The sequence below is a fragment of the Streptomyces sp. NPDC096013 genome (genome assembly GCF_044763565.1).
Classification (GTDB): domain Bacteria; phylum Actinomycetota; class Actinomycetes; order Streptomycetales; family Streptomycetaceae; genus Streptomyces.
Genome location: NZ_JBIWGK010000027.1, coordinates 1 through 56,174, shown reverse-complemented (window position 1 = coordinate 56,174; position 56,174 = coordinate 1). Strand labels below are relative to the sequence as shown.

Below are 56,174 nucleotides of genomic sequence, written 5' to 3'. Positions count from 1 at the left end.
TCGTCGCCCGCCATGGTCTCGATGAGGCGCAGCGCGATCTCGGCGGCGACCCCGGCGTCGTCGGCGGAGAACAGGACCTCGTCGCCGAGGGTCTTGATCAGGCGTCCGCCGCGCGCGGCGACCAGGTCGGCGGCGGTGGTCTCGAAGGCCTCTACGAGTTCGCCGAGTTCCTCCTCCTCCATGCGCCGGGTCAGCCGTGTGAAACCGACGAGGTCCGCGAAGCCGACGGCCAGGCGCCGGTCGACCATCTCCTCGTCGTCGCCCGCCTGGACGACCCGGCCGGCCGAGGCGGCGAGCTGGCGCCGCCAGACGTAGACGAGGAACTCCTCCAGCTCGGGCAGCAGCAGCTCGATGATCGGGTACGTCACCTCGGTGCGGGACATGCCCGGCTCCGGCGGTTCGGTCAGGCCCTCCAGGAACGAGTCCATCTGCCAGCCGGCCAGCCGCGCGGTGGTCTGCCCGGTGGAGCGGGCCACCTGCACCGCCATCGCCTCGCTGAGCAGCCCCGCCTCGACGAGACCGGCCAGGCGCCGCAGCGCGAGGACGTCCGCCTCGGTGAACGCCTTGGCCTGGCCGACGTCGGCGAAGCCCATGGCCCGCCAGAAGCGCGTGGCCAGCTCCATGGAGACGCCGGCGGTGCGGGCCGCCTGGAAGGGGGTGTAGCGGCGCTCCGCGCCGAGGATGAGTCCTTCGAGACGCAGCGCGAGCGGGTTCTCGCCGGGATCGGCGGCATCGGGGGTCACCCGGCCGTCCGCGTCCGCGCCGGAGCCCGTGTCGTCGACGGTCACGCCTGCTGCCCTTCCGATCTGCCACGGTCAGGTATCGACCGGGCCCAATGCTACGGCAGGTGTGGGCCAGCTCACTCCGTGAGTCACACGGACATGGTGGCCGCAAGGGCGGTCGGTGTCACGCGGGGCGCAGGTGGACGATGTCGCCCGCCCCCACGGGCTCCTGCACGCCGTCCTCGGTGGCGAGGACGAGCCGCCCGTCGCCGTCGATCGCGACGGCCTCACCGGTGATCGACCGGTCCCCTGGCAGTTCGGCCCGCACGGTACGGCCGAGCGTGGCGCAGCCGGCCGCGTAGGTCTCCTGGAGGCCGCTCTCCACCGGGTCGCCGCCCGCCACCCGCCACTTGTCGTACCAGTGCTCCAGGGACCGTAGAACCGCCCTCAGCAGGGGATCGCGGTCGGTGGTGACGGCTCCGGCGAGGGCGAGGGAGGCGGCCTGGGGCACGGGCAGCTCCTCCTCGCGGAGGGTGACGTTGATGCCGACGCCGACGATCACGGCGGAGTCCCCCGCGCGCTCGGCGAGGATGCCTCCGGCCTTGCGTTCCTCGCCGCCGACAGTCACCAGGAGGTCGTTGGGCCACTTGAGTGCCGTGTCGACCCCGGCGGACCGGGAGAGCCCCGTCGCGACGGCGACCCCGGTGAGCAGCGGGAGCCAGCCCCAGCGGGCCACGGGCACGTCATCCGGCTCCAGCAGCACCGAGAAGAACAGTCCCGAGCGGGCTGGTGCCGTCCACTGCCGGTCGAGCCGCCCGCGCCCGGAGGTCTGCTCCTCGGCGACCAGGACGGTGCCCTCGGCGGCCTTGCCCGCGGCGGCCAGGGCGACGAGGTCGGAGTTGGTGGAACCGGTGCTCTGGACGACCTCCACGCCGGTCCACAGCCCGCCCGCCCGGACCAGTCCGCGGCGCAGCGCGCCGGTGTTGAGGGGCGGCCGTTCCAGATCGGACCAACGGCTGCTGTCGTCTGAGGCATCTCGCGGCGTCATGCAAGCCACCCTAGGTGTGTTGTACGCCGCACTGCCGATCGGTAGGCCCGCCACTACTCTACGGATGAGTAACCGTCCCCCCTTTTGAGCAGGCAGGGAGCCGTAATCCCGATGTCCGAGCCGGAAGCGCCTCAAGAGATCGACATTCACACGACCGCCGGGAAGATCGCGGATCTTCACCGCCGTACCCAGGAGGCGACCCACGCCGGCTCGGCACGTGCGGTCGAAAAACAGCACGCCAAGGGCAAGTTGACGGCTCGTGAGCGGATCGAGCTGCTCCTCGACGAGGGGTCCTTCGTCGAGTTCGACGAGTTCACCCGGCACCGCTCCACGGACTTCGGTCTGGAGCAGAACCGTCCCTACGGCGACGGGGTCGTCTCCGGCTACGGCACGGTCGACGGCCGCCCGATCGCCGTGTTCTCGCAGGACTTCACGGTCTTCGGCGGCGCGCTGGGCGAGGTCTACGGCCAGAAGATCGTCAAGGTGATGGACTTCGCGCTGAAGACGGGCTGCCCGGTCATCGGCATCAACGACTCCGGCGGCGCCCGCATCCAGGAGGGCGTGGCCTCCCTCGGGGCGTACGGCGAGATCTTCCGCCGCAACACGCACGCGAGCGGTGTGATCCCGCAGATCAGCCTGGTCGTGGGCCCGTGCGCGGGCGGCGCGGTGTACTCGCCCGCGATCACCGACTTCACGGTGATGGTCGACCAGACCTCGCACATGTTCATCACCGGCCCGGACGTCATCAAGACGGTCACGGGCGAGGACGTCGGCTTCGAGGAGCTGGGCGGCGCGCGCACCCACAACGCGGTGTCGGGTGTGGCCCACCACATGGCGGGCGACGAGAAGGACGCGATCGAGTACGTCAAGCAGCTGCTGTCGTACCTGCCGTCCAACAACCTGAGCGAACCGCCGGCGTTCCCGGAGGAGGCGGACCTCTCCGTCACGGACGAGGACCGCGAGCTGGACACCCTGGTGCCAGACAGCGCGAACCAGCCGTACGACATGCACACGGTGATCGAACACGTCCTGGACGACGCCGAGTTCTTCGAGACGCAGCCCCTCTTCGCCCCGAACATCCTCACCGGCTTCGGCCGGGTCGAGGGCCGCCCGGTGGGCATCGTGGCGAACCAGCCGATGCAGTTCGCGGGCTGTCTGGACATCGACGCCTCCGAGAAGGCGGCCCGCTTCGTCCGCACCTGCGACGCGTTCAACGTCCCGGTCGTCACCTTCGTGGACGTCCCCGGCTTCCTCCCGGGGGTCGACCAGGAGCACGACGGCATCATCCGCAGGGGCGCGAAGCTGATCTACGCCTACGCGGAGGCGACGGTCCCGCTGATCACGGTGATCACCCGCAAGGCCTTCGGCGGCGCCTACGACGTCATGGGCTCCAAGCACCTCGGCGCCGACCTCAACCTCGCCTGGCCGACCGCCCAGATCGCCGTCATGGGCGCCCAGGGCGCGGTCAACATCCTGCACCGCCGCACGATCGCCGAGGCGGAGGCGGCAGGCGACGTGGAGGCGACGAGGGCCCGCCTGATCCAGGAGTACGAGGACGCCCTCCTCAACCCCTACATCGCGGCCGAACGCGGCTACATCGACGCGGTCGTCCTCCCGTCCGACACCCGCCGCCATGTGGTCCGGGGCCTGCGCCAGCTCCGTACCAAGCGCGAGTCCCTGCCCCCGAAGAAGCACGGCAACATCCCCCTGTAGAGGAGCGCCCCCATGAACATCAAAGTCGTACGGGGCAACCCGACCCCGGAGGAGCTGGCCGCCGCACTGGCGGTGGTGAGGGCCCGAGCGGCGGCGGCGACCACTCCGCCGGCCGCTCCGAGGCAGCGCGACGCGTGGTCCGACCCGGCGAGGATCGCTTCCGCGGCGCTTCCCCAGCCCGGCCCAAGCGCATGGACCCGCACCTTCTGGCCCAGCTAGGGGAGCCGCTTTCAGGGGCGCGGGGAATCGCGCGACCAGCCACAACGGACGCGCACCCTACACACAACGCAGCACAGCCTCAGCCATCACCTCGTACCCCTCGTCATTGGGGTGCAGTCGATCCCCGAAGTCATAAGCAGGGTGCAGCCGATCCGAGTCACTCGGGTCGGCCATCACCCGATTCAGATCAACGACCCCGCTGAACTCCCCAGAACACCGCACCCACTCGTTGACCTCATGGCTGACCTTCGCCGCCCGCTCCCCCCAGTGATCCGACCCCCCGAACGGCAGCAGGGTCGCTCCGACCACGGTGAGTCCACGCGCCTGCCGTAGCAACTCCCGGTACCCGCCGATGACTTCGGCGGCGGAGACGACCGGCGCCGGCTTGTACGTGGGCTGCGCGTCCGTCTCGCTGAACCCGATGTCATTGAGCCCGAGCAACACAACAACCGTGTTCACCCCGGCCAGTTGAAGCACATCCCGCGAAAACCTCCGCACCCCCCGCTCCCCGTACCATGCGGAGTCGTTGAGCAGCAGATTCCCCCCGATCCCGGCGTTCAGGACGGCCCGCCCGGTCCGCGAGGCCAACGCGTCCGACCAGCGCCGGTCGGCCCCCGGCGTGGACCCGAACCCGTCGGTGAGGGAGTCCCCGAAGAGCACGATCCCGTCCGTACGCCCGGAGTCGGTCTCGACGGCGGACAGGAAGTACCAGGACTCGCTGGACTCGGTGAACCCCTCCCCGTCCAGCAGGCATCCGGCACCCCGGCAGCTGGTCGCGAACGCCTGCGCATGGAAGGTGGCCGGTCCGGTGGCGGAGTCGAAGTACAGCGTGACGGCGACCTGCTCCCCCGCCGCCACGGCGAGGGGGACGGGGTCGCTCACCAACTCTCCCCGCGCGGGCATCTCCCCGTCCGCCGCGCCGCCGAAGGCCAGCCGCACCACGACCCCGCCGGCGGCCACGGACCCGGCGGTGATCCGCACCGGCGAGTTCCCGTACGCGTTGGAGAACCGCACCCGCACGTTCTCCCCGCCCGCCGTGAGCCGCACGACCTGGCGCAACGACTGACGCCAGAACCCCTCCCGGGACCAGTTCGGCGTGAAGCCCTCGCTGGGCGGCTGGGGCGACGCGGTCCAGGCAGTAGTGAACATGGCACACCTCTCCAAAAGGAACCCTGGTCCCATTACTTTAACGGAACCAGGGACCCTTTAAGCAAGCCCGCGAAGTTGAGTACCCGTACTCAGGCGCCCGCCCCGGCCGGGCGGCACGCTGGTGACATGCTGTGGTCCGACCCCGACGACGAACCTCCCGAGGAACTCCGGGAGACGGAGGTCATGCTGCGGCGGCTGGGGATTCTCATGGCGCTCGCGATGGTGCTGGCGATGATCGTGATCGGTCTGGCGTGAGCGGCGGAGGCCGCGCCGATACCCTGAGCGCATGACAGATCAGCCGCGCCGCCGACTCGTGCTCGCCTCCCAGTCCCCCGCCCGGCTGGGCCTGCTGCGCCAGGCCGGACTCGACCCCGAGGTGATCGTCAGCGGGGTCGACGAGGACGCCGTCAGCGCCCCCACCCCGGCCGAACTCGCCCTCGCACTCGCCGAGGCCAAGGCCTCCGTCGTCGCCGCGAAGCCCGAGGTCAAGGGCGCGCTCGTCATCGGCTGCGACTCGGTGCTCGACCTCGACGGCGAGGCCCTCGGCAAGCCCGCCGACGCCGAGGAGGCCACCGCCCGCTGGAAGGCGATGCGCGGGCGGGCCGGCACGCTCCAGACCGGCCACTGTGTCTACGACACGACGAGCGGCCGGTACGTCTCGGCGACCGCGTCCACCGTCGTCCGCTTCGGCGAACCGACCGACGCCGAGGTCGCCGCGTACGTCGCCTCGGGTGAACCCCTGTACGTGGCGGGGGCGTTCACCCTCGACGGCCTTTCGGCGCCGTTCATCGAGGGCATCGACGGCGACCACGGCAACGTGATCGGCATCAGCCTGCCGCTGGTCCGCCGGCTGCTGGCCCACCTGGGCGTCGGCATCACGGAGTTGTGGGCCCCGCGGGAGAAGTAGCGGTCGGTCAGGAGGGGTTGGGGGCGGCCGGTCCGATCGGCCCCGGCCCCTCGTCCTTGCCCGCGCCCTGCTCGGGGTTCCCCTCGGACGGGGCCTCAAGGCGGTCGTACGTCATCAGGAGCAGGACGACGAGGCCGAGCACCACGACCATGGAGACGAACGCTCCCGGGCCTACCAGGCCCCACGCGAAGGCGGCCAGCAGGCCGTGCACGACGGCCACGCTGATCAGCAGGATGCGGCCGAAGCCGGCCGGTGCCCGGTCGCGCAGGGCGACGAGCAGGGCGACCACACCGCACAGCGCGAAGTAGAGCCCGAAGACGATCCCGCCGACCTTGGAGGACACCGACATCGCGTCCGGGTCGAGACCGGCCAGGGACATGTCCTGGCGGTCGACGACGATGCCGAGGAACCAGTTCAGCGCGGCCACTCCGAGCGCCTCCACGAAGAGGACGAGCGCCAAGATCCATGCCACCGGCCTGCGCACCACCGGCCCCACCCACTTCCGCCGTTACCCCAAGTACGTTCAGGACAAGCCGAACGCTACTAACGGGTAAACCGCGGGACAAGGGTTGTGATGGGGGCAAAGAATCATTGGGCCATTCGTAGGGACTCGACAAAGAAACGGAGTGGGGCGCGGCACGCTCTCACAGAGACCTTGACCACATCGGAGGGCTAGGGTTTCCCCGAGGAGTCCTGGGCACCTAGGTGCGACAAGGGATTTCACGGGTCGAGCGAGCCTCGAATCACGCTCCGTGTGGGCAAGCTCACCATTGGGGACGGGTCGATGCGCCGTGTCGGCAGTCCCTAAACTCGGCTTGTTTCAAGGAGGGAGCCTCAATCGTGCGCAAGGTGCTCATCGCCAATCGTGGCGAAATCGCTGTCCGCGTAGCCCGGGCCTGCCGGGACGCCGGGATCGCGAGCGTGGCCGTATACGCCGACCCGGACCGGGACGCTCTGCATGTCCGCGCCGCGGATGAGGCGTTCGCCCTGGGCGGTGACACACCGGCGAGCAGCTACCTGAACATCACCAAGGTCCTCAACGCGGCCCGCGAGTCCGGTGCCGACGCCATCCACCCCGGCTACGGATTCCTGTCGGAGAACGCCGAGTTCGCCCAGGCCGTGCTCGACGCGGACCTGATCTGGATCGGACCGCCGCCGCAGGCGATCCGTGACCTCGGTGACAAGGTCGCCGCCCGGCACATCGCCCAGCGCGCCGGCGCTCCGCTGGTGGCCGGCACGCCGGACCCGGTGTCGGGTTCGGACGAGGTCGTCGCGTTCGCCGAGCAGCACGGGCTGCCCATCGCGATCAAGGCCGCCTTCGGTGGCGGCGGTCGCGGGCTGAAGGTGGCCCGGACCCTCGAAGAGGTCCCCGAGCTGTACGACTCCGCGGTGCGCGAGGCGGTCGCCGCCTTCGGTCGCGGCGAGTGCTTCGTCGAGCGCTACCTGGACAAGCCGCGGCACGTGGAGACCCAGTGCCTGGCCGACTCCCACGGCAACGTGGTGGTCGTGTCCACGCGTGACTGCTCGCTTCAGCGCCGGCACCAGAAGCTGGTCGAGGAGGCGCCCGCGCCGTTCCTCTCCGAGGCCCAGGTCGCCGACTTGTACGCGTCGTCCAAGGCGATCCTCAAGGAGGCCGGCTACGTCGGCGCCGGGACCGTCGAGTTCCTCGTCGGCCAGGACGGCACGATCTCCTTCCTGGAGGTCAACACCCGCCTCCAGGTGGAGCACCCGGTCACCGAGGAGGTCTCCGGCATCGACCTCGTCCGCGAGATGTTCCGCATCGCCGACGGCGAGGAACTCGGCTACGACGACCCCGAACTGCGCGGCCACTCCTTCGAGTTCCGCATCAACGGCGAGGACCCGGGCCGCGGCTTCCTGCCCGCGCCCGGCACGGTGACGCTGTTCGCGCCGCCGTCCGGCCCGGGTGTCCGCCTGGACGCCGGTGTCGAGTCCGGCTCGGTCATCGGCCCGGCGTGGGACTCGCTCCTGGCCAAGCTGGTCATCACCGGCGCGACCCGTGAGCAGGCGTTGCAGCGGGCGGCGCGGGCCCTGGACGAATTCCAGGTCGAGGGCATGGCCACGGCCATCCCCTTCCACCGCGCGGTCGTCAAGGACCCGGCGTTCGCCCCCGAACTCACCGGCTCCAGCGACCCGTTCACGGTCCACACCCGGTGGATCGAGACCGAGTTCGTCAACGAGATCAAGCCCTTCGCGGCGCCCACGGACGCCGAGGCGGACGAGGACGCGGACCGCGAGACGATCGTCGTCGAGGTCGGCGGCAAGCGCCTGGAGGTCTCCCTCCCGGTCTCGCTCGGCATGTCGCTGGCCCGCACCGGCCTCGCGGCGGGCGCCAAGCCCAAGCGCCGCGCGGCCAAGAAGTCCGGCCCCGTCGCCTCCGGTGACACCCTCGCCTCGCCGATGCAGGGCACGATCGTCAAGGTCGCGGTCGAGGAGGGCCAGGAGGTCAAGGAGGGCGACCTCATCGTCGTCCTGGAGGCCATGAAGATGGAACAGCCCCTGAACGCGCACAAGTCCGGCACGATCAAGGGACTCGGCGCGGAGGTCGGTGCGTCGGTCACCTCCGGCGCGGCGATCTGCGAGATCAAGGACTGACCCCACCGCACGTCCAGGGGTGCCCGGCCGACAGCAGCAGCCTGTCCGCCGGGCACCTCTGTAATGTGACGGGACAGCGCCTAGGAGGGCAGGTGGGAGCGATGGCCGACACGGTCGGACCGCCGGCTGGGCTGCGTGCCGACGCCCGGCGCAACTACGAGCGGCTGCTCGCCGAGGCCCGCGTGTGCTTCGCCGCGCACGGTACGGACGCGTCCCTGGAGGACGTGGCGAGGCGGGCCGGGGTCGGCATCGGCACGCTGTACCGGCACTTCCCGAATCGGCAGGCCCTGATGAGCGCGGTCTTCGAGGACGCGGCTCGTGAACTCCTTCTACGGTCGCGGGAGTTGCTGTCCGCTCCGCAGCCGTGCGGGGCGTTGGTGACCTGGTTGCGGGAGATGGTGACGCACGCGAGCGAGTACCGGGGGCTGTCCCGGGCGTTGATGGCGGTCGACCTCGACGGGTCGTCCGCGCTGGCCCGGTGCAGTGATCCCATCCGGGAGGCGGGGGGTGCGTTGCTGGTCCGGGCACAGGAAGCCGGTGACGTACGCGGTGACGTCGAGATCGGCGACCTGCTTCAGCTGACGCACGCGATCGCCCTCGCGGCCGAGGGGAATCCCGGTGACCCCGAACTGGCGGACAGGTTGCTGACGTTGACGCTGCGCGGGCTGAAGCCGTAGGGCTGGTTCGGTTTGTTTTCGAGTGCCCGCCGGTGGGGGCTGGTCGCGCAGTTCCCCGCGCCCCTAAAAGATGGCCCCGTTCAGCCGACCTGCTTTTTAAGGGGCGCGGGACCGTATCGATATGCGGCGCCGCAGCCGATAACCGGACCCCGCAACCCCGCGAACCGGTCAACGCCTGCGCAGATCCGCCACCCTGGCCGCGCGCTCCCGTTCGGGGGACTCCCCGGCCAGAACGCCCGCTGACCTCAACCCCGGTGTTCCGCCCGGTACTTGACCCCGTCGCGGTGCCGGGAGAGGGACATCCCGGCGGCGTTGGTCGCGCGTCGGGGTCTGATCACCCCCCGGGGCTCCCGTACCGCCCGCGACGGCGATCTGCACCCCCTGGTCGGCCAGCGCCTGCAACTCGGTCGCGGCGCGGTCGTCGTGGCCCGGGGGCTCGTCGGTGACGAGGCGGGTGATGACGTCCGTGGGCACGGTCTGGAACATGGTGTCCGTGCCGAGCTTGGTGTGATCGGCGAGGACGACGACCTCGGCCGCGGCCTGGACGAGCGCCCGGTCCACGGACGCCGAGAGCATGTTGGACGTGGACAGGCCGCGCTCGGCGGTCAGCCCGCTCCCGGAGAGGAAGGCCCGGGACACACGCAGCCCCTGGAGGGACTGCTCGGCCCCACTGCCCACCAGCGCGTAGTTGGAACCGCGCAGGGTGCCCCCGGTCATGACGACCTCCACGCGGTTGGCATGGGCCAACGCCTGGGCCACCAACAGGGAGTTGGTGACGACGGTCAGTCCCGGGACCCGGGCGAGCCGGCGGGCCAGCTCCTGGGTGGTGGTACCCGCCCCCACCACAATCGCTTCGCCCTCTTCGACGAAGCTGGCGGCGAGATCGGCGATGGCCGTCTTCTCGGCGGTCGCGAGATGCGATTTCTGCGGAAAGCCGGACTCCCGCGTGAACCCGCCCGGCAATACCGCACCGCCATGCCGGCGGTCGAGGAGTCCTTCTGCCTCCAGTGCGCGCACGTCCCGCCGTACGGTCACTTCGGAGGTCTGGACGACGCGGGCGAGCTCACGGAGCGATACGGCCCCATTCGCTCGCACCATTTCGAGGATCAATTGGCGACGTTCTGCAGCGAACACGAAACTGACAGTAACCCCAACGACCGTCTGCTTTCAGCTGTTTGCGGTGAATAGCAGAAGTTGTTCGCACAGGGAGGCGAGAAGTGGTATAGGGCTTAGTCGCCGCGCCTATGCCGTGCGAATGGGCGGCAACTCCCCGTGACCAGCGGGGAGTCCGCACTGCCTCAGACTTCGCCCGTCGCCTTGCGGGTGTGCAGCTGCCGGGCCACCTCGGCGATCGAGCCCGAAAGGGACGGGTAGACGGTGAAGGCGTTCGCGATCTGTTCGACCGTCAGATTGTTGTCGACGGCGATCGAGATGGGGTGGATCAGTTCCGAGGCGCGGGGAGCCACGACCACACCGCCGACGATGATGCCGGTGCCGGGGCGGCAGAAGATCTTGACGAAGCCGTCCCGGATGCCCTGCATCTTCGCGCGCGGGTTGCGCAGGAGCGGGAGCTTCACGACGCGGGCGTCGATCTTGCCGCCGTCCACGTCGGACTGGCTGTAGCCGACGGTGGCGATCTCGGGGTCGGTGAAGACGTTCGAGGAGACCGTCTTCAGGTTCAGGGGGGCCACCGCGTCGCCCAGGAAGTGGTACATCGCGATACGGCCCTGCATCGCGGCCACCGAGGCGAGCGCGAAGATCCCGGTCACGTCACCGGCCGCGTACACGCCCGGAGCGGTCGTACGGGAGACCTTGTCGGTCCAGATGTGGCCCGACTCGCGCAGCTTCACGCCCGCCTCCTCCAGGCCCATGCCCTCGGAGTTCGGGATGGCGCCGACGGCCATCAGGCAGTGCGAGCCGGTGATGACGCGGCCGTCGGCGAGGGTGACCTCGACCTTGTCGCCGACGCGCTTGGCGGACTGGGCGCGGGAGCGGGCCATGACGTTCATGCCGCGGCGCCGGAAGACGTCCTCCAGGACGGCGGCGGCGTCCGGGTCCTCGCCGGGCAGGACGCGGTCCCGGGAGGAGACGAGGGTCACCTTGGAGCCGAGGGCCTGGTAGGCGCCGGCGAACTCGGCGCCGGTGACACCGGAGCCGACCACGATCAGCTCTTCGGGGAGTTCGGTGAGGTCGTAGACCTGGGTCCAGTTGAGGATGCGCTCGCCGTCCGGGCGGGCGTCGTCCAGCTCACGGGGGTGACCGCCGGTCGCGATGAGGACGGCGTCGGCGACGAGGGTCTCCTCGGTGCCGTCGGCCGCCTTCACGATCACCTTGCGGGAACCGTCGATGGCCTGCATGCCGTCGAGCCGGCCCCGGCCGCGCATGACACGGGCGCCGGCCCGGGTCACGGACGCGGTGATGTCGTGCGACTGGGCCAGCGCGAGGCGCTTCACACGGCGGTTGACCTTGCCGAGGTCCACGCCGACGACCCGGGCCGCCTGCTCCAGGGGTGGGCCCGCGGCGGAGCCGCTGTCGGACCACGTGTCGGCGACGATGATGCCGAGTTCCTCGTACGACGAGTCGAAGGTGGTCATCACCTCGGCCGTCGCGATAAGGGTCTTCGACGGGACGCAGTCGGTCAGCACCGACGCCCCGCCCAGACCGTCGCAGTCGACGACGGTCACCTCCGCGCCGAGCTGCGCTGCCACCAGCGCCGCTTCATAGCCGCCGGGTCCGCCACCGATGATCACGATCCGAGTCACGTACCCCATTGTCCCGCACGCTTCAAGATGCTTCTGCCCGGGGGCGACGGGGGCGCTGTCGGCGGGGGCCGCGGGGGGTCCCTTTCCGGCGCGCCGGAGTACCCACGGTTACGGGAGTGGCTGGTGGTTCCGCTGCCGTACTCTCGGAGCATGTCGCTCTACGCCGCGTACGCCGGCAATCTCGACGCGCGGCTGATGACCCGCCGCGCCCCGCACTCGCCGTTGCGCGCCACGGGCTGGCTGAACGGGTGGCGGCTGACCTTCGGCGGCGAGCACATGGGCTGGGAGGGCGCGCTCGCGACGATCGTGGAGGCCCCGCGCTCCCAGGTCTTCGTCGCGCTGTACGAGATCGCGCCGCCCGACGAGGAGTCCATGGACCGGTGGGAGGGCGTCGGCCTCGACGTCTACCGCCGGATGCGGGTCCGCGTGCACACCCTGGAGGGCGAGGAGCCCGCCTGGCTGTACGTCCTCAACGGCTACGAGGGCGGGCTGCCGTCGGCTCGCTACCTCGGGGAGCTGGCGGACGCCGCCGAGTCCGCGGGCGCGCCCCACGACTATGTGATGGAGCTGCGGAAGCGCCCCTGCTGAGGGTTTCCCACACACAACCGCGTCACAGCTCTCGTTGGAAACGACAAGACAACGATCGCCATCCCGTGCGCTCTGTCATCTACGCGCGTAGGCCCGGACCGGCTACGCTCATCCGCGTGAACGCATCTCTTCTTCCGGACGACATCCAGGGCGACCCCCATGCCGCCGCTGACGCCGCCGCCACGCGCCTGCGCGAACTGACAGGCGCCGAGACCCACGACGTCGCCCTTGTGATGGGCTCCGGCTGGGGGCCGGCCGTGGACGCCCTCGGCGTACCCGAGGCCGACTTCCCCGTCACCGAGCTGCCCGGTTTCCCGCCGCCGGCCGTCCAGGGCCACGGCGGGCGGATCCGCTCGTACAGGATCGGCGACAAGCGCGCGCTGGTCTTCCTCGGGCGCACCCACTACTACGAGGGCCGCGGTGTCGCCGCCGTCGCGCACGGCGTCCGTACGGCCGTCGCCGCGGGCTGCAAGACCATTGTGCTGACCAACGGCTGCGGGGGGCTCCGCGAGGGGATGCGGCCGGGGCAGCCGGTGCTGATCAGCGACCACATCAACCTCACCGCCACGTCGCCGATCGTCGGCGCGAACTTCGTCGACCTCACCGATCTGTACTCGCCTCGGCTGCGCGCCCTGTGCAAGGAGATCGATCCGGCGCTGGAGGAGGGTGTCTACGCCCAGTTCCCCGGGCCGCACTACGAGACTCCGGCCGAGATCCGTATGGCCCGGGTGATCGGGGCGGACCTGGTGGGCATGTCGACGGTGCTGGAGGCCATCGCCGCGCGCGAGGCCGGTGCGGAGGTGCTGGGGATCTCCCTGGTGACGAACCTTGCCGCGGGTATGACGGGTGAGCCGCTCAACCACGAGGAAGTTCTTCAGGCCGGGCGGGATTCCGCCACGCAGATGGGGGCACTGTTGGCCCAGGTGCTCGGGCGGCTGTAGTCACCGTTCCCCAGGGGGCTCCCGCCCCCTGGAACCCCTGGATGTCTCCCACCCACCCACCCGTCTCGGGCATCCAGAAGCCCAGGAACAGACCTCCCCGGGCGGGGCGGGAACCGTTCGTAAAAGCCAAGAAGCCAAAACGCCGACGAACCACCACCACGAAAGGCTCACCCGCCGTGCACGACGACGAACTCATCGCGCGGGCCAGGACCTGGCTCGCCGAGGATCCCGACGCGGATACCCGTGAGGAGCTGGGGAAGCTCATCGAAGCCGGGGACGTCGCCGAGCTGGCCGGGCGTTTCAGCGGCACTCTCCAGTTCGGCACCGCGGGCCTGCGGGGCGAACTGGGCGCCGGGCCCATGCGGATGAACCGCGCGGTCGTCATCCGCGCCGCCGCCGGACTCGCCGCGTACCTGAAGAAGAACGGCGGGACCGACGGCACCGTCGTCATCGGCTACGACGCCCGTCACAAGTCCGCCGACTTCGCCCGCGACACCGCCGCCGTGATGGTCGGCGCGGGGCTGAAGGCCGCCGTGCTGCCCCGGCCCCTTCCCACCCCCGTACTCGCCTTCGCCATACGGCACTTGGGCGCGGTCGCGGGCGTCGAGGTCACCGCCAGCCACAACCCGCCCCGGGACAACGGCTACAAGGTCTACCTCGGCGACGGCTCCCAGATCGTGCCCCCGGCCGACGCGGAGATCGCCGCCGAGATCGACGCGATCGGCTCGCTGCACGATGTGCCCCGCCCGGCGGAAGGCTGGGAGGTCCTCGGCGAGGGCGTCCTCGACGCCTATCTCGCCCGCACGGACGCCGTCCTCGCCCCGGACTCCCCGCGTACCGCCCGCACCGTCTACACGGCGATGCACGGCGTCGGCAAGGACGTGCTGCTGGCCGCGTTCGCGCGGGCCGGCTTCCCCGAGCCCGTGCTCGTCGCCGAACAGGCCGAGCCCGACCCGGACTTCCCGACCGTCGCGTTCCCCAACCCGGAGGAGCCCGGCGCGATGGACCTCGCCTTCGCGCAGGCCCGCGCGAGCGAACCGGACCTGATCATCGCCAACGACCCGGACGCCGACCGCTGCGCCGTCGCCGTCAAGGACCGTACCCAGGGCGGCAGTTGGCGCATGCTGCACGGGGACGAGGTCGGCTCGCTGCTCGCCGCGCACCTCGTACGGCGCGGCGTCCACGGCGCGTTCGCCGAGTCGATCGTCTCCTCCTCCCTCCTCGGCCGCATCGCCGGGAAGGCGGGCCTGCCCTACGAGGAGACCCTCACCGGCTTCAAGTGGATCGCCCGCGTGGACGGTCTGCGCTACGGCTACGAGGAGGCCCTCGGCTACTGCGTCGACCCGGACGGTGTGCGGGACAAGGACGGCATCACCGCCGCGCTGCTGATCACCGAGCTGGCCTCGGAGTTGAAGGCCGAGGGGCGTGATCTGCTCGATCTCCTCGACGATCTCGCCGTGGAGCACGGGCTGCACGCCACCGATCAACTCTCCGTGCGTGTCGAGGACGTGTCGGTCATCGCGGACGCCATGCGGCGGTTGCGCGAGCAGCCGCCGACCGCGCTCGCGGGTCTTGCCGTCACCAAGGCCGAGGACCTGGCCGAGGGGACGGACAAGCTGCCGCCCACGGACGGGCTGCGGTACACGCTCGACGGCGCCCGGGTCATCGTCCGGCCCAGCGGCACCGAGCCCAAGCTGAAGTGCTACCTGGAGGTCGTGGTGCCGGTCGCCACGCACGCCGACCTCCCGGCCGCCCGGGCGCGGGCAACGGAGACGCTCGCGACGATCGAGCGGGACCTGTCGGCGGCGGCCGGTATCTGATTCGCCCTCAGCTTGGCCTGGTTCACCGGGAGTTGGGCTGCCGCATGCTCCGCGGCAGCACTCTTCCGCCGCATGTGTTCCATACTGGAACAGCTATACGGATGTGCTCCTCACCCCCCCTTGGAGACATCCGCCGGTCGTCGCCCCGCCGGCCCCCTTCACGGGCGGGGCCGCGTCCGTGCACGAGCCGGACACGGGGTTCAGTCACGCACCAGGTAACTGAACCCCGTGTCCGGTCCCACGCAGGACTGAAGGGTGAGGTCGCCCCAGTAGAGGCCGGCCGCCGGGACGCCCCGGCCCGGGGTGACGTAGTGCGCGTAGACCCGGTACGTCCACGTCCCGCGCGGGGTGGTGATGGTGACCCTCGTGCCGACCGGCAGCGTGGCGAAGCGGTCGAAGCCGCAGTAGTCGTGGCCGACGATCACCACGGTCCGCAGCGCGTAGCCGTCCTCGGTGCCGATCGCCGGGCCCGTCCACTGCACGGCGTTCCGGCAGGCGTCGACCTCCGCCTGGTCGCCCCGGACGACGGTCGCGGACCAGGCGCCGATCCGGATCGTGGTGGAGGTGGGCCGGCCGGTCGTCGCCGTGTCGGTGCGGGGCGCGGCGGACCTCGTGGGCGTAGGGCGGGGTGGGGCGGGCGGGAGCTTCCGGGAGAGGTCCGGGCCGGGGACGCGGGCGTCGGAGGGGGACGGGGAGGCGTCGAGCGGGGCCGATGCCGGTGTGCGGGGGCGTGGAGCGACCGGGGAGGTCTTCGGGGCCGCGGTGGGTCTCGGCGGTGCGGACGCGGACGGCGTCGGGGGTGCGGGGGCGGCCGGGGCACTCGCCGTGACCGTCCTGTCCGTCGGGCCGGCCGCCGCGTCCCGCGCCCCGGCCCCGGCCGCGCAGCCGGTGACCAGCAGCAGGGTCGCGGCCGTGCCCGTGAGCCGGCCCGCTCGCGGCCCTGCCGTCATCCGAAGCGTCCGTTCACGTAGTCCGACGTCCGTTCGTCCTGCGGGGAGCTGAACATCGCCTGGGTGTCGCCGTGTTCGACGATCACGCCGGGGGTGTTCTGCGAGGCGAGGAAGAAGGCGCAGGTGTCGGAGACGCGGGCGGCCTGCTGCATGTTGTGGGTGACGATGACGATCGTGACCTCGGACTTCAGCTCGGCGATGGTCTCCTCGATGCGGCGGGTGGAGGTCGGGTCGAGCGCCGAGCAGGGTTCGTCCATGAGGAGGACCCGGGGGCGTACCGCCAACGACCGTGCGATGCACAGGCGTTGCTGCTGACCGCCGGAGAGGGCGCCCCCGGGCTGGCGGAGGCGGTCCTTGACCTCCTTCCACAGGCCCGCCTTGATCAGGCACTCCTCGACCAGGTCGTCCTTGCCGTCGCGGGTGGCCTTGATGGCGTTGAGCTTGAGTCCGGCGAGGACGTTGTCGTAGATCGACATGGCGGGGAAGGGGTTCGGCTTCTGGAAGACCATGCCGATCTGGCGGCGGGCGTGGGTGATGCGGCGGCCGCGGTCGTAGATGTCCTGGTCGTCGAGGAGGACGCGGCCGGCGAGGGAGGCGGAGCCGATCAGTTCGTGCATGCGGTTGAGGATGCGCAGGAAGGTCGACTTGCCGCAGCCGGAGGGGCCGATGAGGGCGGTGACCTCGCGGGCGGGCATGGTGAGCGAGACCCGGTCGAGGACCTTGTGGTCGGCGAACCAGGCGGAGACGGAGTCGGCGCGCAGGCTCGCGGGGCCCTGACCGGTGCCGGTGAACGGCGGCATCAGGAGCGTGTCGGTGGGGTCGGGGTGTGCGTCCGAGGGGGCGTTGCCGGTGAGGTCGGTGGACATGGTGGTGAGGTCAACTCCCGTACGGGGTGGGGTGGTTCAGAGGAGGTTGGGCAGCAGGGAGACGATGGCCCCGGAGTCGGCGAGGCCCAGGGCGAGCAGCGGCGGTCCCGCGCAGATCCAGGTCTGCCAGCGGCCCCAGACGCGGTGGGCGACGACAGCGAGGAGGGAGGCGAGCAACAGGGCCTGGGACCACAGGAAGACGCGGAGCCAGGCGCTGCCGTCGCCCCCGAGGGCTTCCTCGGAGGCGGATATCCAGCCGGGGCGCAGATCGCGTGGCGGGTTGGCCTGCACGGGGGTGATCAGCCGGGCGTCGATCCGCAGGACACCGCTCGGGGTGTACGGGCCTCCGGTGGCGGTGATCAGGGTGAGGCGGCCCTGTCCCTGGCCGATGGGGGCGGGCAGCGGGTCGCCCGCGCGGCGGATGCCGGTGACCTCGTAGACGGACTTCGCCTGGCCGGTGGTCAGTTCGAGGCGGGCGCCGGTGGGCAGGTTGTGGAGTTCGAGGAAGGGGCTGCCGTAGCCCCATTGGCGGCCCATGATCACCGAGGTGCCGGCCTGGCCCGGGAGCGGGGTGTCGCGGCGGTGGCCGGGGCCCGACATCAGGACCTCGGAGGTGGTGCCCTCGGCGACGACCTCCTTGATGCCGAGGGCGGGGACGCGCAGCAGGGCGACGGGCGCACCGGGCTTCAGCATCCGTCCCTCGTAGTCGCGTTGGCCGACGGGGGCGGTGCCCAGGGCGAGTTCCTTGCGGAGTTCGTCGTAGGCGGTGCGCTGGTCGCGGGCGTGCTGGAGGTGGCCGACGACGGTGAGGTTCGCGGCGAAGCCGAGGAGTACGGCGGCCAGGACGCACAGGGCCGCCCCGGCGAGTGCGAGCCCGGGGCGGGCGGGGGGTCGCGGGGTCTCCTGGCGCGGCCGGTCGGCCGGGGGTGGCGGGTCGGGCGGTCCGTCGGTCGGCGCCGGCGCGTCGGCCGGGGGCGGTGCGAGCGTGGTCACGGGGTGCGCTCCTCGAAGCGGGACGGGGTCCTTCGTCGCGGCGGTGTGCGGGTGCGGGCGGCGGGGCGGGCCGGGGGCACGTCGGCGGTGCCCCCGGTCCGGCCCGGCGGTCAGTGGTGCTGCGGGGTGTCGTCCGTGCCGAAGGCCAGGAGGCCCTTGCGGCGCATGTGGAGGACGAGGGCCGCGCCGGCGGCGAGGAACGCGAGGGAGGCCAGGCCGATCGCGCCTGCCTCGGTGCCGGTGGCCGCCATCGAGCCGGTGCCGGTCGTGGTGCCGGTGCCGGTGCCGCTGTCGCCTCCCGTCGTACCGCCCGTGTCCGTGCCGCCGCTCGTCGAGCCGCCGGTGTCCGTGCCGCCGGAGGCCGAGTCGGACGGGGTGGGCGAGGGGGACTCGCCGGGGGCGTCGGTGCCGGTCGTGAAGGCGAAGGCGACGCTGTGGCCGTCCGTCCCGTCCTCGGCGAGGGTCAGGGTGTGGTCGCCGTCGGCGATGTCGTCCGGCACGGTGAAGGCGTAACCGTCCACGGTTCCGGCCGAGTTGGCCTTGGCGTCCGGGAAGGTCGCCTCGCTGTCGGCGAGGGTGACCTTGACGGCGGCGCTCGCGGTGTAGCCCCGGGCGGTGATCTTCAGCTTCTGGCCGGGTTCGAGGGCGGGGTCGGTGTCGAGGGTCCTGCCGTCCTCGTCGGTCACCGTGAGGTCGGGGTCGCCGGTGGGGCTGGGGCTCGCGGTCGCGTCGGTGCTGACGAAGTCGAAGGACCCGAACACGCCGGACTTCTCGGTGAAGTGGAGGCCGTGGTCGCCGTTGGGCAGGGCGTCGGGCACCGTGAAGGCGTAGTCCGTGACGGTTCCGTCGGCGCCGGCGGTGACGTCCGGGTAGGTCGCGTTGGCGCCGGTGAGGCTCACGCTCACGGTGGACGCCGGGGTGAAGCCCTGGACGGTGACCTTCACCTTCTGGCCGATGGCCAGCGTGGGATCGGCGGCGAGGGCCTTTCCGTCGGCGTCCTCGGCGGAGATGACGTAGCCGATGGTCGGGGTGACGGTGGCCTCGGAGGTAGCGTAGGCGTCGGGGTCGGCGGGGGTGAACACGGCGTTGTACGTCGTGAGGCCGCCGATCGCGGGCGCCTTGACGGTGAGTACGGCCGTGCCGTCCGCGGCCGTCGCCGTGCCGAGCGAGGTGTCGCCGTTCCTGAACTCGACGGAGCCGGCCGCGGCCGGGGTCACCGTGGCGGTGAGCTTGAGGTCGCCGCCGACGGAGACGCCGGAGGCGGCGGCCAGGGCGAGGGAGGTGGGCTGCTGTTCGAGCAGGGCCCAACTGGTGCCCGTGACACGGACCTTGGCGAGGAAGCCGTCGGCGGTGGTACCGCCGCCGCAGCCGAGGCCCAGGGTGTAGGTGCCGTCGAGGGAGCCGTCGGGGATCCACTGGCGCAGCGCCTGCTCCAGGCTCTTCGCGGTGGTCCCGGCCAGTGCCTTCATGTCCACGGTGAAGGGGGCCGTGCCGAGCGGGGGCTTGGTGACGCTCTGGGCGAGGTTGGTCTGCACGGCGGAGTCCGTCGGCTTGTACACCTTGAGGACGGCTGTGACCTGGGTGGTGTTGGGGCAGCCCGCGCTCGATGTGACCGACGTGGTCATGGGGTTGTCCGTGATGCTGCCCGTGGCCGGTGCGAGCGTGAACTTGCCCAGCGTGGTGGCGGCTTGGGCCCGGCCCGAGAGGGCGAGGACCCCGGCCAGGGCGGCGAGCAGCAGCGCGCAGCAGCTCAACAGCGCGACGGGCGATCTGAGGTGGGCGAGACGGTGGTTCATGTGGTGGTCCCCCGCGGGGTCTGGGTCGTGGATGGATACGCGGACAGGGCCGGGCACCCCAGGGGTGCCCGGCCTGCGCGCGGTTACGGGACGATGCTCAGCTCTCGCCCTTGACGTCCGTGCTGCCGCAGTCGCTGCCGAGGGCGCCGAAGCCGTAGCCGGTGATGGTGGCCGTGTTCTGGCACACCGCCGAGCCGGTGCCGACGAAGGTGGCCGCGATCAGGGAGTCCGACAGCTTGGCGGTCGGGACGACGTTGTAGACGTTCCGCAGGTAGGGGAAGCCCAGGTTCAGCGTCAGGTCGTCGTTGCGCGGGCCCACGCCGTTCACGGAGCCGAGCACGGCGGAGCCGCGGCGGTCGTCCACGACGAGGGTCTCCTGCGCGCTGTACTGGGCCACCGAGTACGGGAAGATGTCGCCCGCGCTGTCCACGGCCGAGCCGTCGTTCTCCTGGATCGTGGAGTTGGACGTGACGCAGGAGCCGGGGGTCGTCACGCCGATGGAGCTGAGGAAGAAGGCGCGGGTGCCGGAGGCGGACTGCGGCAGGATCGGGGTGAGGGTGACACCGTTGAGGGTGGTCAGGGTGCACTCGTAGATCGCCTTGAGCTGGGCGGTCGTCAGGTTGTCGGGCAGCGCGCTGCCGTCCTGCTTGACCCAGGACACGGCGTCCTTGGCGTACGGGATGAAGGTCAGGTCCGAGGTGGTGGTGTTGTTCGGGCCGCGCGAGGAGCGGGCGAAGTCGACACAGCCGGTGGAGCCGTCGACGGCGGTGTTGAGGGCCGTGATGCCGGCGCCGGACCCGTCGGGACGCGGGATCGTGCAGCTGCCGGTCGCCTTGGTCGTGACCGTGCTGGAGCCGGTGGCGTTCCAGGAGGCGACGACCTTGCCGCTGCCGTTCGTGATCGTGTCGCCGAGGGCGTTCATGACGTCCTGGGTGGTGTCGGAGCCGACACCGGCGAGCTGACGGTAGTCGGTGGCCGAGCCGGGGTCGGCGTAGGCGGGGGCGGCCAGGGCACCGAGGCCCAGGGCGACCGCTCCGATACCGGCACCGACACGCAGGCGGGTCTTGACGTTCACTTGGGTTCTCCTCCGTGGAAACGGATCGAGCAGAGGACGTACAAGAAAAATCCGGATCTCTTTCGCCGCCGGCCCGTCGGCCGACACCAAGAACAATTCCGCAGAATCGCGCCCCGCGGCCACTAATTCCAGCCGGTCATCAGGTTACGACTCCCTTTCCTAAGTGACTCCAAGGGAATTCACGGGGCGGTGCGCGAATTCCCGGGACGTGAATGCGCCCCGGGAATTCGGACGTCGGGAATCCTCAGCCGCCGGCCGCTCCGCGGCGCAGGGAGAGGCGGAGCATGACCGGGCCCGCGAGGGCGGCGGCCCCGCCCGCGACGAGGACGCCGAGCAGCACCCAGCGGACGATGCCGAGCACCTCGGAGGGGGTGTAGCCGCCGGACTGGGCCACGTTCTGCTTGGCCGGGTCGGTCTCGGTGGGGGCGGTGGAGGGCCTGGCGGTGTCCGACGCGGCGGCGGCACCCGACGTGCCGGTGGCGCCCGACGTACCGGTGGTGGTGCCGGTGCCGCCGGCCGCGCCGCCGGACAGCGAGCCGCCGCTGCCGGTGCCGCTCACGTCCTCGCCGCCGCCCCCGGAGGAGGTGCCGGTGGACTCGCCGACCGCGGGCGCACCTTTCTCCAGCCGGTCCGCCGCCTGCTTCGCCTGGGTGCGCAGGGCAGTGGGCAATGGCGCGTACCCGTACGGCAGTTGGCCCTTCGCGGTGCCCTGGGTCTGGCCGGCGCCCGCCGCGTAGCGCATCACCTTGGCGTAGTCGAGGCGGGCGTCCTTGGCCTGGTCGAGGGAGGCGGCCGCGTAGACCACGGCGGTGAGCGGGTAGGCGCCGTCCCTCATGCTGCCGGGGGCGGGCGCCTTGACGCCGGCGACGTCCGAGTCGGGCATCTCGGCGACCGCCTTGAGCAGGGAGGCGCCGGTCGGCTCGACGTACTGCCCGTCGGCGTTCGGGAGGGCGGCGGCGCCCAGCAGGTAGCGCACCGCCGACGCGTTGTCGACCAGGCCGAACTGGCGCTGGTTCGTCGGGATCGGCCGGCCGAGCGCCACCAGTTTCGGCACGCCGTCGGTCACGCTGCACTGGTAGGCCGTGCCGATGTCACCGCGGCGCACGCGCAGCGCCGCGTCGTGCATGTCGTTGACGTAGGGCACCACGTCGAGGCCGGTGTAGGTGATGGTGTCGGTGTTGCCGCCCCCGCAGTCGGTCGTCGTGGGCGCGGTGTCCGTCTTGGGGAAGAAATCCAGGGAATCCGAGACGACGCCCTGCTCATAGGCGGGGTTGACCTTCATTCCCCAGGGGTCGGCTTTTCCGGCGATGAAATTCTTTGCGTCGGCGTCGGCCAGAATGTATTTCCAGACCAGGCGGGCGGAATCGGTGTTGGCCAGGTTCAGGGCCAGTCCCAGGGGTGCGTTTCCGGCCGCCTGACCCGCGAGCCCGGGATTGAGCTCTAGGAATTCCGGGTCCTTGACGATGCTCTCGGGGTTTCCGGCGAGATAGGCGGGCACCCTGTCGCCCGGCTTGACCAGGCTGAGCGGGTAGGACTGGGTGAGCACCTTGGCCAACAGCCGCTGGTTGAGCTTGAGCCGGGTGAGCGGGCGGCTGCCGGACTGGGCGTCGTACATCCAGACGTAGCCGATGGTCAGCCCGGTGACCGCGACCGGTGCGTGGACCACCTCGGCCATGCCGTCGACCGGTTCGACGGGGTCCACCGTCATGGCGAGCCCGGCCACCGAGTCGCCGGAGGTCACGGCTTCCCGTGCCTGCTCCTCGCCGGACTGGGTGTAGTTGAACCGGTACGTCCCGGACGCGCACAGGGCGCTCTGCCAGGAGGTGATGACGTCGGTGGCCAGTTCGGAGCCCATGATTCCGCGCTCGGGCTTGCTCGGGTCGCAGTGGTCGGTGACCGGTGCGAAGTCGAGCCGGAACACGATGCGCTGGTCCCAGTTCGACCGGCTCAGCGAGGAGGTGACCGCGCTGCCCGGGCTGTGCTGCTGTCCGCTGGGGTCGTGGGTGCCGCGCGGCACCACCACCAGCCAGCACGGCTGGATCTTCCCGGCCGCGGTGGTGCGGGCCCCGCAGCCCAGGGCGGGCTGCTCGACGGCCGACTTCAGCTCGAACGACATGTCGCCGCCGCCGTCCCCGTCGTTCGGCATGAACGGGACGGCGTTGGTGTCCCCGTCGGTGAAGTAGGTGGTGTCGGTGGCGGACGTGGTGGGGTCGCCCTGTCCCGCGACCGGAGCGAACGGCACGTAGTGAATGCCGTTGCCGTCGACCGGGGTCGAGGAGTCGGTCTCCAGCGGGTCATGGCCGGAGGTGTCGCCCCGGTACACGTACCGGCCGTCCCCCTTCTGCCCGCCCGCCGCCAGCCCGAACTCGCACTGCGTACGGTCGGGTCCGGTCGCCGCGTCCCCCCAGCACTGCATGACGGAGAGGAAGTCGGTCTGGTCGTTGCCGGACGGCTCCCCGCCGGTCCAGGTGACCCGCACGGCCTGCCCGGTCAGGTCCTTCGTCTGGTGCACGGTGACCTTGAGCTTCGAGAAGTCGTCGCCGTACGCCCCCTTCGCCCCGCTCTCGGTCACCGCCGAACTCTCCGCCGTGGCCGCCTGCGCCCGCTGCGCGCCCGGCGGCAGCGGCAGCACGGCCAGCACCAGCGCGGACACCAGGCAGCCCACCCCGGCGGCCACCCGCCGCCGGACCGGGGACATCCGTGTCGTGGGCCGTCTCATCAGAACTCCCTCCTACGGCGCGAACGGGCCGCCAGCATCCGTGCGGTGAGCGGTGGTCCGACGACCACCGCGACGAGCAGTACGGCCGACAGGGCCATCAGGGCGCCGCGCATGCCCAGGCCGTTGTCGGAGGCGAGGGCCACCGGGTTGGCGACGACGGACGTGTCGCCGGTGCCGGTCCCGTCGCCGCTGACCACCTCGCCGGTGTCGGGGTCGACGGTGCCTCCGGAGGTGCCGCCGGCCGTGGCGCTCGCGGTGCTGTCGGGCTTTCCTTCGCCGTTGGCGTCCGTGCCGCCGGTGCCGCCCGCGGCGGCGGAACCGCCCGAAGTGGAGCCGCCGGTCGCGGAGTTGGTGCCGCCCGAGGTGCTACCGCCGTTGGCGGAGGGCTTCACCGGTGTGCTGGTGCCCGCCGCTCCGGCCGTGCCGGTGGTGCACTGCGTGGACCCCTTCTTGTCGCAGGACTTGGGGTAAGGGGCGTTCTGGATCAGGGTGTTGACGCCGCCGGAGAAGGTGGGGTTGCGGCAGTCGTTGATGTTGATCGTGCTCGTCGGTGCGCCCGGCACCCGGCGGATCTGTTCGAAGCCCGCCTCGACGAGGTTCTTCGGCAGCGGTGAGTAGCCCAGGTCGTCCGCCTGCTGCTGTCCGTCGCACAGGAAGTAACGGGCGAATGTGCCCAGGGAGTTGCCCTTGGCCTCGGTGAAGCCCGCCTCCACCTTCGTCGGCAGGATCATGTAGCTGTAGCTGGAGAGCGGATAGGTGCGGGCGTCCGCGTTGGTGTAGACGTGGTCGAGGATCTGGGTGAGGTAGTTCGAGGACTGCTTGTTCTCGTTGATCTCGGCCTTCGTCAGAGCGACCGCGACGCTCGCGGCGGTCGGCTCGACGTAGAAGTTGTCCTTGTTGAGCACCTTGGCCACCGGGAAGCCGGTGTTCTTGGCGTAGGAGTACTCGACGTAGGTGATCGCGCCCTCGCCCGAAGGCTGGCGGACATGGCCGGAGACACCGAGCGAGCCGGACTTGGAGACCATCGTGGAGCCGCTGAGCAGCGGATAGAACGAGGTCATGCCGCAGTTGCCGCTGCCGCGTCCGGTGCGAGAGCAGTAGTCGCTCCACAGCGCCGGGTACTCCTTGGACATCCAGGTGGTGAACTGCGCGCTGGTGCCCGAGCCGTCGGAGCGGACCACCGGGACGATCGCGCGGGCCGGCATGGTCAGCCCGGGGTTGTCGGCGGCGATCGCCGGGTCGTTCCAGCGGGTGATTTTCCCCGTGAAGATCTTGGTCAGTACGTCGCCGGAGAGCCGCAGATTGGTGACCATCCTGCCGTTGATCCTGAGGTTGTACATGAACGCCGTACCGCCGGCCACGATCGGCATGTAGGCGTAGCCCCGGTTCGGCGGCACCTCGGTGACGCCCTGCTCCTTGAGGCCGTAGGGGATCTCGGAGACCGCGAAGTCGACGGTGTTGTTCTTGAACTGCTGGCGGCCCTGCGAGGAGCCGTTGGCCGAGAAGTTCACCGTCATGCCGTAGTTGGCCTTGACGTTGCGGACCCACTGCTGGACGGCGTTGGAGCTCCAGGTCGAGCCGGAGCCGGTGATCTTCGCGTAGGAGGCGGCCTCGGCGGACGGTGGCCGGACGGCGAGCACGGCGCACAGCAGTGACAGCAGTGACAGCACGGTGGCCGCCAGACGGAGACGAGTGGCGGGTTTCACGACGGACTCCCGGGTTCGGTGCGGGCGTTGGGGCTGGGAGCGGAGGGGGTGGGGCGTTCGGCGAAGCGACGCGCGTCACGCCGGGAGGCGAGGACGCGCCGGTGTTCCTGACGGCGGCTCAACTGCCCTGGTCCGCGCCCGCCGACGACGCGGGCGGCCACGAACAGCAGCAGCACCAGCGTCATCAGCAGGGCCGCCGTGCCGAATCCGCGCGAGATCATGTTCGGCTCGGGCGACTTGACGAACTCGAAGGTGACCAGCGGCAGGGAGACCATCGGGTCGTGCAGCGGGTTGAGGTTGAGGTCGTTGGTGTAGCCCGCGGTCAGCAGCACCGGAGAGGTCTCGCCGATGCCGCGCGCGGTGCCGAGGATCACGGCGGTGGTCAGACCCGAGCGGCAGGTCGGCAGGACGACGTGCCAGACCGTGCGCCAACGGCTCGTGCCCATCGCGTAACTGGCCTCGCGCAGGGTGCCGGGCACCAGCCGGATGACGACGTCGGCGGCCCGGATGATGATCGGCAGCATCATCACCGAGAGGGCGAGCCCGGCGGCGAGCCCGGACTGGCTCAGCCCCAGGCCCAGGATCACGGTGGCGTAGATGAACAGGCCGGCGACGATCGACGGCAGCGCGGTCATCGCCTCGACGATCGTGCGCACGAACCGCGCGTAGCCGCCGGGCACTTCGGTGAGGAACACCGCGCAGACCAGCCCGGCCGGGACGGTGATCAGCAGCGCGATGGTGATCATGATGAGGGTGCCGGCCGCCGCGTGCAGCGCCCCGCCGACGCTGAGCGGCTCCAGCGGTCCGGCCAGCTTCATGTCCTGGGTGAAGAAGTTCAGGTGCACCAGCGCCTTGCGGCCCTCGACCAGCGCGTACACGACGACGAACGCGAGGATCACGACCAGCAGTACGCCCATCGAGCGGACCACCGCCGCCGCGATCCGGTCGACCACGGCGGGTCCGTCCTCGTCGAAGGAGACCAGCAGGGCGTAGATCAGCAGGAACAGGCCGTACGCCAGGACGACGAAGCCGACCGCGCCGTTGAAGGGCAGCAGCCAGGCGAACAGCAGCCAGGTCAGCGACAGCGCGGACGCGGCGGCGCCCGCGACGGCGTACAGGTCGGTGGCGCGCAGCCGGGTCAGGGCGCGGCGGCGCTCGCCGCCCGGCCCGGCGGTGCGCGCGAGGCCCGGCAGCGTGGTGCGCGGGCGGCCGGTCGCCTGACGCGCGCCGGGCGCTTCAGGGGCAACGGTCATGGTCGCTCATTCCTGTCTGGCTGTGGCGCAACGGGCTGCGGGCACCGGGGAGTCGGAGGGGGCGGGACGGCAAGGGCGTCAGGCGTCGCTCGTCGCGCCCGAGCGGGACCGGGCGACGATGGACGAGGCCGCGAAGTTGACGATCAGCGTCATGAGGAACAGTGCGAAGCCGGCCGCCATCAGCGCGGACATGCCGAACTCGCTGGCCTCGCCGTAGTGCAGCGCGATCAGCGAGGCGATCGAGCTGGTGCCGGACTGAAGGACGTGCCACTGGATGTCGAAGGTCACCGAGATGATCATGAAGATGGCGATGGTCTCGCCGAGCGCCCGGCCGAGCCCGAGCATGGTGCCGCCGATCATCCCGCCGCGCCCGAAGGGCAGGACGACGCTGCGGATCATGCCCCAGCGGGTCGCGCCGAGCGCGTAGGCGCCCTCGCGTTCACCGGCCGGGGCCTGGGAGAACACCTCGCGCATGATGGAGCAGACGATCGGCGCGATCATCATGCCGACGACGAGACCCGCGATGAACGTCGAGGACGTGTAGAGACTCTCCGGCGCCAACGGGTCGGCGGGGTCGGCGCCCCGCACGTCGAAGACGGGGATCCAGCCGAAGTAGGTGGAGATCCAGCGGGCGACGGGCAGCACCTTGTCCTGGAGGAAGAACACCCCCCACAGGCCGTAGACCACCGACGGTACGGCGGCCATCAGGTCGACGGTGCTGATCAGCGTCCGGCGCAGCCGGGCCGGTGCGTACTCCGAGATGTACAGCGCGGCGCCGGTGGCCAGCGGTACGGCGACCAGCACGGCGACGACGGCGATCAGCACGGTGCCGACGAGCACCGCCGCGATCCCGAAGTTCCCCTGGTCCGGGGCCCATTGGGCGGTGGTGAGAAAGGACCAGCCGGCCTTGTCCAGCGCCAGCCACGCCCGGTAGAGCAGGAAGCCGCCCACGAGGAGCATGACGCCCAGCACGAAGGTGCCGCCGGAGCGCAGCACCACCCGGAAGATCCGGTCGGGCAGCCCCGGGTCGGCGTACAGGCGTCTCGGTACGTCGTCGTCGGCGGGCCCGGCCGCGAGAGCGGTCACGGGCTGCGGCGGTCTGGTTCGTCTCGGCACAGGCACGGCCCCGACCCTCCGGGCCCGTGATTGACACGCTCGCCCCGAGGTGTGAACGAGAGGTTCCCTGGGGGCAACAACCGTTGCGCGGCCCCCGCACACACCATGCACAACTCGACGGACAGCGGCACCGGTTGACGAACACGCTTACAGGGAAGGTAAGTTGACTTTCCGTCAGCCGCTGTCGCCGAATAACTCCGGTCCCGCGTGCACCAGTTCGGGCAGCATCGCGCGGAAGCGTTCGTAGGCGGCGCGACAGGTCGCATGCCGCTCGTACGTCCGCGCCGCCCCGGCGAGATGCCGTCCCGACGTCTCCCACACGACCCACACCCAGCCGCCGCCCTCGGCGCTGTGCTGGATGCCGCCGCCCATCTCGGCATGGCGCGCGCACAACCGCACGAATGCCTTACGACATCGGTCATGGCTGTCGTGCGAGGTCAACGACACCGCCACCGACCGCCCGTTGGGGGCGACCAGCCGCCAGCCGAACCCGCCCCGGCCGTCGATGTCGATCAGACATCTCATGCCCATCACCGCGACGGCAGGTCTTGCCGCTTCGCCGGACCGCTCCATGTCCCCACCCCTGCCGCCCATCGATGAGTAAACCCGCAGGTACGGCGCTATGGACGGCATCAGCAATCTACTGAGACAGAGGTGAACGGGACGAGACAAACGAGACGCCCGGGCCCACGGTTCATGTCGAAGTATCCCCTAGGCAACCCCTAGGACAGGCGCGGGGAAAGCGCTCACATCGCACTCTGGACAACGTTGCCAATAGAGGGACGGAAGCGGCGGCATGGGGGCACCGCCCCGCAACCACGGTCAGGACAGCCACCGGGTGACGAGCAGCGCGATCCAGGCGATACCGAGGATCGCGGCGAACGGCCACAGCGGGCGCCCGCGTTCCCTCGCACCGCTCTCACCGGTGGGGCGGAGGGCGGGATCGGCGATCATGGCGGTGAGTTCGGCGGCCAACGCGTCGTGGGGATGGGTGAGTTGGCACCTGCGCTGGAGCCAGGGCCAACGGGGTGCGGCCACCGCCCAGTTGTCGCCGTCGCGCACGCGCAGGTGAAGCTCGACGGACTCGCGGCGGGCCGCGCGGAGGTCGTCCCAGGGGATGTGCCGCGGGGCGCGCAGCCGGTTCAGCCAGACGCCGGTGCGGTCGGCGGTGATGCGCCAGCGGAGTTTCACGGGGACGCGGACGGCGCACATCAGGCCGGCGAGGAGCAGCAGCGCCTGGAACCAGAGGCTGTCGTCGATCGCCAGCAGGAAGTACCCCGCACACCACAGCGCCGTGAGGAAGGCCGCGAGCCCGTCCACCGCCCCCGCCCGCCAGCGCCGTACCGGCACCACGGCGATCCCCGCCCGTACGGCCTCGGCCAGTTCCTCGTCCCGCGCCTTCCGGACCGCCGCCCGCTCCTCCCGGGCGAGCCGCCGCCCCGCCGCGCCCTCCGGCAACGGCCGCACGGGCCCGGTCGACCACTCCGCCACCGGCGGCGCACCGGGCGCCTCCGCCGCGCCGACCAGCAGGATCTCGGCGCCGTCGCAGGGCGTGCCGTACAGGACGGCCTCGCGCAGGGGACCGGGACCGGGAGCAGCAGCCGCGTCGAGGAGTTCCTCCAGCTCCTCCAGCTCCGCGGCCTCGTCCTTGTCATGCTTGTCGTCGGCCCCCTCCCCCTCGCGTGCCGCCCGCGTCGCGACGGTGAACAGCGCCCGTAGCGCCTGCGTGTCGTCAGCCGCGTAGATCACCGCGTCCTCGTGTTCGTCCTTGCCGACGAGGACGCGCAGTACGGGTGCGGGCGTCGCGCGCAGGGCGGTCGTCCGGCGTCGGCCGAGGGTGCCGGAGAGGAGCAGGGTGAGGGCCAGGCCGACCACGAACAGGCCCTCGGCGACCGCCAGTTGACGGTCACCGGCCCCGTGCCACAGGCCGGAGGTGGCGAGCAGGACGACACCGGGTACGGCCAGACCGGCCCCGAACGCGAGGAACAGCCTGCCCCGCCGCACCGGCCCCTCCGCGTCCGGCGCTACAGCCGTGACCCCGTCGGCCGCGGCCAGGGCATCGGCCCGCTGGCGGGCACGCGCGCGTGCCCGTAGCTCGGTGGCCGTCACGGAGGCCAGGACCAGCAGGGCGGCGCCCAGCAGGAGCGGCCACGGCAGCCCGGTCCCCCGCACCGCCACCAGCACCACCAGCGCGGGGGCGGAGAACCGTACGACCTCGGGGCGCCACAGCCACCAGACGACCTGGAGCGGCAGCAGCGCGACCAGGTCAGGGGGCAGATCCGTCGTCGCCAGCAGGCCGAAGGCGGCCGGCACGGCGCACCAGACGGCCAGTTCGACGGACCAGCGCCGCGGCCGGACCGGGACCCACGACGGCGGCGCCGCATCGGCCCACACGCGCGCGTGCCGTCCGTTCCAGGCCACGCATCCGTCGGGTATCGCGGAGGCGGGCAGCAGCGACGGCTCCCGGACGTTCGTGGTCATGACATCCCAGGGTGAGAAGGGTCGGCGCAGGGGGCGGGCGGTGCCCGTCCGGTCAGCCCGTCGCCAGCAGGATCGCCAGGACCACCGCGCCCGCGACCGCCGGTGCGATCACCTCGTACGCCCAGCGCACGGTGACCTCGCCCTGCGCGGACTCGGCCTCCTCCCGGCCCTCCAGCAGCTCGCGCAGGTCGGTCATGATCTGGTCGGACTCCGCACGCGTGGGGCCGGCCTGCACGGCACCGCCCCGCATGGCGCTGCCCGCGCCCATGCCGCCGCCGAAGCCGCCGAGCGCGCCGCCGAAGCCGAGGCCCCCGGCCCGGCCGCCGCGCTGGGTGCCCGCCGCCTCCGCCGCGGCCTTCGCCTCGCGCCGCGCCGCCTTCTTGCGGGCCCGCAGCGAGACGGGCACCGCCCACAGCTGGAACTTGGCGCCCGCCTTCGTGACGACCTCGTTCGAGAATCCGGAGCGCAGGCTGGCGATCTCGCCCCACGGCAGCACGACGACCCTGAAGGGGTTGCGGACGCGGAGGCGGTTCTCGTTGGCGTACACGGCCGGGCGGAGGGTGAACGCCACGAGGATCGGCACGACGAGGATCAGACCGGCGAGCGCGAGCCACGGGGTGCGGCCGTGGCCGCTCGCGAGGGCGTCGATGCCCAGCCAGCCGACGATGACCAGCAGGAGGGCACCGGCGACGAGGCCCGCGGGGGAGCGGTAGATCCGGTCTTTTTGCACGGGGAGCGGGGTCGTCATGGTGCCGATTGTGCCTCAGGGGTGCGCCTGGCCGCCGGGGCGGGCCGGGTGCGTTCGCGACCCCGGTGCTCCGTGGCCGGTCGCGCCCGCGCGGGGGAGCCGCACATCGAGACAGCCCCGCACCCCTTCGGGCACACCTCGTGCCCGGGGTGTACAGCTGCTACGCGCGTAGATATGCTCGTGTGGTGACCATGCCCACCACTGCACCTGCTGCTGCACACGCACTCGGCGAGGTAACGGCTTCCGACAGCACGCTGCGCCGTTTCCTTCACGGGCTGCCCGGCGTCGACGCGGTCGGCCTGGAGGCGCGTGCCGCCTCGCTCGGGACCCGTTCCATCAAGACCACCGCGAAGGCGTACGCCATCGACCTCGCCATCTCGATGGTCGACCTGACGACGCTGGAAGGCGCGGACACCCCGGGCAAGGTCCGGGCGCTCGGCGCCAAGGCGGTCCGCCCCGACCCGACCGACCGCACGAGCCCCTCGACCGCGGCCGTGTGCGTCTATCCCGACATGGTGGCCACCGCCAAGGAGGCCGTCGCCGGTTCCTCCGTGAAGGTCGCCTCCGTCGCCACCGCCTTCCCGGCCGGCCGTGCCGCGCTCGACGTGAAGCTGGCCGACGTTCGGGACGCGGTCGCCGCGGGCGCCGACGAGATCGACATGGTCATCGACCGCGGGGCGTTCCTCGCGGGCAAGTACATGAAGGTGTACGACGAGATCGTCGCCGTGAAGGAGGCCTCGGGCGCCGCCCGCCTGAAGGTCATCTTCGAGACCGGCGAGCTGTCGACGTACGACAACATCCGCCGCGCCTCCTGGCTCGGCATGCTGGCCGGCGCGGACTTCATCAAGACGTCCACCGGCAAGGTCGCCGTGAACGCGACCCCCGCGAACACCCTGCTGATGCTGGAGGCGGTCCGCGACTTCCGCGCCCAGACCGGCATCCAGGTCGGCGTGAAGCCCGCGGGCGGTATCCGCACCTCCAAGGACGCCGTCAAGTTCCTGGTCATCGTCAACGAGACGGCGGGCGAGGACTGGCTGGACAACCACTGGTTCCGCTTCGGCGCGTCCTCGCTCCTGAACGACCTGCTGATGCAGCGTCAGAAGCTGGCCACCGGCCGCTACTCCGGCCCCGACTACGTGACGGTGGACTGATCCACATGGCATCCGCATTTGACTACGCACCGGCGCCCGAGTCCCGCTCCGTCGTCGACATCGCGCCTTCCTACGGCCTGTTCATCGACGGCGAGTTCACCGAGGCGGCCGACGGCAAGGTCTTCAAGACCGTGTCCCCCTCCACCGAAGAGGTCCTCTCCGAGATCGCCCAGGCCGGCGAGGCGGACGTGGACCGCGCGGTGAGGGCCGCCCGCGGGGCCTTCGAGAAGTGGTCGGCGCTGCCCGGCTCCGAGCGCGCGAAGTACCTGTTCCGCATCGCCCGGATCATCCAGGAGCGCAGCCGCGAACTGGCCGTCCTGGAGACCCTGGACAACGGCAAGCCCATCAGGGAGACCCGCGACGCGGACCTCCCCCTGGTCGCCGCGCACTTCTTCTACTACGCGGGCTGGGCCGACAAGCTGGACCACGCCGGGTTCGGCCGGAGGACGACACATGGGCACAGCGGTGCGAACCCGAAGCCGCTGGGCGTGGCCGGCCAGGTCATCCCCTGGAACTTCCCCCTCCTCATGCTGGCGTGGAAGATCGCCCCGGCGCTCGCCACCGGCAACACGGTGGTCCTGAAGCCCGCCGAGACGACCCCCCTCTCCGCTCTCTTCTTCGCGGACATCTGCCGCCAGGCCGGTCTCCCCAAGGGCGTCGTCAACATCCTTCCGGGCTACGGCGACGCGGGCGCCGCGCTGGTCGCGCACCCGGACGTGAACAAGGTCGCCTTCACCGGCTCGACGGCGATCGGCAAGGAGATCGCGCGGACGGTCGCGGGCACCCGCAAGAAGGTCACCCTCGAACTCGGCGGCAAGGGCGCGAACATCGTCTTCGACGACGCCCCCATCGACCAGGCGGTGGAGGGGATCGTCACCGGCATCTTCTTCAACCAGGGCCAGGTCTGCTGCGCGGGCTCGCGTCTCCTCGTCCAGGAGTCCATCCAGGACGAGCTGTTGGACTCCCTGAAGCGCAGGCTCTCCACGCTCCGCCTCGGTGACCCGCTCGACAAGAACACGGACATCGGCGCGATCAACTCCGCCGAGCAGCTCGCGCGGATCACCTCGCTCGTCGAGCAGGGCGAGGCGGAGGGCGCCGAGCGCTGGTCCCCGTCCTGCGAACTCCCGTCCTCCGGCTACTGGTTCGCCCCGACGCTCTTCACGAACGTCACCCAGGCGCACACCGTCGCCCGCGACGAGATCTTCGGCCCGGTGCTGTCGGTGCTGACCTTCCGCACGCCCGAGGAGGCGGTCGCGAAGGCCAACAACACGCAGTACGGCCTCTCGGCGGGCATCTGGACCGAGAAGGGCTCCCGCATCCTGGCCGTCGCGAGCAAGCTGCGCGCGGGCGTGGTGTGGTCCAACACGTTCAACAAGTTCGACCCGACCTCGCCGTTCGGCGGCTACAAGGAGTCGGGCTTCGGCCGCGAGGGCGGTCGCCACGGCCTGGAGGCGTACCTCGATGTCTGAGAAGTCCGAACAGCAGCGCCTGAGCGTCTTCAAGACCTACAAGCTGTACATCGGGGGCAAGTTCCCCCGTAGCGAGAGCGGCCGGGTGTACGAAGTGACCGACGCAAAGGGCAAGTGGCTGGCGAACGCACCGCAGTCCTCCCGCAAGGACGCCCGGGACGCGGTCGTCGCGGCGCGCAAGGCGTTCGGCGGCTGGTCCGGCGCGACGGCGTACAACCGCGGCCAGATCCTCTACCGCATCGCCGAGATGCTGGAGGGCCGCAGGGACCAGTTCGCGCGTGAGGTCGCGGACGCGGAGGGCCTGTCGAAGTCGAAGGCGGCCGCCGTGGTCGACGCGGCGATCGACCGCTGGGTCTGGTACGCGGGCTGGACCGACAAGATCGCGCAGGTGATCGGCGGCGCGAACCCGGTGGCGGGCCCGTACTTCAACCTCTCCTCCCCCGAGCCGACGGGCGTGGTCGCCGTCCTGGCCCCCCAGGAATCCTCGTTCCTCGGCCTGGTCTCGGTCATCGCCCCGGTGATCGCGACCGGCAACACGGCCATCGTCGTCGCCGGCGAGAAGTGCCCGCTCCCCGCGCTGTCACTGGGCGAGGTCCTGGCCACCTCCGACCTCCCCGGCGGGGTCGTCAACATCCTCTCCGGAAGGACGGCGGAGATCGCGGCCCCCTTGGCCGCGCACCAGGACGTCAACGCGATCGACTTGGCGGGCGCGGACGACGTACTGGCGAAGGAGCTGGAGATCGCGGCGGCCGACAACCTCAAGCGGGTCCTGCGTCCACAGCCTGTGGATTACGCGGAGACCCCGGGCACCGACCGCCTGACGGCTTTCCTGGAGACGAAGACGGTCTGGCATCCGACGGGTTCGCTGGGGGCGTCCGGCTCCTCGTACTGATCGGCCTCAGCCCACTTGCCCCAGGGGCGCGGGGAACTGCGCGACCAGCCACAGCGGACTCGCACTCGGCACCGAATCCGCAGCTCCCCGCCCCTGCCCCGCAATCGCTCAGCCCCCCAACAACCCCGTGACCTGCCCCACCACCGGCATGCTCCCGATCGACTGAGCCTCGGCCACCGGCCCCGTCAACGCCTGCGAGGCAAGCGGCTGAAAGTCCGCGAGCTGGGTCGCGACCCCGTTGTCGAGGGGGTCGACTCCCGTGCCCGCGAGGGGGTTCGGCTTGAGACCCGCGATCGGCCCGGTGACATACCCCACCGTGCCGGTCAGGGCGCCGAGACCCGCCGCGGGGTCGATCTTGCCCAGGGACGTGGGCCGGGTCCGCATCACGTCGCCCACCGGCGAGGTGTCCGCCGCGGCCGACGCCGCCCCCGCGCCCAGGGCGACTCCGGCGGTCGCGAGGGCGACGAGGGCCCGCTGGGCGGTCGGGTGTGAGGAGGACGTGTGTCGTGCCATTGCTGGTGCCACCTTCTGGTGCGCAGGGTAATCAGGTCAGCACGAAGGGTAGTTGACGTGTGATGCGCGTTCCACTGGCGACCCGCGGGGTCGGCAGGACGTACGGAATGCGTCAAACTGGTGTCCCGTGAGCATCCTTTCCCCGTCACCGGCCCGTGTCGTGCTGCTGTGCGGCCCCTCGGGTTCCGGCAAGTCCCTCGTCTCCGCCCGGTCCGGCCTGCCCGTGCTGCGGCTCGACGACTTCTACAAAGAGGGCGACGACCCGACTCTGCCGCTGGTGGCGGGGAGTTCGGACATCGACTGGGACCACCCCGACTCCTGGGACGCGGACGTCGCGGTCACCGCAATAGTCGAGCTGTGCCGCACCGGCCGTACGAACGTGCCGGTCTACGACCTCTCGCTCAGCGCGCGCACGGGCACGGAGGCCGTCGACGTGGGCCGTACCCCGCTGTTCATAGCGGAGGGCATCTTCGCCGCCGAGGTCATCACCCGCTGCCAGGAGCTGGGTGTGCTCGCGGACGCGCTGTGCCTGAGCCGGGGGCCGGTACGCACCTTCCGGCGGCGTTTCCTCCGGGATCTCAAGGAGGGCCGCAAGTCCGTGCCGTTCCTGGTGCGGCGGGGCTGGCGGCTGATGCGGCTGGAGCGGTCGATCGTGGCCCGGCAGACCGGGCTCGGCGCGTACGCCTGCGGCAAGGACGAGGCGCTGGGCCGGCTGGCCGCCGCGGCGGTGGGGCGGCGCCCGGCGGCGACCCCCACGCCCACCACCTGACCCCGTACGAAAAAGCGGGACTGGACGGACCCCCCGGCCCTCCAGTCCCGCTCTTCCGTTCCCCCGTGGTACTTCCCCCGTGTTTCCCCCCATGGTCCCGGTGACCCCGTCGGCACCCCCCGGTACCGATCCCCCGTGGCCCCCCGGACCTCCCCCGTTACCTGTTTCCCCCCGAACCCTCAGGCGACAAGCTCCCCGAAGGCGTCTTCCTCGTCACGGCCGAAGCTGAGGACCTCGTCCTCGCGCATGCGGCGGAGCGACCGCCAGATGCTGGACTTCACCGTGCCGACACTGATGTCGAGGATCTCCGCGATCTCCGGGTCCGTGCGGCCCTCGTAGTAGCGCAGGACCAGCATGGTGCGCTGGAGTTCCGGCAGCCGGGACAGCGCCTGCCACAGGACCGCGCGCAGCTCCGTGCCGCGCATCGCGTCCGTGTCGCCGGGCGTCTCCGGCAGCTCCTCGGTCGGGTACTCGTTCAGCTTGCGGCGGCGCCACGCGCTGATGTGCAGGTTCGTCATGGTGCGGCGCAGGTAGCCCCCGACCGCGGCCTTGTCGCTGATCCGGTCCCACGCCCTGTACGTCGAGAACAGCGCGCTCTGGAGCAGGTCCTCGGCCTCGAAGCGGTCGCCGGTCAGGTGGTAGGCGGTCGCGTACAGGGAGGCGCGGCGCTCCTGGACGTAGGCGGTGAACTCCGCCTCCGACAGCGAACGACGCTCCCCCGTGTCCTCCCTGTACCCGCTTCCCCCGTGCGCCTCCCCCGTGTGCGCGTCAACCACCGTCATGTAACCGGTGTGCTGACGCCCGGCGCTGCGAGCGCACCCCCGCCCGCTCACAGCGCCGGACTTCTCCGAACCCCGGGTGACGTCGTGCAGACGCGTGATGACTGCGTTGTTGCTGGTGCTGTGCAGCGTGTTCATCTCGCGCCCCCCGTAGTGGACTTGCCCGGTGTTCGGATGTTCCGGCGTGGTTCCTTGCCTGTGCCGAAAATCCTGCCGGGGTCACTTCATGGACGTGTCCCCCGACTGTCACAGACCTGTCACAGGGCCCGGTCTCCTGAGCCGACCTCAGAAAACGGACAGTCCGGTCACAGAGACGGGCGCTAGGAGTCCGCACACCCTGCCGCGAGGGCTACGTACACGTACAGGTGTCGAAACCCCGGCCCGCCATGGGCCAGAATGAGCCCCGTGCCTTCCCTGTTGCTGATCGAGGACGACGACGCCATCCGGACGGCCCTGGAGCTCTCTCTGACGCGCCAGGGACACCGGGTGGCCACCGCTGCCAGCGGCGAGGACGGTCTGAAGCTGTTGCGTGAGCAGCGGCCGGACCTGATCGTGCTGGATGTGATGCTGCCCGGCATCGACGGTTTCGAGGTGTGCCGTCGTATCCGGCGCACCGACCAGCTGCCGATCATTCTGCTCACCGCGCGCAGTGACGACATCGACATCGTCGTCGGACTGGAGTCCGGCGCCGACGACTACGTGGTCAAACCCGTGCAGGGGCGTGTTCTCGACGCCCGGATCCGGGCCGTGCTGCGGCGCGGGGAGCGCGAGGCCAACGACGCGGCCACATTCGGTTCGCTGGTGATCGACCGCGCCGCGATGACTGTCACGAAGAACGGCGAGGACCTCCAACTCACGCCCACCGAGCTGCGGTTGCTCCTGGAGCTGAGCCGCCGGCCCGGACAGGCCCTGTCCCGGCAGCAGTTGCTGCGGCTGGTGTGGGAACACGACTACCTCGGTGACTCGCGGCTGGTGGACGCGTGTGTCCAGCGGCTGCGCGCCAAGGTCGAGGACATCCCGTCGTCCCCGACGCTCATCCGTACCGTGCGCGGCGTCGGCTACCGCCTGGACTCGCCTCAGTGACCGACGCACCAGGGGGGATCCGCGGCTGGCGCCCGGGTCGTAAGGGAGTTCTGTGGCGGCTGCGCTTCACCAGCCTGCGCCTCAGACTGGTCGTGGTCTTCGGCCTGGTCGCCCTGACGGCCGCCGTGTCCGCGTCCGGCATCGCGTACTGGCTCAACCGCGAGGCGGTCCTCACCCGCGCCCAGGACGCGGTGCTGCGCGACTTCCGCCAGGAGATGCAGAACCGCGCCGGCGCCCTGCCCGTCCACCCCACCCAGGACGAACTGATGCGCACGGCGGGCCAGATGGCCAACAGCAGCCAGCGCTTCAGCGTCCTGCTCATCGCCGAGGACACGAACGACAAGACGGTCTACGGCAACTCCGGCGGCCTGAACGGCTTTTCGCTGGAGGACGTGCCCAAGTCGCTGCGGACCGCGGTGAACAAGCAGCAGTCGGTGTCCGACGGCAACAGGGAGCCGTACCACCTGTACTGGCAGCGGGTCACCGAGCACGGCACGCCGTATCTGGTGGCCGGGACCCGGATGATCGGCGGCGGGCCGACCGGTTACATGCTCAAGTCCCTTGAGCCGGAGGCCAAGGACCTCAACTCGCTCGCCTGGTCGCTGGGTATCGCCACCGGGCTCGCGCTGATCGGTTCCGCGCTGCTCGCGCAGGCCGCCGCGACGACCGTCCTCAAGCCCGTACACCGGCTCGGGATCGCCGCGCGCCGGCTCGGCGAGGGCAAGCTCGACACCCGTCTGCGGGTCTCCGGCACCGACGAACTCGCCGAGCTGTCACGGACGTTCAACCAGACCGCCGAGGCGCTGGAGAAGCGGGTCGCCGACATGGCCGCCCGCGACGACGCCTCGCGCCGGTTCGTCGCCGACATGTCGCACGAGCTGCGCACCCCGCTGACCGCGATCACGGCCGTCGTGGAGGTCCTGGAGGAGGAACTCGACGCCGAGACCGGCAGCGTGGACCCGATGATCGAGCCCGCCGTACGCCTCGTCGTCAGCGAGACCAAGCGGCTCGGCGACCTCGTCGAGAACCTGATGGAGGTCACGCGCTTCGACGCGGGCACCGCCCGGCTGGTCCTCGACGACGTCGACATCGCCGACCAGATCACCGCCTGCATCGACGCCCGCGCCTGGCTGGACGCCGTCGACCTGGACGCCGAGCGCGGCATCCACTCCCGGCTCGACCCGCGCCGCCTCGACGTCATCCTCGCCAACCTCATCGGCAACGCCCTCAAGCACGGCGGCTCCCCCGTCCGGGTCTCCGTCCGCCTGGAGGACGACGACCTCGTCATCGCCGTGCGCGACCACGGCCCCGGCATCCCCGAGGACGTCCTGCCGCACGTCTTCGACCGCTTCTACAAGGCGAGCGCCTCCCGGCCCCGCTCCGAGGGCAGCGGCCTCGGCCTCTCCATCGCCCTGGAGAACGCCCACATCCACGGCGGCGAGATCACCGCCGCCAACTCCCCCGACGGCGGCGCGGTGTTCACCCTGCGCCTGCCCAGGGACGCCTCCGCGCTCACGGAGGAACCCGGCACCGAGAAGGGCGAGGGCTCCGGCCCCGAGGAGAACGCGTCATGACCGTACGACACCGCTACGGCATCGCGGTCGCCCTCCCGCTGCTCGGGCTGCTGCTCTCCGGGTGCGGAATCCGGGCCACCGAGGTGCCGACCGACTTCGGGGCGGCGCCCTCGCGGGTGCCGTGCACGCTCACCGAGCCGGACGTCTCGACGCAGGCCGCGCGCGGAGTGCCCGTGCAGGTGTTCCTGCTGTGCGGGTCGTCGCTGGTGACCGTGGACCGGGCGGTGCAGGTGCCGGACGGCACGGCGGACGTCCAGCGCCGGGTCATCGTCGCCCAGGGGCTGCTCGACCAGCTCGCCGAGTCGCCGTCCTCGGGCGAGCGGGACGCCGGGTACACGACCGACGTGCGCGGCGGCATGACGGTGAGCGGGCCCCGGGCGCGGGACCCCAAGGACGCGCTGCGGCTGAGCAATTCACCGGCCGACCTCACGTCGTACGCGCTCGCCCAGATCGTCTGTACGTTCTCCGACTCGGCCGCGGCCGAGGGCGACGGCTCCGTGATCCTCGGCGGCCCGGACGGCACCCCGCTGCGCCGCTACGAGTGCACGGACGGCGTCCGCACCGACCCCGGCACCAAGGCCCCGCCGTCCAGCGAGGTGACGGACGGCTGAAGCCGCGGGCGCCACGACGGTGAACGGGGCGCGAAAAGGGGCGTGTGGCGCAGGCCTCACCCTGGTGCGTGGCGTCTACCCGGAACCGATCGTGCCGGACAGGGCGTCTTGTGGGGCGTGCAGCGTCAAGGCTCCATCGGCGGCAGCGCCGCGATTCGCATCCGTGTGGCAGGAGGTGTCCTCCTCGTCGCACATCTCGTGCTCGTCGCCTGGGTCACGCTGCGCCCCCGGGACGTCCCCTGGGTGATGCCCCCGAACCTGCACCCGCTGGCCAGCATCAGAGCCGACCTGGCGATGGGCTGGCCGGAGGCGTCGAAGCGGATCGGTGAGGGCCTCGCCCTGCTGGCCCCCCTGGGCATCCTCCTGCCGACGGTCAGCGGCCGGCTCCATGTCTCCCCGCTCGCGTCCTTCATCCGCACGGTCGCCGCGGGCGCCCTGATCTCCCTGGGCATCGAACTGCTCCAGACCGGGGTCCCGGGCCAGGTCGTGGACATCGACTCCCTGCTGATGAACACGGTGGGCGTCGCCATGGCCCACGCCGCGATCGTCCCGGCGGCCCGTGCCCGGCTCCGCCGCAGGGGCGAGACGAGCCCCCCGCCGACCGTCCTCCAGGAGGAACCGGCTCAGGGCCGGACCCCGACGATTCCCAGGGTCGGCATCGCACCGTAGAGCGACGCGGGGTGCGCGGCGGCTCCGTACGGTTGACGGCAGATGAGGCAACCACCCGGGGGCCTCGGACAACCGCTCGCGAAGGAGCCCCTCATGACCGCCATTGCCCGCCCCACCCAAGGCCGCATGATCGGCGGAGTGTGCGCTGCGCTGGCGCGGCGCTTCGGGACCTCCGCGACCACGATGCGGGTGATCTTCCTGGTCTCCTGTCTGCTGCCCGGCCCCCAGTTCCTGCTCTACATCGCGCTGTGGATCCTGTTCCCGGCCGAGGACAAGGTGCGCACCGAGGCCTGGTGACGCACCGGTCCCGGACAGCGCCCCTGTCCGCACGCGCCGATGGGGCGCACCCCTCGTCCAGGGGTGCGCCCCATCGGCGCGTGCGGGGGTGGGATCAGCCCAGCGGGATGCCGTTCAGCGGCAGGCCGTGCGTGGGCAGGCCCGTCTGCGACAGCGGCAGCCCGCCCAGCAGCCCGGCGACCGGCGCGGTCGGACCGTCGCTCAGGACCTTCTCGGCGGCCGGCTGCACGGCGGACAGGCCACCGGCGAGCGCGGGCTGCGCCTGGCTCAGCGCCTGACCGGCACCCGGGAGGGCCTTGGCGAGGTTCTCCGCGGGCAGCGTGTGGGTCACGGTACCCAGGGCCTGCGTGGCGTCCGGAAGCGCCGGGGCCGCGCTCGCGGCACCCGCGCCTACAGCGGCGAAAGCGGCACCGAGGGCGGCGACACCGAGGGTCTTGGCAGCAGACTGCTTCATGGTGAATGCGTCCTTGAATGGGATGACGGGGATGTGAGCGGTCCAAGACCGTAAACACGCGGAGGCACCCGCCGCAAACATCGAAATGCGGACGGATTGTGAACACCCGCCCGCATTCCGGTCCCGTCCCGTTCCCCCGTTCAGCCCTCTTCGACTACAGAACCGCTGGTGGAAGCGGTCTGCTGGAACAGCCATTCGGATTTCAGCTCGGCATATCCGGGTTTGATCACGTCATTGATCATCGCAAGTCGTTCATCGAAAGGAATGAATGCTGACTTCATAGCATTGACGGAGAACCACTGCATGTCGTCGAGCGAATAACCGAACGCCTCGACAAGGTGCTCGAATTCCTGGCTCATGCTGGTGTGGGACATGAGGCGGTTGTCGGTGTTGACCGTCGCCCTGAAGTGCAGGCGGCGCAGCAGCCCGATCGGATGCTCGGCGTAGGAGTCGGCGGCCCCGGTCTGGAGGTTGGAGCTGGGGCACAGCTCCAGCGGGACGCGCTTGTCCCGCACATACGACGCGAGCCGTCCCAGCTCGACCGAGCCGTCCGCCTTCACCTGGATGTCGTCGATGATGCGCACCCCGTGCCCGAGCCGGTCGGCGCCGCACCACTGGAGGGCCTGCCAGATCGACGGCAGCCCGAAGGCCTCGCCGGCGTGGATCGTGAAGTGGTTGTTCTCGCGCTTCAGGTACTCGAAGGCGTCCAGGTGCCGGGTGGGCGGGAACCCGGCCTCCGCGCCCGCGATGTCGAAGCCGACGACACCCAAGTCGCGGTACCGGTTGGCGAGTTCGGCGATCTCCAGGGATCGGGCGGCATGCCGCATGGCGGTCAGCAGAGCCCCCACCCGAATCCGCCGCCCACCCTCCCGGGCCGCGAACTCCCCTTGCCGGAAGCCCTCGTTGACGGCCTCGACGACCTCTTCGAGGCTGAGCCCGCCCTCCAGGTGCTGCTCGGGCGCGTACCGCACCTCCGCGTAGACGACACCGTCCTCGGCGAGGTCCTCGGCGCACTCGCGGGCCACCCGGATCAGCGCGTCCCGGGTCTGCATCACGGCGACCGTGTGCGAGAACGTCTCCAGGTACCGCTCCAGCGAACCGGAGTCGGCGGCCTCGGCGAACCACACGCCGAGCTTGTCCGGGTCGGTCTCGGGGAGTTCGGAGTACCCGGCGTCCCGGGCGAGTTCGACGATCGTCCCCGGGCGGAGACCGCCGTCGAGGTGGTCGTGCAGCAGAACCTTCGGCGCCCGGCGGATCTGGTCCGCGCTCGGGATGTTCGTGGTCTGGCTCGTCATTTCCGCACTCTAACTCCTACGCGCGTAGATCGCCCGCTGTACGAATCCGTCGATACGTAACGGTGACCGCGCGGAAGGGTGGCGTACACGCTCACTTCTGACACTGTTCTGTCATGGCACAGCAAGCGACGCCGGTCAGGACGGCCCGGCTGGGGAGAGCGCTCGGCCCCGAACCGACCTCGGTGAGCGGCGTGGTGCTGCTGCTCCCCGGCGGCGAGGAGGTCTCCAGCCGCAGGCCCTCCCCCATGATGGCGACAGCCTCCGTACGGGCGTTGGGCCGCCGGCTCGCCCGCGGGGGCCAGGCCGAGGGGCTCGCCACGCACGTCGTCCACTACCGCTGCCGCGGCTGGAACGGCAGCGAGGCGTCTCTCGCGCACGACGCGACCTGGGCGGTCGAGGAGGTCGTACGGCGGTACGGGGACGTGCCCGTGTGTCTCACCGGGATCGACATGGGCGCCCGCGCGGCGTTGCGCTCCGCGGGGCACGAGGCGGTGAACTCCGTTGTGGCGCTTGCGCCTTGGCTGCCCGAACAGGATGTCGCGGCGCCCCCCGAACCGGTGAAACAGCTTGCCGGGCGGCGGGTGTTGATCGTGCACGGCACGAACGACGAGCGGACCGATCCCGAGCTGTCGTTCCGGTTGGCGGCCCGGGCGAAGAAGGCGAACCGGGACATCTGCCGGTTCGAAGTGCATTCCGACGGCCACGCGTTGCATCAGCACCGGCAGGAAGTGCACGCGTTGACCGAGGACTTCGTGATGGGGGCGTTGTTCGGGCGGGCGTTCTCCCGGCCCGTGGAGGACGCGCTTCAGGCTCCGCCGCCGCTGGGGCTGAGGATGCCGTTGGCCGCGGGGTTCGGGCGGTCGCTACGTCGGTAGCAGGTTGCCCCTCCGTGACAGGAGGAACTTCTTGAAGGCCGCCACCGGCGGGGTGTCCGGGTGGCCGTCGAGCCACGCCACGCCGATCTCCCTCACCGCCCTCGGGGCGGTGACCGTCAGTTCCGCAACTCCCGGACGCGGCACGGCGGGTGGAGGGAGGAGAGCCACCCCCAGACCCGCGGCCACCAGGCCCCGGAGGGTCTCCGCCTCCTCCCCCTCGAAGGCGATCCGCGGACGAAAGCCGGCCTCCGCGCAGACGGCGTCGGTGATGCTGCGCAGGCCGTAGCCCTGTTCCAGGGTCACGAAGGTCTCGTCGGCCGCCTCGGCGAGACGGATGCGCTTGCGGGTGGCCAGGCGGTGGTCGGCCGGGACGACCAGACGGAGCTTCTGTACGTCGAGGCGGTGGGCCACGACGTCGGGGGCGTCGAGGGTCGGGGAGGTCAGGAGGCACAGGTCCAACTCCCCCGCGCGCAACCGCTCCAGCATGGCCTCGCCGTAGTTCTGGACGAGGCTGAAGCGGACGCGGGGATGGTCGGCCCGGAAGGCCCGGATGAGGCCGGGAACGGTTTCCGAGCCGAGGGTGTGGAGGAAGCCGAAGGCGACCTTGCCGGTGGTGGGGTCGGCGTCGGCGCGGACCTCCTCGGCGGCCTTCTCGATCTCGGCGAGGGCGCGGTCGACCGAGGCGAGGAAGGTGCGGCCGGCGGGGGTCAGCGACACCGTGCGGCCTCTGCGGGCGAACAGGTCGACGCCCAGGTCCTGTTCGAGGCGGACCATCGCCCGCGAGAGGGTGGACTGCGGGACCTGCATCTCCTGTGCGGCCCGGGTGACGTGTTCGGTGCGGGCGACGCCGGCGAAGTACGCGAGGCGGGGCGCAAGCAGCGCGACGATGTCTTCTGTGTCACCGGACGGTGACAGGTGAGCCTGTGACCTCTGCTGATGCACCATGGGAACGATTATGGCGTTTCCGTGCATTGGACGGATGAGCGGGCACGTACGTAGCGTCGCAGCATGCCTTCCGCCGATACCGGGGCGTCCACGACCGTGGCCGCCACCCTCCCTGCCCCCGACTCCGACTCACGGCTCGCGCCGGGTGGTCCCGGCTATCGCCGTATGAGCTTCGCGCTGTTCCTCGCGGGCGTGGCGACCTTCGCGCTCCTCTACTCCACACAGGCCCTGCTGCCGCTGATCTCCGCCGGTTTCGCGGTGTCGGCGAGTGCGGCGAGTTGGACGGTGGCGGCGGCGACGGGCGGGCTCGCGTTGCTCGTCCTGCCGATGAGCGCGCTCTCCGAGCGGTTCGGACGCCGTACGGTCATGACGGCGTCGTTGGTCGTCGCGGTGGGCATCGGGGTGCTGGTGCCGTTCGCACCCTCGCTGGGCTCGTTGGTGGCGCTGCGGTTCCTTCAGGGTGCCGCGCTGGCGGGGCTGCCCGCCTCGGCGACGGCGTATCTGGCGGAGGAGGTCCGGCCGAAGGCGCTGGTGACGGCGATCGGGCTGTTCGTGGCCGGCAACAGTGTCGGCGGGATGAGCGGCCGGGTCATCACCGGCTGGGTCGCGCAGGAGTGGGGCTGGCGGGTCGCGGTCGGGGTGATCGGCGTCATCGCGGTCGGCTGCGCGGTCGCCTTCCGGCTCCTGCTCCCCGCCCCTCGGCACTTCACACCGGGTTCGCTGCGCCCCCGCGTCCTGGCCCGCACGGTCCGCGACCACCTCGCGAACCCGCTGCTGTGCCGCCTGTACGCGATCGGCGCCCTCTTCATGACGGTCTTCGGCGGCGTCTACACGGTCATCGGCTACCGCCTCACCGAGGCCCCCTTCTCCCTCCCCCAGGGGCTCATCGGCTCGATCTTCCTGGTGTACCTGGTGGGGACCGTGTCGGCCTCCACGGCGGGCCGGCTGGTGGGCCGGCTGGGGCGCCGGGGCGCGCTGTACCTGGCGGGCGGCACGACGGCCGCGGGCCTGCTGGTCTCCCTCGCCGACTCGCTCCCCCTCGCACTGCTGGGCCTGGTCCTCATCACGGCGGGCTTCTTCGCGGGGCACGCCGCCGCGTCCTCGGCGGTCAGCAAGACGGCGACGACGGGGCGTGCGCAGGCGTCGGCTCTCTATCAGTCCGCCTACTACATCGGGTCAAGCACCGGCAGCACGGTCGGCGCGATGGCGTTCCACGCGGGGGGCTGGGCCGGGACGGTGGGGGTCGGGCTGCTGGCGGTCCTCGGCGTGGTGACGATCACCGTGCTCGGGTCGCGGGCGGCTCGGGTGGAGCGACGGGGCGTGGTGGCGGCCTGAGTTCGGCACTCAGGCGACACCCCGCGTCTCACAACCGACCTGACCTGCACGTTCCTTCACTCCTCGCGCCATTGTCAGTGGGCTGCGCTACGTTGCGGGGTAAGGGAAGAACGGCCACAGGGGTGGGTGGGCGAGACCATGAGTGACAGCGTTGTGACTACGACGGACGACCTCGACGTCAGGCTGGAGAAACACCGCGTCGAGCTGACCGGGTACTGCTACCGCATGCTCGGCTCCTCCTTCGAGGCCGAGGACGCGGTGCAGGACACCATGGTCCGCGCCTGGCGGAACTACGAGAAGTTCGAGGGCAGGTCCAGTCTGCGGTCCTGGCTGTACCGGATCGCGACCAACGTCTGCCTGGACATGCTGTCCGCGGGCAACAAGCGGGCCCGCCCCGTGGACCTCAGCGACTCCACCCCCCTGGCGCAGGCCGCGCTGTCCCCCCGCCCCGACAACACCTGGCTGGAGCCGATGCCGGACGCGCGCGTGCTGCCGACCGTCGGAGACCCCGCGGAGGCGGCCGTGGCCAAGGAGTCGGTGCGGCTCGCGTTCATGGCGGCCCTTCAGCAACTGCCGCCGAAGCAGAGGGCGGTGCTGATCCTCCGCGAGGTCCTCGCCTGGCGGGCCAACGAGGTCGCCGAGCTGCTCGACACCTCCGTGGCGTCGGTGAACAGCGCGTTGCAGCGGGCCCGCGCGACCCTCGCCGAGCGGGACGAGAAGGCGGCCGACGCCGCGGTGTCCGACCCGCTCGACGAGGAGCAGCGCAAGCTCCTTGAGCGCTACGTCGCGGCCTTCGAGGGCTACGACATGGCCGCGCTCACCGCGTTGCTCCACGAGGACGCCATCATGACGATGCCGCCGTTCGACCTGTGGCTGACCGGCCACGACGACATCACGGGCTTCATGACGACGATCGGTTCCGCCTGCGAGGGCTCCCGTCTGATCCCGGTCCAGGTCAACGGCCTGCCGGGCTTCGCCCAGTACAAGCCGGACCCGGAGAAGGGCGGCTTCAGCCCCTGGGCGGTCCAGGTCCTGGAGATCTCAGACGGCGGGCTCACCGGGTTCCACTTCTTCCTGGACACCGAGCGCTGGTTCCCGCTGTTCGACCTGCCCCTCCACCTCGAAGCGGAGTCCGACGAGATCGAGGAGGGCGCGTAGCGCGGGAGCGGGTGAGCGCAGCCGTATCCGGCCTCCGGACCGGCGGGCGGTCAGTTGCAGACGGGCCAGGAGGTCGACGGCGCCGAGCCCCGGTGGCCCGGGGCCGACGATCTCGACCAGGACCACTCCGGCACCTGCCGTCGTCTCCAGCCTCGCCCGTACCTCGGCGCACAGCTCCGCCACCTCGTCGGGGGTGACGGGGCGGGCCGGCACGAGTACAGCGGGTGTCTTGGCGTCCACGATCGGTAGACCGGGTGGGCGGGCGTAACTCATCGGAGGCGACCGCCTAGGTTTGCTGTATGCCCCACGGATCAGCCCCGCCCTGGATACCCGACGGCCTCTCGCGTGCGGACGGCTCCGCCGAGGGGGTGCCGTGCAGGGGGTGCTGACCGGGTTCGCGGTCATCGGGGTGGTCATCGCGGTCGGCTATCTGATCGGGGTGCGCGGGTCGCTCGGCGAACACGGGCGGGACGTCCTGACCAAGCTGGCCTTCAATGTCGCGTCCCCCGCCCTGCTGTTCACGACCCTCGCGCGGGCCGACCTCTCGGTGATCTTCTCCAGCGGGCTGCTGGTGACGATGCTGAGCACGGCGGCGGTGGCGGGCCTGTTCGTCGCGGTGGGGGTCGCACGGGGATGGGGCATCGGCCGTACGACGATCGGGGCGCTCTGCTCCAGTTACGTCAACTCCGGCAACCTCGGGATTCCGATCTCGGTGTACGTCCTGGGCAACGCGTCGCTGGTGGCGCCGGTGATGCTGTTCCAGCTGGTGGTGGTGAGCCCGCTCGCGTTGACGGTCCTCGATCTGTCGGGGGCGGGCGAGAAGGGGCCGCTGTGGCTACGGCTGCTGACTCCGCTGCGCAATCCGATCGCGCTCGGGTCGCTCGCGGGGGTCGCGGTGGCGGCGACCGGGATTCAGCTGCCCGGTCCGGTGATGAATCCGCTCACCCTGATCGGGAACATGGCGGTGCCGGCGGTGCTGATCGGGTTCGGGATCTCGTTGCGGGGAAGTTCGTTGCCGGGTCGGGGAGTTGAGCGGTGGCCGGTGTTGTTGTCCGTCGCGCTGAAGGCGGTGGGGCAGCCGGTGATCGCGTGGGTCCTGGCCGCGGGGGTGTTCGGCATACGGGGCGCGGGGTTGCTCGATGTGGTGGTGACATCGGCCCTGCCCGCCGCGCAGAACCTGTACACGTACGCGAGCCGGTATCGGGTGGGTGAGGGGTTGGCCCGGGACTCGATTCTGCTGTCCACGGTGGTGTCGGTACCGGTGCTCGTCGTGATCGCGGCGTTGCTCGGGTAGGGGCGGTCGTGGTGGGTTCGCAGGTGCGTCGTGGCCGGTCGCCCGGTTCCCCACGCGAAAGGGGCCGGGACCCTGAAAGTCCCAGCCCCTCCCCGCTGCCCGATACCAACCGCCCACCGATCAGGCGATGCGCTCCAGCACCACCGGCGAGGCCTTGAAGTCCGTTCCCTCGGCGCCGATGTCGTACGAACCCTTCACCGCGTCCAGGGCGTACTCGAAGCGGTCCGGGGTGTCCGTGTGGAGGGTCAGGAGGGGCTGGCCCGCGGTGACCGTGTCGCCCGGCTTGGCGTGCATCTCGACTCCCGCGCCCGCCTGGACCGGGTCCTCCTTGCGGGCGCGGCCCGCGCCGAGGCGCCAGGCGGCGACGCCGATGTCGTAGGCGTCGAGGCGGGTGAGGACGCCGGACGCCGGCGCCGTCACCACGTGCTGCTCGCGGGCCACCGGCAGCGGCGCGTCCGGGTCGCCGCCCTGCGCCGCGATCATCCGGCGCCAGACGTCCATCGCGGAGCCGTCGGCCAGGGCCTTCGCCGGGTCGGCGTCCTTCACTCCGGCCGCGTCGAGCATCTCCCGGGCCAGGGCGATCGTCAGCTCGACGACGTCCGCGGGGCCGCCGCCCGCCAGGACCTCCACCGATTCGCGGACCTCGAGCGCGTTGCCCGCCGTCAGGCCCAGCGGGGTCGACATGTCCGTCAGCAGCGCCACCGTCCTCACGCCGTGGTCCGTGCCCAACCCCACCATCGTGGACGCCAGTTCACGCGCGTCCTCGATCGTCTTCATGAACGCGCCCGTGCCGACCTTCACGTCCAGGACGAGGGAGCCCGTGCCCTCCGCGATCTTCTTCGACATGATCGAGGAGGCGATCAGCGGGATGGCCTCCACCGTGCCGGTCACGTCCCGCAGCGCGTACAGCTTCTTGTCCGCCGGAGCCAGGCCGTCGCCCGCCGCGCAGATCACCGCGCCGGTCGTGTCCAGCACATGCAGCATCTCCTCGTTGGAGAGCAGCGCGCGCCAGCCGGGGATGGACTCCAGCTTGTCGAGGGTGCCGCCGGTGTGGCCGAGGCCCCGGCCGGAGAGCTGCGGGACGGCCGCGCCGCAGGCCGCGACCAGCGGGGCCAGGGGCAGCGTGATCTTGTCGCCGACGCCGCCGGTGGAGTGCTTGTCGGCCGTCGGGCGGGACAGGGACGAGAAGTCCATGCGCTCGCCGGAGGCGATCATCGCGGCGGTCCAGGTGGCGATCTCGCGGCGGTTCATGCCGTTGAGGAGGATCGCCATGTTGAGGGCGGCCATCTGGTAATCGGCCACGTCCCCGCGGGTGTACGCGTCGATGACCCAGTCGATCTGCTCGTCGCTCAGTTCACCGCGGTCCCGCTTGGTACGGATGACGGAGATGGCATCCATCGACACTTGCGCCATGGCTTGGCTTTCCTTCCGGACGTTCAGAAAATGCGCGGCCCCTCCGTGTCGTGGTCGCCGACTCGGAAGGGCCGCACGGGAGTTACCTGGTGAGATGGTCCGGCCCGAAGGCCTGCGGAAGCATCTCCGAGAGCGGCAGGATGCCCGCCGGTGTCTCCACCAGCAGACCGGGGCCGCCGAACTCGTACAGCAGCTGGCGGCAGCGGCCGCACGGGACGAGGATGTCGCCCTTGCCGTCGACGCAGGTGAAGTGCGTCAGCCGGCCGCCGCCGGTGCGTTGCAGGTGGGAGACCAGCCCGCACTCGGCACAGAGGCCGAGGCCGTAGGACGCGTTCTCCACGTTGCAGCCGGAGACCGTGCGGCCGTCGTCGACCCGGGCGGCGACCCCTACGGGATACCCCGAGTACGGCGCGTACGCGTGGGACATCGCCTCCCGCGCCTCGGCGCGCAGCTCGTCCCAGTCCACGGCCATCTCGGCGGCGGGCGAGGTCACTTGCCCTGTCCCTTCCGGTACGGCAGGCCGTCCGCCTTCGGCATCCGCAGATGCTGCGCGGAGAGCGAGAGCACCAGCAGGGTGACGATGTAGGGGCTGGCGCCGACCAGCTGGGTCGGGACGTCGTCGGTGGTGGCGTACCAGACGAACATCACGGCCGCGATGATGGCGGTGACGACGGCCGGGACGTACCGCTTCCTCCAGATCATGTACGCGCAGCCGGCCACCAGCAGGAAGCCGAGCAGCAGGATCAGGGCGTGCACGTTGGTGGAGCCGCCGCGCAGGTTGAGGCTGTCGGTGTAGCCGAACAGGCCCGCGCCGAGGGCGAGTCCGCCCGGCATCCAGTTGCCGAAGATCATCGAGGCGAGGCCGATGTAGCCCCGGCCGCCGGTCTGGCCGTCGAGGTAGACGTTGGACGCGACGATCGACAGGAAGGCGCCGCCGAGGCCGGCGAAGCCACCGGAGATGATCACGGCGATGTACTTGTACTTGTAGACGTTGACGCCGAGGGACTCGGCGGCCACCGGGTTCTCACCGCAGGACCGGAGGCGGAGGCCGAAGGCCGTGCGCCACAGGATCCACCAGGTGGCCGGGACGAGGGCCACCGCGATGACGGTGAGCGGGGAGAGGCCGGTGAACAGACCGCCGATCAGGCCCCCGAGGTCGGAGATCAGGAACCAGTGCTTCTCGTTGAGCTTGTCCAGCCAGGTGGAGAGGCCGGGGATGTCGAAGGTGCCCAGCGAGTCGATCGGCGGGGACTGCTTGGCGGAGCCCTGCTCGGTGTTGGCGAAGGTGAACTTCGACAGATAGCGGGTGGTGCCGAGCGCCAGGATGTTGATGGCGACACCGGAGACGATGTGGTTGACGTTGAACGTCACCGTGGCGATGGCGTGCAGCAGCGCGCCGAGGCAGCCGCCGATGATGCCGAAGACGACACCGGTCCACGGGCCCCACTGGTAGCCGGCCCAGGCACCGAACCAGGTGCCGAGGATCATCATGCCTTCGAGGCCGATGTTGACGACGCCCGCGCGCTCGGCCCACAGACCGCCGAGACCGGCGAGTCCGATCGGCACGGCGGCCCGGAGGGCCGTGGACATCTGGCCGGTGGAGGTGATGCCGTCGGCGCCGGTGATGACGCGGACCAGCGAGGTCAGGATCAGGGCGCCCGCGACGATCAGCAGGAGCACGGGGAGCGAGAAACGGCGGCCGCCCTTGCCGGGCTGCTGCGCCTGCGGCTTGGCGATGGTCGCGGTACTCATCGGGCCGCCACCTCCTTCTTCTCGGAGTTGTTCCGGGCGGCAGCGGCGAGTTCCTCACCGACGCGCTTCTGCTGGCGGCGCAGGCCCCAGGTGCGGACGACCTCGTACGAGATGACGACCGCGAAGACGATCAGGCCCTGCATGATGGTGGCGATCTCCTTCTGGTACGCGACCGGGGTCGCGTAGTCCAGGGCGGGAGAGGCCTTGTCGAGGAAGGCCCACAGGAGGGCGGCGAGTGCGATGCCGCCCGGGTTGTTGCGGCCGAGCAGGGCGATGCCGATCGCGGTGAAGCCGAGGCCCTCGGGGAAGGTGAGGCTGTAGGTGTGGCTGTCGCCGAGCAGCAGCGGCAGACCGGCGAGGCCCGCGACACCGCCGGAGATCAGCATCGCGGTGAGCGTCATGCGCTTGGCGTCCACGCCGGAGGCCGCGGCGGCCGACTCGGACTCGCCGGTGGCGCGCAGGTCGAAGCCGAAGCGGGTGCGGTTGAGGACGAGCCAGTACAGGACGCCCATGATCACGGCGAGGAAGACCAGGCCGTAGATCTCGCCGACGTCCGAGCCCAGGTTGATGCCCGGGATCCAGCCGGACTTCTTCATGATGCCGGTCGTCATGTTGTTGCCGACCTGCACGCCCCAGGTGTTGGTCTGCGTGAGGTAGAGGATCAGGCTGGTGGCGATCGCGTTGAGCATGATCGTCGCGACGACCTCGCTGACCCCGCGGGTGACCTTGAGGACACCCGCGATCCCGGCCCAGAACGCGCCGGTCAGGATGGCGACCAGGAGCAGCAGCGGCACCTGGAGCACGGCCGGCAGGCCCACGTGCGCGCCGACGACCGCGGTCATCACCGCGCCGAGGCGGTACTGGCCGTCGACGCCGATGTTGAACAGGTTCATCCGGAAGCCGAGGGCGACCGCCAGGGCGGCGATGTAGTACATCGACGCCTGGTTGACGATCAGCACCTGGACGTCCGAGTACCCGATCTGCTGGAGCATCAGGTGGTACGGCTCGATCGGGTTCTTGCCCGAGGCGAGCAGCACGACCGAGGTCAGCAGGATCGCCGCGACAAGCGCCATGACCGGTCCGGCCACGGCGAGGAGCACACGCTCCTTGTCGAACTTCTTCATCGGGCCTCGTCCTCCGGGGCGGCGGTGTCGTCCGCGTTCTCTACGGTGCTGTCCGCGCCGTTTCCTACGGTGCTCTCGGCGCCGTCCGATGCTTCCTCGACGTGTTCGAGGTGACCGGAGGCGGCGCCGGTCATGGCCGAGCCGAGTTCCTCGGGGGTGACGGTGGCCGGGTCCGCGTCGGCGACCAGCCTTCCGTCGTAGATCACGCGCAGGGTGTCCGACAGGCCGATCAGCTCGTCCAGGTCGGCGGAGATGAGCAGGACGGCCAGGCCCTCGCGGCGGGCCTCGCGGATCTGGTCCCAGATCGCGGCCTGCGCGCCGACGTCCACACCGCGGGTGGGGTGGGCGGCGATCAGGAACTTCGGCTTGTGGCTCATCTCGCGGCCGACGATCAGCTTCTGCTGGTTGCCGCCGGAGAGGGAGGCCGCGGTGACGTCGATGCCGGGGGTGCGGACGTCGTACTCCTCGACGATCCTGCGGGTGTCGGCCTGGGCGCCCTTGATGTCGAGCCAGAGACCCCGGCGACCGCGCGAGTTGGGCTTCTCGGTGACGTGGCCGAGGATGCGGTTCTCCCAGAGCGGGGCTTCGAGGAGGAGGCCGTGGCGGTGGCGGTCCTCGGGGATGTAGCCGATGCCCTTCTCGCGGCGCTTGCGGGTGGCCCATGGCGTGATGTCGTCGCCGAGGAAGCCGATGGTGCCGGAGTCGGCGTTCTTCAGGCCGATCAGCGCGTCGATCAGTTCGGTCTGGCCGTTGCCCTCGACACCGGCGATGCCCATGACCTCACCGGCGTGGATGGTGAAGCTGACGTCGTCCAGGACGCGCTTGGCGGTGCCGCCGATGGCCGCGTCGCCCAGCAGTCCGCCGGCCGCGGGCTCGGAGTCGGCGCCCAGGGACGCGCCGCCCGCCGCGTAGACGGTGAGGGCCTTGACCTCGATGACGGGGGTGTCGGTGACCGTGGACTCCGCCGTCTCGGGGGTGGGGAGTTCGCTGCCGACCATCATCTCGGCGAGCTGGCGGGGGGTCGTCGCGGAGGGGACGGCCGTGCCGACGGTGGTGCCGCGCCGGATGACGGTGATCTCGTCGGCGACGGAGAGGACCTCGCCGAGCTTGTGGGAGATGAAGATGACCGCGAGGCCCTCGGACTTCAGCTCGCGCAGGTTGCTGAAGAGGGCGTCGACCTCCTGCGGCACCAGGACGGCGGTGGGCTCGTCCAGGATCAGGGTGCGGGCGCCGCGGTAGAGGACCTTGAGGATCTCCACGCGCTGGCGCTCGGCGACGCCGAGGTTCTCGACGAGGACGTCCGGGCGGACGTTCAGGCCGTAGCGGTCGGAGATCTCCTTGATCTTCTTGCGGGCGCCGCCGCCGATGCCGTGCAGCTTCTCGCTGCCCAGGACCACGTTCTCCAGGACGGTGAGGTTGTCGGCGAGCATGAAGTGCTGGTGGACCATGCCGATGCCGCGGGCGATGGCGTCGGCGGGGGACGAGAAGGTGACGTGCTCGCCGTCGACGGCGATGGTGCCCTCGTCCGGCTTCTGCATGCCGTAGAGGATCTTCATCAGGGTCGACTTGCCGGCGCCGTTCTCGCCGACGAGGGCGTGCACGGTGCCTTTGCGGACACTCAGGTGGATGTCGCTGTTGGCGACGACACCCGGGAAGCGCTTGGTGATCCCCACCAGCTCGACCGCGATCGTCGACCGATCGCCGAGTGGAGGGTTGCTGGACGCGTCGATGGCGAACTCTCCTCGTGGAAAGGGGCCTCTCTACGCGCGTAGCGCCCCTGCTTTAAATAGTGCCCGGACCTGATCGTTCTCTGTCTGGCATCCGATCCGTTCCGAGCATTCTGCCGCGCGAACGGGGTGCGTCCCTGCCGTCGATCTCGCGCGGCGGGCGGGAGATCGACGGCAGGGGTGCGTGGAGAGACATCCTCCCCACACCCCGTTCCGTGGCCGTAACGCTGTCATTACAGCGCTCTTTTGGCCATGGTCGTGACTGGCCTGGAATCAACGCGTCAGGAGGTCTTGACCTTGATCGAGCCGTCCTTGATGCCCGCCTCGGCCTTCTTGAGCGCGGCCTGGAGGGCGGCGTTGTTCTTGAAGGTCGGGTTCGAGTCGGCCAGGCCGACCGCGCCGTTGCTCAGCGAGCCGCGGATCTCGCCGCTCAGCGGCTTCTTGTCCTTGATGACGGACTTGGAGAGGTCGTAGACCGCGCCCGCGACGTTCTTCAGGGCCGAGGTGAGGATGTACGGCTTGTACTTGGCCAGCGCGGCCTGGTTGTACTGGTCGGAGTCCACGCCGATCGCCCACACCTTGTGCGCGGCGGCGGACTTGATGACGCCCTGGCCGGAGAGACCGGCGGCGGCGTAGATCACGTCTGCGCCGGCCTCGATCTGGCCCTCGGCGGCGGCCTCGCCCTTGTCAGGGCTGGAGAAGCCGCCCTGCTGAGCGGTCTGGGTCAGGTACTGCGACTTGACCGTGACGCCCTTCTTGGTGTCCTTGACACCTTGCTCGAAGCCAGCTTCGAACTTGTGGATGAGCGGCACGTCGACTCCGCCGACAAACCCGACGGTGTTCGACTTGGTGGTGAGCGCGGCGGTGACGCCGGCCAGGTAGGAGGACTGCTCCTCGTGGAAGACCATGTCGGCGACGTTGTCGGCCTTGGTCTTGTCGTCGTCGATGATGCCGAAGGAGATCTTCGGGAACTTCGCGGCGGCCTCCTTGACGGCGGGCGCGTAGGCGAAGCCGACTCCGATCACCGGGTTGTAGCCGGCCCGGGCCAGCGTCTCCAGACGCTGCGTCTTGTCCGCGTCGGACTCACCGTCCTGCGGTTCGACGTCCCGGCCGCTGACGCCGAAGTCCTTCTCGGCCTTGGTGAAACCGGCGTACGCGGCGTCGTTGAAGGACTGGTCGCCCTTGCCGCCGACATCGTAGGCAAGGCCAATACCCTTGGACGTGCCCCCGGAGCTGCTGCTGGTCGTGGACTCGCTGGACGAGCTGCCACAAGCGGAGACGGTTACTGCAAGAGCTGCGGTTGCAACGCCTGCAACGGCGATACGGGACACCCGGCGCATGGAACGAGACTCCTTCGTGCAAGCGCCCCAACCAGGCGCTGGTTCCGTCGCAGAGTAACGCGCGTAGACACGCGGGAGAACCCCAACTTGCCAGAGCGTTATCCGACCGTTTTGAACCTTTGCCAAACGCCATCGACCGGGTGACATGTATCAGACAATCCCACCCTCAAGATCCACCCGCCGAAGGATCTATTCCTCCGCGGCTCCCCACCAGAATCCTTGATCGAGATACGCACTCTCGCGGGTCGGACCAACCTGCGGCGTGTCTCTCGTATCCATGGGGAGGATCATGAAACTCAAGAAGCTGGCCGCCACCACGGTAGGCATCGGCCTGACCCTGTCGGCCACCGTGGTAGGCCTCGCGACACCCGCGCTGGCCTCCACGAGCTGCAAGACCTGGACGTCCGCCGACCGGGCGACCGGCTACGGCAAGTGCACCGGGGGAGTCACCCGCTTCGACACCCACCGGGTGAAGGCGGTCTGCATCGGCCCCACCGGCAGCAAGTTCAACGTCTACGGCAAGTGGGTCAACACCCGCGCCGGCGAGACCTCGAAGGCCGTCTGCACCACCAACACGTCCCAGTCCGGTGTCGAGGTGTTCAGCCTCAGCACCGAGACGGAGACGCCCTGATCCGACCGGTCCTGACGAGCGTGTCCAACGCTCGCGGACAGCGGACATGAGGGAGCCCCGGGCCATCAGGCGGGCTCTACTGATCCCCGCAACGCCCTTGAGTTCAGGGAGTTGCGGGGATCGTGGATTTCGAGGTGCTGAAGGCGAGGTTCTTCGAGGCAC

Annotated in this window: 53 protein-coding genes (1 of these 53 running past the window's edge); 23 read left to right on the top strand and 30 right to left on the bottom strand. The window is 70.8% G+C overall.

The window, feature by feature from the left end:
* Nucleotides 1-788, bottom strand: partial view of an adenylate/guanylate cyclase domain-containing protein gene (locus tag ACIRB1_RS44945; protein WP_352185759.1) — the 5' portion only. Its footprint begins 340 nt before the window's first position; only the first 788 of its 1,128 coding nucleotides appear in the window; it begins with the start codon at nt 786-788; its stop codon lies beyond the left edge, outside the window.
* 118 nt (nt 789-906) lie between these two features.
* On the bottom strand, nt 907-1,770 hold the full coding sequence (locus ACIRB1_RS44940) for a biotin--[acetyl-CoA-carboxylase] ligase (RefSeq protein WP_403469755.1): 864 nt from the start codon (nt 1,768-1,770) through the stop codon (nt 907-909).
* Nucleotides 1,771-1,881: 111 nt separating this feature from the next.
* On the opposite strand from ACIRB1_RS44940, the gene ACIRB1_RS44935 reads away from it, so the two are divergent.
* A complete protein-coding gene (locus ACIRB1_RS44935) occupies nt 1,882-3,483 on the top strand; it encodes an acyl-CoA carboxylase subunit beta (RefSeq protein ID WP_352185761.1) in 1,602 nt (533 codons plus the stop codon).
* Between the two features lie 12 nt (nt 3,484-3,495).
* Entirely contained in the window at nt 3,496-3,702 is a 207-nt protein-coding gene (locus ACIRB1_RS44930; protein ID WP_352185762.1) for an acyl-CoA carboxylase subunit epsilon, read from the top strand.
* Nucleotides 3,703-3,759: 57 nt separating this feature from the next.
* Here ACIRB1_RS44930 and ACIRB1_RS44925 read toward each other — a convergent pair whose 3' ends face one another.
* Nucleotides 3,760-4,851, bottom strand: coding sequence for an SGNH/GDSL hydrolase family protein (locus ACIRB1_RS44925; RefSeq protein WP_403469754.1), 1,092 nt, complete (start codon nt 4,849-4,851; stop codon nt 3,760-3,762).
* 126 nt (nt 4,852-4,977) lie between these two features.
* Here ACIRB1_RS44925 and mmpB point away from each other — a divergent pair, with 126 nt between their 5' ends.
* Both mmpB and ACIRB1_RS44915 read left to right on the top strand, forming a co-directional pair.
* Nucleotides 4,978-5,106 carry a morphogenic membrane protein MmpB gene (gene mmpB / locus ACIRB1_RS44920; protein ID WP_352185764.1) on the top strand — a complete coding sequence of 43 codons (129 nt, stop codon included), beginning with the start codon at nt 4,978-4,980 and terminating at the stop codon, nt 5,104-5,106.
* A 31-nt stretch (nt 5,107-5,137) separates the two neighbouring features.
* Nucleotides 5,138-5,758 carry a nucleoside triphosphate pyrophosphatase gene (locus ACIRB1_RS44915; RefSeq protein WP_329553209.1) on the top strand — a complete coding sequence of 207 codons (621 nt, stop codon included), beginning with the start codon at nt 5,138-5,140 and terminating at the stop codon, nt 5,756-5,758.
* Between the two features lie 7 nt (nt 5,759-5,765).
* On the opposite strand, the gene ACIRB1_RS44910 is transcribed toward ACIRB1_RS44915, so the two are convergent.
* Nucleotides 5,766-6,230: a hypothetical protein gene (locus tag ACIRB1_RS44910; RefSeq protein WP_403469753.1), complete on the bottom strand. Its 465-nt coding sequence runs from the start codon at nt 6,228-6,230 to the stop codon at nt 5,766-5,768.
* 368 nt (nt 6,231-6,598) lie between these two features.
* On the opposite strand from ACIRB1_RS44910, the gene ACIRB1_RS44905 reads away from it, so the two are divergent.
* Together ACIRB1_RS44905 and ACIRB1_RS44900 are read left to right on the top strand one after the other, a co-directional pair.
* The gene (locus ACIRB1_RS44905; protein WP_403469752.1) at nt 6,599-8,371 is read left to right on the top strand and encodes an acetyl/propionyl/methylcrotonyl-CoA carboxylase subunit alpha; all 1,773 of its coding nucleotides are present in this window, start codon (nt 6,599-6,601) and stop codon (nt 8,369-8,371) included.
* A 101-nt stretch (nt 8,372-8,472) separates the two neighbouring features.
* Nucleotides 8,473-9,048, top strand: coding sequence for a TetR/AcrR family transcriptional regulator (locus ACIRB1_RS44900; RefSeq protein WP_403469751.1), 576 nt, complete (start codon nt 8,473-8,475; stop codon nt 9,046-9,048).
* 168 nt (nt 9,049-9,216) lie between these two features.
* On the opposite strand, the gene ACIRB1_RS44895 is transcribed toward ACIRB1_RS44900, so the two are convergent.
* Together ACIRB1_RS44895 and ACIRB1_RS44890 are read right to left on the bottom strand one after the other, a co-directional pair.
* Nucleotides 9,217-10,182 (bottom strand): DeoR/GlpR family DNA-binding transcription regulator, encoded by a 966-nt coding sequence (locus ACIRB1_RS44895; RefSeq protein ID WP_352185768.1) that lies wholly within the window; start codon nt 10,180-10,182, stop codon nt 9,217-9,219.
* A 164-nt stretch (nt 10,183-10,346) separates the two neighbouring features.
* Nucleotides 10,347-11,819, bottom strand: a complete 1,473-nt coding sequence (locus tag ACIRB1_RS44890) for an NAD(P)H-quinone dehydrogenase (protein ID WP_352185769.1) — start codon at nt 11,817-11,819, stop codon at nt 10,347-10,349.
* 141 nt (nt 11,820-11,960) lie between these two features.
* Here ACIRB1_RS44890 and ACIRB1_RS44885 point away from each other — a divergent pair, with 141 nt between their 5' ends.
* The 3 genes from ACIRB1_RS44885 (at nt 11,961) to ACIRB1_RS44875 (ending at nt 15,159) form a co-directional block, all read left to right on the top strand.
* Nucleotides 11,961-12,398, top strand: a complete 438-nt coding sequence (locus ACIRB1_RS44885) for a gamma-glutamylcyclotransferase (protein ID WP_266771832.1) — start codon at nt 11,961-11,963, stop codon at nt 12,396-12,398.
* Between the two features lie 116 nt (nt 12,399-12,514).
* Entirely contained in the window at nt 12,515-13,339 is an 825-nt protein-coding gene (locus tag ACIRB1_RS44880) for a purine-nucleoside phosphorylase (RefSeq protein ID WP_352185770.1), read from the top strand.
* A 176-nt stretch (nt 13,340-13,515) separates the two neighbouring features.
* Complete coding sequence (locus ACIRB1_RS44875) at nt 13,516-15,159, top strand: phospho-sugar mutase (protein WP_403469750.1); 1,644 nt, start codon at nt 13,516-13,518, stop codon at nt 15,157-15,159.
* 200 nt (nt 15,160-15,359) lie between these two features.
* Here ACIRB1_RS44875 and ACIRB1_RS44870 read toward each other — a convergent pair whose 3' ends face one another.
* The 12 genes from ACIRB1_RS44870 to ACIRB1_RS44815 form a co-directional block, all read right to left on the bottom strand.
* Nucleotides 15,360-16,109: a hypothetical protein gene (locus ACIRB1_RS44870; protein ID WP_403469749.1), complete on the bottom strand. Its 750-nt coding sequence runs from the start codon at nt 16,107-16,109 to the stop codon at nt 15,360-15,362.
* Nucleotides 16,106-16,909, bottom strand: coding sequence for a phosphate ABC transporter ATP-binding protein (locus ACIRB1_RS44865; protein ID WP_403469770.1), 804 nt, complete (start codon nt 16,907-16,909; stop codon nt 16,106-16,108). Before ACIRB1_RS44865 ends, ACIRB1_RS44870 begins: the two co-directional genes overlap by 4 nt.
* Nucleotides 16,910-17,011: 102 nt before the next feature.
* Nucleotides 17,012-17,968, bottom strand: a complete 957-nt coding sequence (locus ACIRB1_RS44860; protein WP_403469748.1) for a sortase — start codon at nt 17,966-17,968, stop codon at nt 17,012-17,014.
* Nucleotides 17,969-18,078: 110 nt separating this feature from the next.
* Entirely contained in the window at nt 18,079-19,764 is a 1,686-nt protein-coding gene (locus tag ACIRB1_RS44855; RefSeq protein WP_403469747.1) for a hypothetical protein, read from the bottom strand.
* Nucleotides 19,765-19,861: 97 nt separating this feature from the next.
* A complete protein-coding gene (locus ACIRB1_RS44850; protein WP_403469746.1) occupies nt 19,862-20,839 on the bottom strand; it encodes a substrate-binding domain-containing protein in 978 nt (325 codons plus the stop codon).
* A 244-nt stretch (nt 20,840-21,083) separates the two neighbouring features.
* Nucleotides 21,084-23,558: a hypothetical protein gene (locus ACIRB1_RS44845; RefSeq protein ID WP_403469745.1), complete on the bottom strand. Its 2,475-nt coding sequence runs from the start codon at nt 23,556-23,558 to the stop codon at nt 21,084-21,086.
* Complete coding sequence (gene pstS / locus ACIRB1_RS44840; RefSeq protein ID WP_403469744.1) at nt 23,558-25,264, bottom strand: phosphate ABC transporter substrate-binding protein PstS; 1,707 nt, start codon at nt 25,262-25,264, stop codon at nt 23,558-23,560. The genes ACIRB1_RS44845 and pstS overlap by 1 nt, the downstream gene beginning before the upstream one ends.
* Nucleotides 25,261-26,517 carry a phosphate ABC transporter permease PstA gene (gene pstA / locus ACIRB1_RS44835; protein WP_403469743.1) on the bottom strand — a complete coding sequence of 419 codons (1,257 nt, stop codon included), beginning with the start codon at nt 26,515-26,517 and terminating at the stop codon, nt 25,261-25,263. The genes pstS and pstA overlap by 4 nt, the downstream gene beginning before the upstream one ends.
* A 78-nt stretch (nt 26,518-26,595) precedes the next feature.
* The gene (gene pstC, locus ACIRB1_RS44830) at nt 26,596-27,603 is read right to left on the bottom strand and encodes a phosphate ABC transporter permease subunit PstC (protein ID WP_352185779.1); all 1,008 of its coding nucleotides are present in this window, start codon (nt 27,601-27,603) and stop codon (nt 26,596-26,598) included.
* A 204-nt stretch (nt 27,604-27,807) separates the two neighbouring features.
* Nucleotides 27,808-28,158 carry a hypothetical protein gene (locus tag ACIRB1_RS44825; RefSeq protein WP_352185780.1) on the bottom strand — a complete coding sequence of 117 codons (351 nt, stop codon included), beginning with the start codon at nt 28,156-28,158 and terminating at the stop codon, nt 27,808-27,810.
* A gap of 297 nt (nt 28,159-28,455) precedes the next feature.
* Nucleotides 28,456-30,114 carry a hypothetical protein gene (locus tag ACIRB1_RS44820; RefSeq protein ID WP_403469742.1) on the bottom strand — a complete coding sequence of 553 codons (1,659 nt, stop codon included), beginning with the start codon at nt 30,112-30,114 and terminating at the stop codon, nt 28,456-28,458.
* Nucleotides 30,115-30,166: 52 nt separating this feature from the next.
* The gene (locus tag ACIRB1_RS44815; protein ID WP_352185782.1) at nt 30,167-30,862 is read right to left on the bottom strand and encodes a PH domain-containing protein; all 696 of its coding nucleotides are present in this window, start codon (nt 30,860-30,862) and stop codon (nt 30,167-30,169) included.
* A 191-nt stretch (nt 30,863-31,053) separates the two neighbouring features.
* On the opposite strand from ACIRB1_RS44815, the gene deoC reads away from it, so the two are divergent.
* The 3 genes from deoC to ACIRB1_RS44800 are packed head-to-tail and all read left to right on the top strand — an operon-like array spanning nt 31,054 to nt 34,374.
* Nucleotides 31,054-32,013 (top strand): deoxyribose-phosphate aldolase, encoded by a 960-nt coding sequence (gene deoC, locus ACIRB1_RS44810; protein ID WP_403469769.1) that lies wholly within the window; start codon nt 31,054-31,056, stop codon nt 32,011-32,013.
* Between the two features lie 5 nt (nt 32,014-32,018).
* Nucleotides 32,019-33,482, top strand: coding sequence for an aldehyde dehydrogenase family protein (locus ACIRB1_RS44805; RefSeq protein ID WP_403469741.1), 1,464 nt, complete (start codon nt 32,019-32,021; stop codon nt 33,480-33,482).
* The gene (locus ACIRB1_RS44800) at nt 33,475-34,374 is read left to right on the top strand and encodes an aldehyde dehydrogenase family protein (protein ID WP_403469740.1); all 900 of its coding nucleotides are present in this window, start codon (nt 33,475-33,477) and stop codon (nt 34,372-34,374) included. Before ACIRB1_RS44805 ends, ACIRB1_RS44800 begins: the two co-directional genes overlap by 8 nt.
* A gap of 108 nt (nt 34,375-34,482) precedes the next feature.
* On the opposite strand, the gene ACIRB1_RS44795 is transcribed toward ACIRB1_RS44800, so the two are convergent.
* Nucleotides 34,483-34,887: a hypothetical protein gene (locus ACIRB1_RS44795; RefSeq protein WP_352185786.1), complete on the bottom strand. Its 405-nt coding sequence runs from the start codon at nt 34,885-34,887 to the stop codon at nt 34,483-34,485.
* Between the two features lie 127 nt (nt 34,888-35,014).
* Between ACIRB1_RS44795 and ACIRB1_RS44790 the strand changes: the two genes are divergently transcribed.
* On the top strand, nt 35,015-35,656 hold the full coding sequence (locus tag ACIRB1_RS44790) for a uridine kinase (RefSeq protein WP_352185787.1): 642 nt from the start codon (nt 35,015-35,017) through the stop codon (nt 35,654-35,656).
* A 179-nt stretch (nt 35,657-35,835) separates the two neighbouring features.
* Here the strand turns inward: ACIRB1_RS44790 and ACIRB1_RS44785 are convergent, their stop codons facing one another.
* Nucleotides 35,836-36,573 carry a SigE family RNA polymerase sigma factor gene (locus tag ACIRB1_RS44785; protein ID WP_352185788.1) on the bottom strand — a complete coding sequence of 246 codons (738 nt, stop codon included), beginning with the start codon at nt 36,571-36,573 and terminating at the stop codon, nt 35,836-35,838.
* A 267-nt stretch (nt 36,574-36,840) separates the two neighbouring features.
* Between ACIRB1_RS44785 and afsQ1 the strand changes: the two genes are divergently transcribed.
* From afsQ1 to ACIRB1_RS44760, 5 genes are all read left to right on the top strand, one after another.
* Entirely contained in the window at nt 36,841-37,518 is a 678-nt protein-coding gene (afsQ1, locus tag ACIRB1_RS44780) for a two-component system response regulator AfsQ1 (protein WP_033280216.1), read from the top strand.
* Complete coding sequence (locus ACIRB1_RS44775; protein ID WP_403469739.1) at nt 37,515-39,092, top strand: ATP-binding protein; 1,578 nt, start codon at nt 37,515-37,517, stop codon at nt 39,090-39,092. Before afsQ1 ends, ACIRB1_RS44775 begins: the two co-directional genes overlap by 4 nt.
* The gene (locus tag ACIRB1_RS44770) at nt 39,089-39,703 is read left to right on the top strand and encodes a hypothetical protein (protein WP_352185789.1); all 615 of its coding nucleotides are present in this window, start codon (nt 39,089-39,091) and stop codon (nt 39,701-39,703) included. The genes ACIRB1_RS44775 and ACIRB1_RS44770 overlap by 4 nt, the downstream gene beginning before the upstream one ends.
* Nucleotides 39,704-39,820: 117 nt before the next feature.
* Complete coding sequence (locus ACIRB1_RS44765) at nt 39,821-40,372, top strand: VanZ family protein (protein WP_403469738.1); 552 nt, start codon at nt 39,821-39,823, stop codon at nt 40,370-40,372.
* 93 nt (nt 40,373-40,465) lie between these two features.
* A complete protein-coding gene (locus ACIRB1_RS44760) occupies nt 40,466-40,669 on the top strand; it encodes a PspC domain-containing protein (RefSeq protein WP_033280213.1) in 204 nt (67 codons plus the stop codon).
* 94 nt (nt 40,670-40,763) lie between these two features.
* Here the strand turns inward: ACIRB1_RS44760 and ACIRB1_RS44755 are convergent, their stop codons facing one another.
* Nucleotides 40,764-41,123: an ATP-binding protein gene (locus ACIRB1_RS44755; protein WP_352182143.1), complete on the bottom strand. Its 360-nt coding sequence runs from the start codon at nt 41,121-41,123 to the stop codon at nt 40,764-40,766.
* Nucleotides 41,124-41,263: 140 nt separating this feature from the next.
* The gene (locus ACIRB1_RS44750; protein ID WP_352182142.1) at nt 41,264-42,418 is read right to left on the bottom strand and encodes an adenosine deaminase; all 1,155 of its coding nucleotides are present in this window, start codon (nt 42,416-42,418) and stop codon (nt 41,264-41,266) included.
* Nucleotides 42,419-42,531: 113 nt separating this feature from the next.
* Between ACIRB1_RS44750 and ACIRB1_RS44745 the strand changes: the two genes are divergently transcribed.
* Nucleotides 42,532-43,293 carry an alpha/beta hydrolase gene (locus tag ACIRB1_RS44745; RefSeq protein ID WP_352182141.1) on the top strand — a complete coding sequence of 254 codons (762 nt, stop codon included), beginning with the start codon at nt 42,532-42,534 and terminating at the stop codon, nt 43,291-43,293.
* Here ACIRB1_RS44745 and ACIRB1_RS44740 read toward each other — a convergent pair.
* Entirely contained in the window at nt 43,282-44,238 is a 957-nt protein-coding gene (locus ACIRB1_RS44740; protein WP_352182140.1) for a LysR substrate-binding domain-containing protein, read from the bottom strand. The genes ACIRB1_RS44745 and ACIRB1_RS44740 overlap by 12 nt on opposite strands.
* Before the next feature lie 63 nt (nt 44,239-44,301).
* On the opposite strand from ACIRB1_RS44740, the gene ACIRB1_RS44735 reads away from it, so the two are divergent.
* Nucleotides 44,302-45,573, top strand: coding sequence for an MFS transporter (locus ACIRB1_RS44735; protein ID WP_403469737.1), 1,272 nt, complete (start codon nt 44,302-44,304; stop codon nt 45,571-45,573).
* Between the two features lie 138 nt (nt 45,574-45,711).
* Nucleotides 45,712-46,731, top strand: a complete 1,020-nt coding sequence (locus ACIRB1_RS44730; RefSeq protein WP_403469736.1) for a sigma-70 family RNA polymerase sigma factor — start codon at nt 45,712-45,714, stop codon at nt 46,729-46,731.
* Here the strand turns inward: ACIRB1_RS44730 and ACIRB1_RS44725 are convergent.
* On the bottom strand, nt 46,615-47,004 hold the full coding sequence (locus ACIRB1_RS44725) for an STAS domain-containing protein (RefSeq protein WP_352182137.1): 390 nt from the start codon (nt 47,002-47,004) through the stop codon (nt 46,615-46,617). The two genes, ACIRB1_RS44730 and ACIRB1_RS44725, sit on opposite strands and share 117 nt — an antisense overlap.
* Nucleotides 47,005-47,104: 100 nt before the next feature.
* Here ACIRB1_RS44725 and ACIRB1_RS44720 point away from each other — a divergent pair, with 100 nt between their 5' ends.
* Nucleotides 47,105-48,025: an AEC family transporter gene (locus tag ACIRB1_RS44720; RefSeq protein ID WP_403469735.1), complete on the top strand. Its 921-nt coding sequence runs from the start codon at nt 47,105-47,107 to the stop codon at nt 48,023-48,025.
* Between the two features lie 120 nt (nt 48,026-48,145).
* Here the strand turns inward: ACIRB1_RS44720 and ACIRB1_RS44715 are convergent, their stop codons facing one another.
* From ACIRB1_RS44715 to ACIRB1_RS44690, 6 genes are all read right to left on the bottom strand, one after another.
* Nucleotides 48,146-49,429 (bottom strand): thymidine phosphorylase, encoded by a 1,284-nt coding sequence (locus ACIRB1_RS44715; protein ID WP_403469768.1) that lies wholly within the window; start codon nt 49,427-49,429, stop codon nt 48,146-48,148.
* A 91-nt stretch (nt 49,430-49,520) separates the two neighbouring features.
* The gene (locus tag ACIRB1_RS44710; RefSeq protein WP_403469767.1) at nt 49,521-49,910 is read right to left on the bottom strand and encodes a cytidine deaminase; all 390 of its coding nucleotides are present in this window, start codon (nt 49,908-49,910) and stop codon (nt 49,521-49,523) included.
* Nucleotides 49,911-49,927: 17 nt separating this feature from the next.
* Nucleotides 49,928-51,190 (bottom strand): ABC transporter permease, encoded by a 1,263-nt coding sequence (locus ACIRB1_RS44705; RefSeq protein ID WP_352182134.1) that lies wholly within the window; start codon nt 51,188-51,190, stop codon nt 49,928-49,930.
* The gene (locus ACIRB1_RS44700) at nt 51,187-52,314 is read right to left on the bottom strand and encodes an ABC transporter permease (protein WP_352182133.1); all 1,128 of its coding nucleotides are present in this window, start codon (nt 52,312-52,314) and stop codon (nt 51,187-51,189) included. Before ACIRB1_RS44700 ends, ACIRB1_RS44705 begins: the two co-directional genes overlap by 4 nt.
* Entirely contained in the window at nt 52,311-54,044 is a 1,734-nt protein-coding gene (locus ACIRB1_RS44695) for an ABC transporter ATP-binding protein (protein WP_403469766.1), read from the bottom strand. Before ACIRB1_RS44695 ends, ACIRB1_RS44700 begins: the two co-directional genes overlap by 4 nt.
* Nucleotides 54,045-54,322: 278 nt before the next feature.
* Entirely contained in the window at nt 54,323-55,381 is a 1,059-nt protein-coding gene (locus ACIRB1_RS44690) for a BMP family ABC transporter substrate-binding protein (protein WP_352182132.1), read from the bottom strand.
* Nucleotides 55,382-55,670: 289 nt separating this feature from the next.
* On the opposite strand from ACIRB1_RS44690, the gene ACIRB1_RS44685 reads away from it, so the two are divergent.
* Complete coding sequence (locus ACIRB1_RS44685; RefSeq protein ID WP_352182131.1) at nt 55,671-56,012, top strand: hypothetical protein; 342 nt, start codon at nt 55,671-55,673, stop codon at nt 56,010-56,012.
* The last annotated feature ends 162 nt before the right edge of the window (nt 56,013-56,174 follow it).

Coding starts and splice junctions, on each gene's coding strand:
- ACIRB1_RS44815 (WP_352185782.1), bottom strand. CDS start 30,862: ATGACGACCCCGCTCCCCGTGCAAAAAGACCGGATCTACCGCTCCCCC.
- ACIRB1_RS44925 (WP_403469754.1), bottom strand. CDS start 4,851: ATGTTCACTACTGCCTGGACCGCGTCGCCCCAGCCGCCCAGCGAGGGC.
- ACIRB1_RS44770 (WP_352185789.1), top strand. CDS start 39,089: ATGACCGTACGACACCGCTACGGCATCGCGGTCGCCCTCCCGCTGCTC.
- deoC (WP_403469769.1), top strand. CDS start 31,054: ATGCCCACCACTGCACCTGCTGCTGCACACGCACTCGGCGAGGTAACG.
- ACIRB1_RS44865 (WP_403469770.1), bottom strand. CDS start 16,909: ATGCCGCCGTTCACCGGCACCGGTCAGGGCCCCGCGAGCCTGCGCGCC.
- mmpB (WP_352185764.1), top strand. CDS start 4,978: ATGCTGTGGTCCGACCCCGACGACGAACCTCCCGAGGAACTCCGGGAG.
- ACIRB1_RS44940 (WP_403469755.1), bottom strand. CDS start 1,770: ATGACGCCGCGAGATGCCTCAGACGACAGCAGCCGTTGGTCCGATCTG.
- ACIRB1_RS44795 (WP_352185786.1), bottom strand. CDS start 34,887: ATGGCACGACACACGTCCTCCTCACACCCGACCGCCCAGCGGGCCCTC.
- ACIRB1_RS44915 (WP_329553209.1), top strand. CDS start 5,138: ATGACAGATCAGCCGCGCCGCCGACTCGTGCTCGCCTCCCAGTCCCCC.
- ACIRB1_RS44735 (WP_403469737.1), top strand. CDS start 44,302: ATGCCTTCCGCCGATACCGGGGCGTCCACGACCGTGGCCGCCACCCTC.
- ACIRB1_RS44935 (WP_352185761.1), top strand. CDS start 1,882: ATGTCCGAGCCGGAAGCGCCTCAAGAGATCGACATTCACACGACCGCC.
- ACIRB1_RS44760 (WP_033280213.1), top strand. CDS start 40,466: ATGACCGCCATTGCCCGCCCCACCCAAGGCCGCATGATCGGCGGAGTG.
- ACIRB1_RS44890 (WP_352185769.1), bottom strand. CDS start 11,819: ATGGGGTACGTGACTCGGATCGTGATCATCGGTGGCGGACCCGGCGGC.
- ACIRB1_RS44820 (WP_403469742.1), bottom strand. CDS start 30,114: ATGACCACGAACGTCCGGGAGCCGTCGCTGCTGCCCGCCTCCGCGATA.
- ACIRB1_RS44900 (WP_403469751.1), top strand. CDS start 8,473: ATGGCCGACACGGTCGGACCGCCGGCTGGGCTGCGTGCCGACGCCCGG.
- ACIRB1_RS44825 (WP_352185780.1), bottom strand. CDS start 28,158: ATGAGATGTCTGATCGACATCGACGGCCGGGGCGGGTTCGGCTGGCGG.
- ACIRB1_RS44685 (WP_352182131.1), top strand. CDS start 55,671: ATGAAACTCAAGAAGCTGGCCGCCACCACGGTAGGCATCGGCCTGACC.
- ACIRB1_RS44730 (WP_403469736.1), top strand. CDS start 45,712: ATGAGTGACAGCGTTGTGACTACGACGGACGACCTCGACGTCAGGCTG.
- ACIRB1_RS44725 (WP_352182137.1), bottom strand. CDS start 47,004: ATGAGTTACGCCCGCCCACCCGGTCTACCGATCGTGGACGCCAAGACA.
- ACIRB1_RS44745 (WP_352182141.1), top strand. CDS start 42,532: ATGGCACAGCAAGCGACGCCGGTCAGGACGGCCCGGCTGGGGAGAGCG.
- ACIRB1_RS44705 (WP_352182134.1), bottom strand. CDS start 51,190: ATGAGTACCGCGACCATCGCCAAGCCGCAGGCGCAGCAGCCCGGCAAG.
- ACIRB1_RS44885 (WP_266771832.1), top strand. CDS start 11,961: ATGTCGCTCTACGCCGCGTACGCCGGCAATCTCGACGCGCGGCTGATG.
- ACIRB1_RS44750 (WP_352182142.1), bottom strand. CDS start 42,418: ATGACGAGCCAGACCACGAACATCCCGAGCGCGGACCAGATCCGCCGG.
- ACIRB1_RS44870 (WP_403469749.1), bottom strand. CDS start 16,109: ATGACGGCAGGGCCGCGAGCGGGCCGGCTCACGGGCACGGCCGCGACC.
- ACIRB1_RS44845 (WP_403469745.1), bottom strand. CDS start 23,558: ATGAGACGGCCCACGACACGGATGTCCCCGGTCCGGCGGCGGGTGGCC.
- pstA (WP_403469743.1), bottom strand. CDS start 26,517: ATGACCGTTGCCCCTGAAGCGCCCGGCGCGCGTCAGGCGACCGGCCGC.
- ACIRB1_RS44700 (WP_352182133.1), bottom strand. CDS start 52,314: ATGAAGAAGTTCGACAAGGAGCGTGTGCTCCTCGCCGTGGCCGGACCG.
- ACIRB1_RS44805 (WP_403469741.1), top strand. CDS start 32,019: ATGGCATCCGCATTTGACTACGCACCGGCGCCCGAGTCCCGCTCCGTC.
- ACIRB1_RS44930 (WP_352185762.1), top strand. CDS start 3,496: ATGAACATCAAAGTCGTACGGGGCAACCCGACCCCGGAGGAGCTGGCC.
- ACIRB1_RS44800 (WP_403469740.1), top strand. CDS start 33,475: ATGTCTGAGAAGTCCGAACAGCAGCGCCTGAGCGTCTTCAAGACCTAC.
- ACIRB1_RS44690 (WP_352182132.1), bottom strand. CDS start 55,381: ATGCGCCGGGTGTCCCGTATCGCCGTTGCAGGCGTTGCAACCGCAGCT.
- ACIRB1_RS44740 (WP_352182140.1), bottom strand. CDS start 44,238: ATGGTGCATCAGCAGAGGTCACAGGCTCACCTGTCACCGTCCGGTGAC.
- ACIRB1_RS44855 (WP_403469747.1), bottom strand. CDS start 19,764: ATGAACCACCGTCTCGCCCACCTCAGATCGCCCGTCGCGCTGTTGAGC.
- ACIRB1_RS44785 (WP_352185788.1), bottom strand. CDS start 36,573: ATGAACACGCTGCACAGCACCAGCAACAACGCAGTCATCACGCGTCTG.
- ACIRB1_RS44710 (WP_403469767.1), bottom strand. CDS start 49,910: ATGGCCGTGGACTGGGACGAGCTGCGCGCCGAGGCGCGGGAGGCGATG.
- ACIRB1_RS44755 (WP_352182143.1), bottom strand. CDS start 41,123: ATGAAGCAGTCTGCTGCCAAGACCCTCGGTGTCGCCGCCCTCGGTGCC.